The 56637-nt window shown below is 62.6% G+C and carries 51 protein-coding genes and 4 tRNA genes (2 of these 55 only partly in view); 31 read left to right on the top strand and 24 right to left on the bottom strand.

Features of this window, described 5'->3' with window-relative positions; all coding sequences use genetic code 11:
* Positions 1–889, top strand: the final stretch of a protein-coding gene (locus ACEUCR_RS15990) for a diguanylate cyclase domain-containing protein (protein ID WP_408791385.1). It extends 908 nt beyond the left edge of the window; 889 of the gene's 1797 nt are visible here — the last part of the coding sequence; its start codon lies off the left edge, out of view; its stop codon occupies positions 887–889.
* Positions 890–1008: 119 nt separating this feature from the next.
* On the opposite strand, the gene fabV is transcribed toward ACEUCR_RS15990, so the two are convergent.
* Positions 1009–2196: an enoyl-ACP reductase FabV gene (fabV, locus tag ACEUCR_RS15985; protein ID WP_408791383.1), complete on the bottom strand. Its 1188-nt coding sequence runs from the start codon at positions 2194–2196 to the stop codon at positions 1009–1011.
* A gap of 386 nt (positions 2197–2582) precedes the next feature.
* Here fabV and ACEUCR_RS15980 point away from each other — a divergent pair, with 386 nt between their 5' ends.
* Both ACEUCR_RS15980 and trpS read left to right on the top strand, forming a co-directional pair.
* Positions 2583–3017: a universal stress protein gene (locus tag ACEUCR_RS15980; RefSeq protein WP_408791381.1), complete on the top strand. Its 435-nt coding sequence runs from the start codon at positions 2583–2585 to the stop codon at positions 3015–3017.
* Between the two features lie 191 nt (positions 3018–3208).
* Positions 3209–4213, top strand: coding sequence for a tryptophan--tRNA ligase (trpS, locus tag ACEUCR_RS15975; protein WP_408791379.1), 1005 nt, complete (start codon positions 3209–3211; stop codon positions 4211–4213).
* A 6-nt stretch (positions 4214–4219) separates the two neighbouring features.
* On the opposite strand, the gene ACEUCR_RS15970 is transcribed toward trpS, so the two are convergent.
* A complete protein-coding gene (locus ACEUCR_RS15970) occupies positions 4220–5158 on the bottom strand; it encodes a LysR family transcriptional regulator (RefSeq protein ID WP_042000182.1) in 939 nt (312 codons plus the stop codon).
* Positions 5159–5258: 100 nt separating this feature from the next.
* On the opposite strand from ACEUCR_RS15970, the gene ACEUCR_RS15965 reads away from it, so the two are divergent.
* Together ACEUCR_RS15965 and ACEUCR_RS15960 are read left to right on the top strand one after the other, a co-directional pair.
* Entirely contained in the window at positions 5259–6155 is an 897-nt protein-coding gene (locus ACEUCR_RS15965; RefSeq protein WP_042000185.1) for a DMT family transporter, read from the top strand.
* Positions 6140–6301, top strand: coding sequence for a hypothetical protein (locus ACEUCR_RS15960; RefSeq protein WP_408775272.1), 162 nt, complete (start codon positions 6140–6142; stop codon positions 6299–6301). Before ACEUCR_RS15965 ends, ACEUCR_RS15960 begins: the two co-directional genes overlap by 16 nt.
* A gap of 109 nt (positions 6302–6410) precedes the next feature.
* Here the strand turns inward: ACEUCR_RS15960 and ACEUCR_RS15955 are convergent, their stop codons facing one another.
* A complete protein-coding gene (locus ACEUCR_RS15955; RefSeq protein ID WP_084205518.1) occupies positions 6411–6872 on the bottom strand; it encodes a DUF6314 family protein in 462 nt (153 codons plus the stop codon).
* Positions 6873–6914: 42 nt separating this feature from the next.
* Here ACEUCR_RS15955 and ACEUCR_RS15950 point away from each other — a divergent pair, with 42 nt between their 5' ends.
* Positions 6915–7769 carry a carboxylate/amino acid/amine transporter gene (locus ACEUCR_RS15950; RefSeq protein ID WP_408747911.1) on the top strand — a complete coding sequence of 285 codons (855 nt, stop codon included), beginning with the start codon at positions 6915–6917 and terminating at the stop codon, positions 7767–7769.
* 13 nt (positions 7770–7782) lie between these two features.
* On the opposite strand, the gene ACEUCR_RS15945 is transcribed toward ACEUCR_RS15950, so the two are convergent.
* Together ACEUCR_RS15945 and ACEUCR_RS15940 are read right to left on the bottom strand one after the other, a co-directional pair.
* Positions 7783–8634 carry a sensor domain-containing diguanylate cyclase gene (locus ACEUCR_RS15945; RefSeq protein ID WP_408791376.1) on the bottom strand — a complete coding sequence of 284 codons (852 nt, stop codon included), beginning with the start codon at positions 8632–8634 and terminating at the stop codon, positions 7783–7785.
* A 114-nt stretch (positions 8635–8748) separates the two neighbouring features.
* Complete coding sequence (locus ACEUCR_RS15940; RefSeq protein WP_392443788.1) at positions 8749–9471, bottom strand: 3-deoxy-D-manno-octulosonic acid kinase; 723 nt, start codon at positions 9469–9471, stop codon at positions 8749–8751.
* An 84-nt stretch (positions 9472–9555) separates the two neighbouring features.
* On the opposite strand from ACEUCR_RS15940, the gene ACEUCR_RS15935 reads away from it, so the two are divergent.
* The 7 genes from ACEUCR_RS15935 to ACEUCR_RS15905 all read left to right on the top strand — a co-directional run bounded on the left by ACEUCR_RS15935 (position 9556) and on the right by ACEUCR_RS15905 (position 17026).
* Positions 9556–10635 (top strand): glycosyltransferase family 9 protein, encoded by a 1080-nt coding sequence (locus ACEUCR_RS15935; protein ID WP_408791374.1) that lies wholly within the window; start codon positions 9556–9558, stop codon positions 10633–10635.
* Positions 10636–10907: 272 nt separating this feature from the next.
* Positions 10908–11534 (top strand): guanylate kinase, encoded by a 627-nt coding sequence (gmk, locus tag ACEUCR_RS15930; RefSeq protein ID WP_408791372.1) that lies wholly within the window; start codon positions 10908–10910, stop codon positions 11532–11534.
* Positions 11535–11583: 49 nt separating this feature from the next.
* On the top strand, positions 11584–11859 hold the full coding sequence (gene rpoZ / locus ACEUCR_RS15925; RefSeq protein WP_005307060.1) for a DNA-directed RNA polymerase subunit omega: 276 nt from the start codon (positions 11584–11586) through the stop codon (positions 11857–11859).
* A gap of 128 nt (positions 11860–11987) precedes the next feature.
* Positions 11988–14102: a bifunctional GTP diphosphokinase/guanosine-3',5'-bis pyrophosphate 3'-pyrophosphohydrolase gene (gene spoT, locus ACEUCR_RS15920; protein ID WP_042000206.1), complete on the top strand. Its 2115-nt coding sequence runs from the start codon at positions 11988–11990 to the stop codon at positions 14100–14102.
* Between the two features lie 115 nt (positions 14103–14217).
* Entirely contained in the window at positions 14218–14955 is a 738-nt protein-coding gene (trmH, locus tag ACEUCR_RS15915; protein ID WP_111874426.1) for a tRNA (guanosine(18)-2'-O)-methyltransferase TrmH, read from the top strand.
* A gap of 109 nt (positions 14956–15064) precedes the next feature.
* Complete coding sequence (locus ACEUCR_RS15910; protein WP_408791370.1) at positions 15065–16105, top strand: alpha/beta fold hydrolase; 1041 nt, start codon at positions 15065–15067, stop codon at positions 16103–16105.
* 120 nt (positions 16106–16225) lie between these two features.
* Positions 16226–17026, top strand: coding sequence for a Cof-type HAD-IIB family hydrolase (locus ACEUCR_RS15905; protein ID WP_408791369.1), 801 nt, complete (start codon positions 16226–16228; stop codon positions 17024–17026).
* A 62-nt stretch (positions 17027–17088) separates the two neighbouring features.
* Here ACEUCR_RS15905 and ACEUCR_RS15900 read toward each other — a convergent pair whose 3' ends face one another.
* Positions 17089–17385 (bottom strand): hypothetical protein, encoded by a 297-nt coding sequence (locus tag ACEUCR_RS15900; protein ID WP_408791367.1) that lies wholly within the window; start codon positions 17383–17385, stop codon positions 17089–17091.
* Positions 17386–17601: 216 nt separating this feature from the next.
* On the opposite strand from ACEUCR_RS15900, the gene ACEUCR_RS15895 reads away from it, so the two are divergent.
* Positions 17602–19245, top strand: coding sequence for a methyl-accepting chemotaxis protein (locus ACEUCR_RS15895; RefSeq protein ID WP_408791365.1), 1644 nt, complete (start codon positions 17602–17604; stop codon positions 19243–19245).
* A 30-nt stretch (positions 19246–19275) separates the two neighbouring features.
* Here ACEUCR_RS15895 and ACEUCR_RS15890 read toward each other — a convergent pair whose 3' ends face one another.
* From ACEUCR_RS15890 to ACEUCR_RS15875, 4 genes are read right to left on the bottom strand one after another with little or no spacing between them, the layout of a single operon-like run.
* A complete protein-coding gene (locus tag ACEUCR_RS15890; protein WP_408791363.1) occupies positions 19276–20553 on the bottom strand; it encodes a sigma-54-dependent transcriptional regulator in 1278 nt (425 codons plus the stop codon).
* A gap of 5 nt (positions 20554–20558) precedes the next feature.
* Complete coding sequence (locus ACEUCR_RS15885; RefSeq protein WP_408791361.1) at positions 20559–21374, bottom strand: ATP-binding protein; 816 nt, start codon at positions 21372–21374, stop codon at positions 20559–20561.
* Positions 21361–22926, bottom strand: a complete 1566-nt coding sequence (locus ACEUCR_RS15880) for a HAMP domain-containing protein (RefSeq protein WP_408791359.1) — start codon at positions 22924–22926, stop codon at positions 21361–21363. Before ACEUCR_RS15880 ends, ACEUCR_RS15885 begins: the two co-directional genes overlap by 14 nt.
* Positions 22927–22976: 50 nt before the next feature.
* The gene (locus ACEUCR_RS15875) at positions 22977–24236 is read right to left on the bottom strand and encodes an ABC transporter substrate-binding protein (protein ID WP_408791357.1); all 1260 of its coding nucleotides are present in this window, start codon (positions 24234–24236) and stop codon (positions 22977–22979) included.
* 311 nt (positions 24237–24547) lie between these two features.
* Between ACEUCR_RS15875 and ACEUCR_RS15870 the strand changes: the two genes are divergently transcribed.
* Together ACEUCR_RS15870 and pyk are read left to right on the top strand one after the other, a co-directional pair.
* On the top strand, positions 24548–25885 hold the full coding sequence (locus ACEUCR_RS15870; RefSeq protein ID WP_042000230.1) for an MFS transporter: 1338 nt from the start codon (positions 24548–24550) through the stop codon (positions 25883–25885).
* Between the two features lie 71 nt (positions 25886–25956).
* Positions 25957–27402 carry a pyruvate kinase gene (pyk, locus tag ACEUCR_RS15865; protein ID WP_408791355.1) on the top strand — a complete coding sequence of 482 codons (1446 nt, stop codon included), beginning with the start codon at positions 25957–25959 and terminating at the stop codon, positions 27400–27402.
* A gap of 78 nt (positions 27403–27480) precedes the next feature.
* Here pyk and ACEUCR_RS15860 read toward each other — a convergent pair.
* The 4 genes from ACEUCR_RS15860 to ACEUCR_RS15845 form a co-directional block, all read right to left on the bottom strand.
* A tRNA-Pro gene (locus ACEUCR_RS15860) sits at positions 27481–27557 on the bottom strand.
* 62 nt (positions 27558–27619) lie between these two features.
* Positions 27620–27705, bottom strand: a tRNA-Leu gene (locus ACEUCR_RS15855).
* Positions 27706–27738: 33 nt separating this feature from the next.
* A tRNA-His gene (locus tag ACEUCR_RS15850) sits at positions 27739–27814 on the bottom strand.
* A 51-nt stretch (positions 27815–27865) separates the two neighbouring features.
* Positions 27866–27942 (bottom strand) — tRNA-Arg (locus tag ACEUCR_RS15845).
* A gap of 237 nt (positions 27943–28179) precedes the next feature.
* On the opposite strand from ACEUCR_RS15845, the gene ACEUCR_RS15840 reads away from it, so the two are divergent.
* Genes ACEUCR_RS15840 through ACEUCR_RS15830 form a run of 3 tightly spaced genes read left to right on the top strand, consistent with a single transcriptional unit; the run spans position 28180 to position 32969 of the window.
* On the top strand, positions 28180–28770 hold the full coding sequence (locus ACEUCR_RS15840; protein ID WP_111874418.1) for a TetR/AcrR family transcriptional regulator: 591 nt from the start codon (positions 28180–28182) through the stop codon (positions 28768–28770).
* On the top strand, positions 28767–29873 hold the full coding sequence (locus ACEUCR_RS15835) for an efflux RND transporter periplasmic adaptor subunit (protein ID WP_042000239.1): 1107 nt from the start codon (positions 28767–28769) through the stop codon (positions 29871–29873). Before ACEUCR_RS15840 ends, ACEUCR_RS15835 begins: the two co-directional genes overlap by 4 nt.
* A 15-nt stretch (positions 29874–29888) precedes the next feature.
* A complete protein-coding gene (locus ACEUCR_RS15830; RefSeq protein WP_042000242.1) occupies positions 29889–32969 on the top strand; it encodes a multidrug efflux RND transporter permease subunit in 3081 nt (1026 codons plus the stop codon).
* Between the two features lie 125 nt (positions 32970–33094).
* On the opposite strand, the gene ACEUCR_RS15825 is transcribed toward ACEUCR_RS15830, so the two are convergent.
* Positions 33095–34099: a substrate-binding domain-containing protein gene (locus ACEUCR_RS15825; protein WP_042000245.1), complete on the bottom strand. Its 1005-nt coding sequence runs from the start codon at positions 34097–34099 to the stop codon at positions 33095–33097.
* Positions 34100–34521: 422 nt separating this feature from the next.
* Here ACEUCR_RS15825 and ACEUCR_RS15820 point away from each other — a divergent pair, with 422 nt between their 5' ends.
* From ACEUCR_RS15820 to ACEUCR_RS15795, 6 genes are all read left to right on the top strand, one after another.
* Entirely contained in the window at positions 34522–35640 is a 1119-nt protein-coding gene (locus ACEUCR_RS15820; RefSeq protein WP_042000250.1) for a branched-chain amino acid ABC transporter substrate-binding protein, read from the top strand.
* A 69-nt stretch (positions 35641–35709) separates the two neighbouring features.
* Positions 35710–36636 carry a high-affinity branched-chain amino acid ABC transporter permease LivH gene (livH, locus tag ACEUCR_RS15815; protein ID WP_042000253.1) on the top strand — a complete coding sequence of 309 codons (927 nt, stop codon included), beginning with the start codon at positions 35710–35712 and terminating at the stop codon, positions 36634–36636.
* An 82-nt stretch (positions 36637–36718) separates the two neighbouring features.
* Positions 36719–37975 carry a high-affinity branched-chain amino acid ABC transporter permease LivM gene (locus ACEUCR_RS15810; protein ID WP_162625876.1) on the top strand — a complete coding sequence of 419 codons (1257 nt, stop codon included), beginning with the start codon at positions 36719–36721 and terminating at the stop codon, positions 37973–37975.
* Entirely contained in the window at positions 37972–38739 is a 768-nt protein-coding gene (livG, locus tag ACEUCR_RS15805) for a high-affinity branched-chain amino acid ABC transporter ATP-binding protein LivG (protein WP_111874416.1), read from the top strand. Before ACEUCR_RS15810 ends, livG begins: the two co-directional genes overlap by 4 nt.
* 16 nt (positions 38740–38755) lie before the next feature.
* On the top strand, positions 38756–39457 hold the full coding sequence (locus tag ACEUCR_RS15800) for an ABC transporter ATP-binding protein (RefSeq protein WP_392443770.1): 702 nt from the start codon (positions 38756–38758) through the stop codon (positions 39455–39457).
* 81 nt (positions 39458–39538) lie between these two features.
* Positions 39539–40387: a helix-turn-helix transcriptional regulator gene (locus tag ACEUCR_RS15795; RefSeq protein ID WP_408791354.1), complete on the top strand. Its 849-nt coding sequence runs from the start codon at positions 39539–39541 to the stop codon at positions 40385–40387.
* On the opposite strand, the gene ACEUCR_RS15790 is transcribed toward ACEUCR_RS15795, so the two are convergent.
* A complete protein-coding gene (locus ACEUCR_RS15790; protein WP_174217931.1) occupies positions 40366–40959 on the bottom strand; it encodes a LysE family translocator in 594 nt (197 codons plus the stop codon). The two genes, ACEUCR_RS15795 and ACEUCR_RS15790, sit on opposite strands and share 22 nt — an antisense overlap.
* Before the next feature lie 170 nt (positions 40960–41129).
* Here ACEUCR_RS15790 and glpE point away from each other — a divergent pair, with 170 nt between their 5' ends.
* Together glpE and glpG are read left to right on the top strand one after the other, a co-directional pair.
* Complete coding sequence (glpE, locus tag ACEUCR_RS15785) at positions 41130–41453, top strand: thiosulfate sulfurtransferase GlpE (protein ID WP_042000270.1); 324 nt, start codon at positions 41130–41132, stop codon at positions 41451–41453.
* Positions 41454–41482: 29 nt separating this feature from the next.
* Complete coding sequence (gene glpG, locus ACEUCR_RS15780) at positions 41483–42316, top strand: rhomboid family intramembrane serine protease GlpG (RefSeq protein WP_042000464.1); 834 nt, start codon at positions 41483–41485, stop codon at positions 42314–42316.
* 106 nt (positions 42317–42422) lie between these two features.
* Here the strand turns inward: glpG and ACEUCR_RS15775 are convergent, their stop codons facing one another.
* On the bottom strand, positions 42423–44840 hold the full coding sequence (locus ACEUCR_RS15775; RefSeq protein ID WP_408791352.1) for a VolA/Pla-1 family phospholipase: 2418 nt from the start codon (positions 44838–44840) through the stop codon (positions 42423–42425).
* A gap of 297 nt (positions 44841–45137) precedes the next feature.
* Here ACEUCR_RS15775 and ubiK point away from each other — a divergent pair, with 297 nt between their 5' ends.
* Complete coding sequence (gene ubiK, locus ACEUCR_RS15770) at positions 45138–45395, top strand: ubiquinone biosynthesis accessory factor UbiK (RefSeq protein WP_042000276.1); 258 nt, start codon at positions 45138–45140, stop codon at positions 45393–45395.
* Between the two features lie 96 nt (positions 45396–45491).
* Here the strand turns inward: ubiK and fre are convergent, their stop codons facing one another.
* The 5 genes from fre to trxA all read right to left on the bottom strand — a co-directional run bounded on the left by fre (position 45492) and on the right by trxA (position 50792).
* The gene (fre, locus tag ACEUCR_RS15765; RefSeq protein WP_042000279.1) at positions 45492–46190 is read right to left on the bottom strand and encodes an NAD(P)H-flavin reductase; all 699 of its coding nucleotides are present in this window, start codon (positions 46188–46190) and stop codon (positions 45492–45494) included.
* Positions 46191–46234: 44 nt separating this feature from the next.
* Positions 46235–47728 (bottom strand): 4-hydroxy-3-polyprenylbenzoate decarboxylase, encoded by a 1494-nt coding sequence (gene ubiD, locus ACEUCR_RS15760; protein WP_408791398.1) that lies wholly within the window; start codon positions 47726–47728, stop codon positions 46235–46237.
* A 32-nt stretch (positions 47729–47760) separates the two neighbouring features.
* Complete coding sequence (locus ACEUCR_RS15755) at positions 47761–48777, bottom strand: hypothetical protein (RefSeq protein WP_392443762.1); 1017 nt, start codon at positions 48775–48777, stop codon at positions 47761–47763.
* 212 nt (positions 48778–48989) lie between these two features.
* Complete coding sequence (gene rho / locus ACEUCR_RS15750; protein ID WP_042000284.1) at positions 48990–50255, bottom strand: transcription termination factor Rho; 1266 nt, start codon at positions 50253–50255, stop codon at positions 48990–48992.
* A 210-nt stretch (positions 50256–50465) separates the two neighbouring features.
* On the bottom strand, positions 50466–50792 hold the full coding sequence (gene trxA, locus ACEUCR_RS15745) for a thioredoxin TrxA (protein ID WP_042000287.1): 327 nt from the start codon (positions 50790–50792) through the stop codon (positions 50466–50468).
* Positions 50793–50906: 114 nt separating this feature from the next.
* On the opposite strand from trxA, the gene rhlB reads away from it, so the two are divergent.
* Genes rhlB through ACEUCR_RS15730 form a run of 3 tightly spaced genes read left to right on the top strand, consistent with a single transcriptional unit; the run spans position 50907 to position 53968 of the window.
* Positions 50907–52196 (top strand): ATP-dependent RNA helicase RhlB, encoded by a 1290-nt coding sequence (rhlB, locus tag ACEUCR_RS15740; protein WP_042000290.1) that lies wholly within the window; start codon positions 50907–50909, stop codon positions 52194–52196.
* Positions 52197–53687 carry a guanosine-5'-triphosphate,3'-diphosphate diphosphatase gene (gene gppA, locus ACEUCR_RS15735; protein ID WP_042000293.1) on the top strand — a complete coding sequence of 497 codons (1491 nt, stop codon included), beginning with the start codon at positions 52197–52199 and terminating at the stop codon, positions 53685–53687.
* Positions 53688–53713: 26 nt separating this feature from the next.
* Positions 53714–53968, top strand: a complete 255-nt coding sequence (locus ACEUCR_RS15730; RefSeq protein ID WP_408791350.1) for a Rho-binding antiterminator — start codon at positions 53714–53716, stop codon at positions 53966–53968.
* Between the two features lie 70 nt (positions 53969–54038).
* Here the strand turns inward: ACEUCR_RS15730 and ACEUCR_RS15725 are convergent, their stop codons facing one another.
* Together ACEUCR_RS15725 and ACEUCR_RS15720 are read right to left on the bottom strand one after the other, a co-directional pair.
* Positions 54039–54800 carry a class I SAM-dependent methyltransferase gene (locus ACEUCR_RS15725; protein ID WP_408791349.1) on the bottom strand — a complete coding sequence of 254 codons (762 nt, stop codon included), beginning with the start codon at positions 54798–54800 and terminating at the stop codon, positions 54039–54041.
* 51 nt (positions 54801–54851) lie between these two features.
* Positions 54852–56637: the 3' portion of an EAL domain-containing protein gene (locus ACEUCR_RS15720; protein ID WP_408791347.1), read on the bottom strand. The gene runs 761 nt beyond the window's last position; 1786 of the gene's 2547 nt are visible here — the last part of the coding sequence; its start codon lies off the right edge, out of view; the stop codon is at positions 54852–54854.

Here is a 56637-nt window from a genome sequence, read left to right as displayed (position 1 = left end):
GCAGGGTCAGGCCCTGGCGCTGCTGGGCCACGCCCAGACGCTGGACCTCGCCGGCCAGCGGCTGCGGGCCGATCTGCTGGCCAGACAGGGCAACTACCCCGCCGCCTATCGGGCGCTGCAGGAGCATCAGGCCGATTATCGCCGCCGCTTCAATCGCACCCTGAGTGAGCACACGGCCGCCTTCCAGGCACAGATGGATCTTGCCCGCAGCGAGGGCGACAACCACAGGCTGGTGCTGGAAAACGAGCAGCGCCGCCAGCAGCTTGTTCACCAGCAGCGTACCCGCAACTATCAGCTGATCCTGGTGATGCTGCTGCTCAGCGCCTTGCTGCTGCTCGGCATCACCACCTACCGGCTGCACCGCAGCTCACGGCGCCTCTATCGACTGGCCACCTTCGACCAGCTGACCGGGCTCGCCAACCGCCACGCCCTGCTGGAGCGGATCCAGCGCATCTGGTCCCGGCCCGGGCCCCTCTCGCTCATCATCATCGACATAGATCACTTCAAGCAGATCAATGACCAGCATGGTCACAGCGCCGGGGATGCCGCCATCGCCCGCCTGGGCAGGCTGCTCGGGGAATGGGCGCCGGACAGGGAGTTGATCGGGCGCTGGGGCGGCGAGGAATTTCTGGTGGCTATTCCCCTGCCGGCCACGGACTGCTGGCATCTGGCGGAAGCACTGCGCAAACGGGTGGCCACTGAGCAGCAAGCGGGCCAGGCGGCCATGACCATCAGCCTGGGGATCGCCAGTCGGGAGAGCGAGGCCGAGGCGCTGATCCCCCTCATTCACAGGGCCGACATGGCCATGTATCAGGCCAAGCGCCAGGGGCGCAACCAGACGGTGATGGCCGCCGCCCCCCGCATCCTGGCCATCCGCAGCCTGGCCTAGGGCGCCAGCTCGCCGAGGGCGGCTATGGCGATGTCGGCTCCCGCCCTTGCGCCATCGTCATCCGCAGCCTGGCTTAAGGTGCCCGCTGACCGAGAACGGCGAGGACGGTGCGGCCCGCCCTAGGGCTCCAGCTCACCGAGGGCGTCTATGTTGACCGGCGCCTCATAATCCACCCCGGGCAGCTCGAAGCCGTTGAGCTGCATGAAGTCCCGCCTCAATCCGGCGAAGTCCCCCATGCTGGTGAAGTTCTCGGGCGTGACCTTGGGCCAGAGCGCCGAGACCGCGGCCTGAATGGCTGGATCCAGCTCGTGGTCATCCATGCGGATCAGCCGGTTGCCATCGGCGATCACCCCCTCGGCCCCATACATCTTGTCGGCAAACAGGCGCCGCATCTGTTCGATGCAGCCCTCGTGCACCCCGCGCTCCTTCATCACCCCCATCAGCAGCCCCAGATAGACGGGCAGTACGGGAATATAGGCGCTCGCCTTGGTCACCAGCGCCTTGCAGACGCTGACCCAGGCATGGCCGCCAAGCTCGGCCAGCTGCAGGTTGATCGCCTCGGCGGTGCCGTGCAGGTGCTCCTTGGCGTAGCCTATGGTGCCGTCCCGATAGAGGGGATAGGTGGATGCGGGGCCTATGTAGGAGTAGGCCACCGTCTGCACCCCGGGGGCCAGACAGTCGGCATCCTGCAGGGCCTGCATCCATTGCTGCCAGTCCTCACCCCCCATCACTGTGACGGTATCGTGGATCTCCTCGGTGCTGGCCAGCGGCAGGGTCTGCTCCACCAGGGCATTGTGCTCCAGGCTGAGCCCCCAGCCGGTGAAGGGCTGCCCCGTGGCCTTGAGCACGGAGCGCACCCGGCGTCCGTCCGCCAGCAGCCGTTGGCCGCTGGCCAATGAGTAGATGACCAGATCCACCTCTCCCCACAGCTGGCGTATGGTGGCGATGGCCTGCTGGCGCATGGCATCGGAGAAGGCGTCACCGATCAGGTTGATGGCCTGGTAGCCCTCCCGCTCGGCGGCCTGCTTGAACCAGATGTTGTTGTACCAGCCCGCGCTGCCGATGCCCTGATCGGATGGGCCACGCTCAAACGAGACCCCAATGGTGTTCGCCCCGGCCCCGAAGGTGAGGGCGATGCGCGACGCCAACCCAAAGCCGGAGGAGGCCCCCAGGATCAGCACCCGCCTGGGCCCGTTGAAGGGGCCGGCGGCACGGATCTCTGCTATCTGTTGCTCCACGGCGGCACGACAGCCGATGGGATGGCAATTGCGGGCAACGCAGCCCTGGATCTGGGGATGGATGATCATGGTACTTCTCCTGCGGGAACAGGCTTGATCATAGCCAGCCGGTGCGAAGATGGCCTTGATGTGGCGAGGGGTGGCCCGGAGAAAAACCGGCCGGAAAAACAAAAGGGAGCCATCGGCTCCCAAAGCGGTATTCAGATGCTTCTTGTTATGGTGCTCGTTGCGAGACACGGCCACATCCTATGCCGAGCGCGGATGACGGGCAAGGCGGGCACAGTGACCCCCGTCATATTTCTGCTCGTTTTATCGCCATATTCTGTCCACAAGGGGAGCTGGCTCACACAGGTGGCACGACAGGATGCCATCGCCGCGCCAGGCTGTGACGAGACTGACATTTTAGTTGCAACAGAGATTGGTATAGTGAAGGGAACACCTGTGAGGAGAATCCCATGAGCGGAACCCATTACCAACATGTGCTGGTCGCGATCGACCTGTCGGAGGACAACCGCAAGGTAATAGAGAAGGCGGTGGACAGGGCCATCTCCAACGGCGCCAAGCTGTCGGTGATCCATGTGGACGTCGACCTCAAGGATCTCTACACCGAGATGATCGATATCGACATCGACAACGTGCAGGATCAGGTGATCGCCGAGGCGAAAGAGAAGCTGGAGACGTTCCTGGCGCCGGTGGAGTACCCCATCGAGAAGAAGCTGGTGATCTGCGGCGATCTCAGCGAGCGGGTCAACCAGGCGGTGCGCGATTACGACATCGATCTGCTGGTGTGCGGCCACCGCCAGAGCTTCTGGAGCCTGCTGACCTCCAGCGCCCGTCAGCTGATGAATACCGTGCCCTGTGACCTGCTGGTGGTGCCCTTGCAGAAGTGAGCAAACAGGCGTAGCTTGATATGCCATGAACATGACCGCATTCAACCACAAGCACTGGTGGTGCCGCTCCTAAACAGGCGGCACCGCGTTTCTATTCTTTTTTCCCAAAGAAAACACCGTGACCGCCGAGAGGCGGTCATTGTTTTCATCCCTTTGTCGCCTCCCGGCCCACCCTGACTGGAGAGAGTGACATGCAAGCACCCATCATACTGACCGGCGATCGTCCCACCGGCAAACTGCACATAGGCCACTACGTCGGCTCCTTGCGTCAGCGCGTCGAGGCCCAGCACCATTATCGCCAGTTCGTGATGATCGCCGATCTGCAGGCGCTGACCGACAACGGCCACGACCCGGCCAGGGTGAGCGGCAACGTGCTGGAGGTGATGGCCGACTACCTGGCCGCCGGTCTGGATCCGGCAAAGACCACCTTCTGCCTGCAGAGCGCCCTGCCCGCCCTCCCCGAGCTCACCAGCTACTACCTCAATCTGGTCAGCGTCGCCCGGCTGGAGCGCAACCCCACCGTCAAGGCGGAGATCCAGCAAAAAGGGTTCGAGCGCAGCCTTCCCGCCGGTTTTCTGGTCTATCCCGTCAGCCAGGCCGCCGACATCACCGCCTTTCGCGCCACTCACGTGCCGGTGGGGGAGGATCAGCTGCCCATGCTGGAGCAGGCCAACGAGATAGTACGCCGCTTCAATGCCCTGGTGGGCAGGGAGGTGCTGACCGAGTGCCAGCCCATCCTGAGCGACACCGGCCGCCTGCCCGGCATCGACGGCAAGGCCAAGATGTCCAAGTCCCTCGGCAACACCATAGAGCTCGGCATGTCGGAAGAGGCGATCCGGCAGGCGGTGTTTGCCATGTATACCGACCCCAACCATCTCAGGGTGAGCGACCCGGGTCAGGTGGAAGGCAATACGGTATTCGCCTATCTGGATGCCTTCCACCCGGACAAGGCCCTGGTGGCCGAGATGAAGGCCCACTATCGCCGTGGCGGCCTCGGCGACATGCGCTGCAAACAGTTGCTGAACGACTGCCTGCAGAGCCTGCTCGCGCCGATGCGGGCCCGCAGGCAACAGGCCCTGGCCGATCGCGGCGAGCTGCTCCGGCTGCTGCGTCAGGGCACAGAGCAGGCCCGTATCATCACGGCCGCCGTGCTGGCGGAGGTGAAGGACGCCATGGGGTTGAACTGCTTCCCCTGATCCGGCTCAGGCCGGGCCGAGCGGCGTCAGGCCGTAGCGCGCCAGGGCCAGGGCATGGAGCTCCCCCTTGAGCCAGCGGATCGCCTCGTCGTGGGCGCTCAGGGGATGGCCCGCCATCAGGTAGACGATGGGAATGGCGGGCTCGAGCTGGTGCAGCCGCAGCGGATAATGCTGGCTGAAGTGGCGCCCTATCATCTCGGGCACCACCACCAGGTAGCGGCCGGTCGCCATCAGCTGGGGTACCGCCATGAAGCTCGGCAGCCGCACCCCCAGCTCCCGCTCCACCCCGAAGCGGGCCAGCCAGAGATCCACCATGGCCTGGCTGTGGCCCCAGCTGGAGGTGTGTATATGGGGTCGACCGATCAGCTCGGCCGGCCCCAGGGTATCGGGCAGCGCGCTGCCGAGGGGTGACAGACAGACCAGGGGGTTGCTGAACCAGTCTTCGCGCCACAGCCGGGGGGAGAGATGATCCGCACCGGCGAAGCCCACCACCAGATCCAGCTCTCCCTTCTCAAGCTCCCGCTCGTAGTCGCTGGCCGCCAGCTCGCACACCTCCAGCCGGCAATGGGGCGCCAGCTCATGGAGCCGCTCCACCATGGCTGGCACCAGGCCATGCTCCACCGAGCCGGGCAGGGCCATGCGAAACACCCGATGGGCGCTGGCAGGGTCGAACCCCTTGGCCTGGCGCAGTCCCTGCTCCAGCATGGCCAGCGCCTGGCGCACCGGCCCCGCCAGGGCCTTGGCCCGCTCGGTCGGCATCATCTCTCGCCGGCTCATGACGAACAGGGGATCATCCAGCGCCTGGCGCAAGCGCCCCAGGGCGTGGCTGACGGTGGATTGGGAGAGGTGCAGCCGTTCGGCGGCGCGGGTGACGTTGCGTTCCTGCATCAGCACATCGAACAGGGTGAGCAGGTTGAGGTCGAGGCGGGCGAGGGAGAGTTCCATCGATATTCACCATGGCTTGATGCCAACAATTCATTTTCGACATAGTAGCAGACTCCCTAGAATGCGCTCATTGATTGCATCACCGACAACGAGACAAGACATGCGTAGTTATCTGTTACTGCTGGCCATCGGCCTGCTGTGGGGTTCCCAGTTCATCTTCATGCATCAGGCCGTGGCCGAGCTGCCCCCCATACTGGTGGCCGCCGGACGTGCCCTGTGCGGCAGCCTGACCCTGGGTCTGCTCTGCCTGTTCATGCGCCTCAAGAGCGAACATACCCCCTGGCGCACCTACATGCTGATCGCCCTGCTCGATGCCACCATCCCCTTCATCATGGTGGCCTGGGGTCAACAGTACGTGGATAGTGCCATCGCCGCCGTGGTGATGGGCTGCATCCCCTTCGTCACCATACTGATGGCGCCGCTGTTCATCTCGGGGGAGAAGATCACCAAGAGCGGCCTGCTTTCCGTGGTGATCGGTTTCGTCGGCGTGCTGGTGCTGTTCTGGCCCGAGCTGGCTGGCGGCATGAATGCCGGCCTGCTGGGCGCCATGGCCATACTGTTCGGTGCCAGCTGCTTCGCCATCGGCCTGCTGATGATCAAGCGTTTCGCCAAGGATCACCCTGTGGTGGTGGCACGCAACATCCTCATCTCCTCCGCCATCCAGCTGCTGATCGCCGCCCCCTTCCTGATCGACTTCGACCGACTCACCCTGCCGGGCCAGCGCGCCATCGGCGCCGTGGTCATGCTGGGCATCTTCTGTACCGGCCTGGTCTATTTCCTCTACATGGCGCTGATCCAGAAGGCGGGCCCCACCTTCGCCTCCTTCAGCAACTATCTGGTACCCCTGTTCGGGGTGGTGCTGGGCGCCCTCTTCCTCGGCGAGCAGATCCACTCCACCACCGGGGTGGCACTGGCCCTGATCCTGGGCTCGGTCGCCATGAACCAGTGGGCCCAGCAGAGACGCAGCCGTCAGGAGAACCTGTGTCAGGCATCCTGACCTCCCTGTGTGGCGGCCTGGTGCTGATCGCCGGCTGGCAGTACCGCCACAAGGTGGCGGGCCTGCTCGGCCTGCTGATGGTGCTGCTGCCCTGGCTGTTCGACAGCAGGCTGCAGGCCATGCTGGGGCATGCCTTCCATGCCTGACGGCCACCCAGTGTGACTGGCGACCCCTCGCCTGCCCGGCGAGGTCCGCCAAGGAACCCGCACTCCCGCAACCGGTGCCCTGCACCGGTTTTTTTATGGCCGGGATCCGTCACCGGGCCCGATAGCGGTAACCCAGGTGTTCGTTCTTGCGCGGGCCCCTGATCTGCCAGGCGAGCAGAAAGCCGTCTTCCCTCAGGGTCAGCTCGGCGCTGTAGTGATCCTGACCACAGCGGTGGGGCTCCGCGGTCAGCCAGCGACCATCCCCTTGCGGCAACAGCTCGAACAGCTCGACCGGCTGCTCATGGCGCAGATGGGAAAGCATGATCCCCCGCGCGGTGCGCTGCCACCAGAAGCGGTTGTGCATGGCCAGCACCTTGCCATGGGGCGTGGTGTAGCGGCCCTGCTCGGTGAACAGCCAGCCCCCCTGATGATGGGTCACCCGCACCTCCCCCTCGCCGCGACCGCACCAGTCGGTTGCGGAACCCGCTCCGTTGCTCGCCTCGAAGGCAAAAGATCCGATCTGTGGCAATCGCTCCCATAAACGCTGGATCGCGCCTTCCAACTCGGCCATCATAGCCACCTCCAAATTGACAATTGACGATAAATCAAACACATGAACTACTTGATAGGGGTTACCCTGCTCTGGTCCTTCTCCTTCAGCCTGATCGGGGTCTATCTGGCCGGTCAGGTGGATGCCTACTTCTCCGTGCTGACCCGCATCGCCCTCGCCAGTCTGGTATTTCTGCCCTTCCTGCGCCGACGCTGGCTGCGCCCGGATCTGGCTCTCAAGCTGATGGCCCTCGGCGCCATCCAGCTCGGCATCATGTATCTGTTCTACTACCACTCCTTCCTGCTGCTGACGGTGCCGGAAGTGCTGGTGTTCACCATCTTCACCCCCCTCTACGTCACCCTGCTCCACGATCTGCTGGAGCGGCGCTTCAAGCCCGCCTATCTGTGGGCGGCGCTGCTGGCGGTGCTGGGGGCGGCCGTCATCCGCTTCGACGGCCTGACCGAAAGCTATGTGCTGGGATTCCTGGTGGTACAGGGGGCCAACCTCAGCTTCGCCCTGGGGCAGGTGGGCTACAAGGTGCTGCTGGCACGGGAGACAGAACAACCCCCCCAGCATGCCGTGTTCGGCTGCTTCTATCTGGGGGCCCTGGCTGTCGCCCTGCCCGCCTGGTGGCTGCTCGGCAAGCCGCAATACCCCAGCACAGGTTTGCAGTGGGGCATACTGCTGTGGCTGGGGATCGGTGCGTCCGGTCTGGGTTACTTCCTGTGGAACAAGGGCGCGACCCTGGTCAGCAGCGGCGTGCTGGCCATCATGAACAACGCCCTGATCCCGGCGGGTCTGCTGGTGAACCTGATGCTGTGGGGGCGGGAGACGGATCTGCTGCGCCTCGCCGTCGGCGGCCTGCTGATGCTGGCCTCCCTTTGGCTGTGCAAGCCAGGGCAACCGGCCCGGGCCTGACCGGCAGCTGTGCTCAGCCGACGACCTGGTTGTGCTCCTGGCGGGCCTGACCATGGCAGGAGGCGAGCCGGGCGAGCAGGTGATCGATCTGCTCCCCCGGTTGATGCTGCACCAGGCCGATGCTGATGGTGACCGGGCGCTCCGGCAGCAGGCTGGCATCGGCAATCTCGAGGCGCAGCCGCTCGGCTATCTCCAGCGCATCGAGCCGCTCTATGCCGGGCAGCATCAGGATGAAGGTGTCATCATCCCAACGGGCGAAGGGATCGTCCTTGCGCAGCTCGTGGCGCACGATGCGCGCCAGCTTGGCCAGCATGGCGTCGCAGTCCGCCTCGCCAAACAGCTGCAATATCTTGGCCCTGTGATCCACGGTCAGCTGCAGCAGGCAGAAGGCCCCCCCCTGGCTCAGCCGCTCGCCGAGCCGCTGTTCGAAGTCGCGCCGGCTCTCGAGTCCGGTCAGGGGATCCGTGCCCTGCGGCTCCGCCGCCTGGGCGTGGCGACAGCGGCGCACCATGCCGAGCAGATCGCCGTTCGCCATGCGGCTGGCCCGCTCGTCGAGCCGGATGTAGTGGCCGTCATGGTGCAGGATGCGGTAGTCCAGCCGCAACGAGTCATGCCCATGCAGGCAGGCGGCGAACGCCTCGGCCACCCGCCCCATGTCATCCGGGTGAACCCGGGCCAGCCAGCTCATCTCATCCAGGGTCTCGGGGGTGAGACCCAGCAGCGCCAGGCAGGAGGGATCCCGCTGTATCGCCTGATGCTGCGGCCAGCGCCAGGCGCCTGCATCCATGATGGCCATGACATCCGCCATCAAGGAACAATCCAGTTCGGTCACCGTATCCGCCAGCGGAGCCTTCAGTACATCCATCAAACGCCTCGAAACTGTGAAAATTCGTCATGAACCCCAATAAGTAGCATCGAGGCAAGGGATCGGCAATCCGGGTACTGGCAAAAAACCGGGACCATGGCCGAAGGGCCGGGATCAGGCACCGCCGCTGCGAGCCCCATGATAACCCTCCATCAGGGTCTGCCAGTTCCCAGGCACGAAGTGGAAGCTGGTGTGCAGCTGCGCCTCCTTGTTGAAGGAGCGCAGCAGACGCTCCAGATTGGCTTGCTGCCAGCTGCCCGGGGCGCGGATCTCCCCCTTGTCGAAATCGATCACCCAGACCTTCTGATCCTTGTCGAGCAGCAGGTTGTGGCTGTTGAGATCCGCATGATAGACGCCGGCATCGTGCAACTGGCGGATCGCCTGGCCAACCCGCAGCCAGATGTCGGCCGCAATGGGGCCTCGCTTGAGCAAGGCCACCAGATCCTTGGCGCCACGAATGCGCTCGATCAGGATATCGGCCCGATAGAAGGGCCCCTGCTTGACCATGCGGGCCGCAAACGGGCGCGGTACCGGCAGGCCCTGTTCGCTCAAGCGGGCCAGCAGGCTGTACTCGGCCATGGCCCGGCTCGACTCCACCCCCTCGAACCAGAAGCGATCCCGCACCACCTTGCCCACCATGCCGCCACGGTAGTAGTGGCGCAACACCAGATGGCACGACTCCCCCTTCACGAACCAGGTCACACCGCGACCGATGGCGGACCCCACCACCTTGCCCTGATCCTGCCACCAGCCGGGATCGAACAGCCTGGGCGAGGGGTTATGGAAGTGATCATCGGCAAACCAGCACACCTGGTTCTTGTCGGTTTGAATTTGCATCTGGCGGGTTCCGGGCAGTGATTGGCCGCAATTTTACAATCCACGAGGGAGTTTGCATAATGCCATTCATCGATTACCCATCCATTGCGCCACATCATGCTGCCGTTCCAAACGCCACCCTCTTCCATCTGCATCCTGCGGCTCTCCGCCATCGGGGATTGCTGCCATACGCTGGCCCTGGTGCGCGTCATCCAGCGGGCGTGGCCAGAGACCCGCATCACCTGGGTCACCGGCAAGCTGGAGGCCGGGTTGTTTGCCGATCTGCCCGGTGTCGAGGTGATCCCGTTCGACAAGGGCCAGGGCTGGCGCGGTTATCGCGATCTGTGGCGTCGACTGGCAGGCCGCAGGTTCGATGCCCTGCTGCATCTGCAGGCGGCCCTGCGGGCCAGCATCGCCACCCTCGGCATCCGGGCCGGGGTCAAGCTCGGCTTCGACCGGGAGCGAGCCAACGACGGCCAATGGCTGTTCACCAATCACAAGGTACCCTCCCCCGCCTCTCCCCACGTGCTGGATGGCTTCCTCGCCTTCGCCAGGGAGCTGGGCATCCAGGATCTGACCCCGGACTGGCAACTGCCCATCAGCGCGGAACATCAGGCGTGGGCAAAGGAGAAGATTGGCGGCAAGCCCACCCTGCTCATCTGCGCGGCCGCCAGCAAGCCCTTCAAGAACTGGACCGCAGCCGGTTATGCCGCCCTGGCAGACCATGCCGCGGCCAGGGGGATGCAGGTCTACCTGTGCGGCGGACCGGCCAAACTGGAGCGGGATCTCGCCGCCGAGATCCGGCGCCTAAGCCGGAGCAAGCCGGTCGACCTGGTGGGGCAGACCAGCCTCAAGCAGCTGCTGGCCCTGATCAAGGAGGCGAGCCTGGTGCTGGCGCCGGACACGGGGCCCACCCACATGGCGACCATGGTCGGGACCCCCGTCATCGGCCTTTATGCCCACCACAACCCGGCCCGCACCGGTCCCTACCTGGCACGGGATCGGGTCGTCAGCGTCTATCAGGAACTCATTGAAGCCGAGACCGGCAAGCCCCTCGATCAGTTGAGCTGGCGTACCCGGCTCAAGGATCCGGACGCCATGGCCAGGCTGCCGATCGCCCGGGTGATCGCCCGATTCGACGAATATTGGCAGCAAATGGCAGGATCCATCGAAAATCCCGAGTGATCAGCGAGAGATAACCTGATGGTCAGCCGACGGCTGGCTCGCCAGAATGGCGGCCGTGTGGAGGCGACTCCCACAGCAAGCTACGAATCCTTTGATCGGCTGGAATATGATTCCGGCCGTTTTTTTATCTGCGGCCGTCTGCTACCATCTGCCGCCTTCATATGCCCCAGTGGCTTAATTTTCCGCGTTTTGTGCTTGGCTGTCGCCCCTTCGGGCACAAGACGGCAGCCTCTGCTACAACCAGAACACTATCATCGCTTAAAGGTACGGACATGGCGCAACAAGGCACCCTCTACATCATCTCCTCCCCGAGCGGAGCGGGTAAGTCCAGTCTGCTCAGTGCCCTGCTCAGCCAGCCGGAAGCCGCCGGCCGGATGCAGCTCTCCGTCTCCCACACCACCCGCGCCATGCGCCCGGGGGAAGAGAACGGGGTGCACTACCATTTCGTGCCGGTAGATGAGTTCAAGGCGCTGATCGCGCGCGGCGATTTTCTGGAGTGGGCAGAGGTGTTCGGCAACTACTATGGCACCTCCCGCGCCGCCATCGAGGCCTGCCTGGCCCAGGGCATCGATGTCTTTCTCGACATCGACTGGCAAGGCGCCCGCCAGATCCGCGCGCAGATGGAGACCCGCTCCATCTTCATACTGCCGCCGAGCCGCCCCGAACTGGAGCGCCGCCTGATCGGCCGCGGCCAGGACAGCGAAGAGGTGATCCGGGGTCGCATGGCGAAAGCCGTTGCCGAAATGGTGCACTACGACGAGTATGACTATGTCATCATCAACGAAGAGTTCGAGCTGGCCCTGTGCCAACTCAAGGCCATCATAGAGAGCCAGAGGTTGACGACGGGCCGCCAGCAGCAGGCACAACAAAACTTGCTACAACAGCTACTGGCGGAATAAGCTAAAACCAAGTAAACTTTTGCGTCATTTTTAAACACTGGAGTCCTGCATGGCACGCGTTACTGTAGAAGATGCTGTAAAACAGGTAGGTAACCGTTTTGACCTGGTGCTGGTCGCCGCGCGCCGCGCCCGTCAGATCGCGGTTCAAGGTAAAGATCCCCTGGTTGACGAAGAGAACGACAAGCCGACTGTGATCGCCCTGCGTGAGATCGAGCTGGGTCTGGTGAACAATCAAGTAATGGATACCCAGGACCGTTACGAGCAGCAGGAGCAGGAAGCCGCCGAGCTGGCTGCCGTTGCCGCTATCGCCGAAGGGCGCGGTTAAGTCCTCCAAGCCGGCACCCGCCCGGGTGCCGACTGTTCTCCCCCATTTACAACCGCTCGAAAACCTCGCAAACTCAGGGGTATACCCTCAATACCACGGATTGCTGAATTACCGCAGCGGGGCATGTCTTGTATCTATTTGAAAATCTTAAAGAAGTAGCTAGTTCTTATCTGCCAGCAGAGCAGGTTGAGAAACTCAAGCAAGCCTATGTGGTAGCCCGCGATGCTCACCAGGGCCAGATGCGATCCAGTGGTGAACCCTATATTACCCACCCGGTTGCGGTTGCCCGCATTCTGGGGGACATGCGCCTGGACCACGAGACCCTGATGGCCGCCGTGCTGCACGATGTCATCGAGGACACCCCTGTCACCAAGGCCGAGCTGGCAGAGCTGTTTGGCGATGCGGTCGCCGAGCTGGTCTCCGGCGTCTCCAAGCTCGACAAGCTGAAGTTTCGCGACCGCAAGGAAGCCCAGGTCGAGAACTTCCGCAAGATGATGATGGCCATGACCCAGGACATACGGGTCATCCTGATCAAGCTGGCCGACCGCACCCACAACATGCGCACCCTCGGCTCATTGCGGCCGGACAAGCGCCGCCGCATCGCCCGCGAGACCCTGGAGATCTTCGCCCCCATCGCCAACCGCCTCGGCATCCACACCATGAAGAACGAGCTGGAAGAGCTCGGCTTCGAGGCCCTCTACCCCATGCGCTCCCGGGTGCTGAAAGAGTCGGTGCGCCGTGCCCGTGGCAATCGCCGCGAGATCATCGAGTCCATCCAGAGCGAAATCCAGGGGAGACTGCAGGAGTCCGGCATCGAGGCCCAGGTGAGCGGCCGCGAGAAGAACATGTTCTCCATCTACAACAAGATGGAGAAAAAAGAGCTGCAATTTCATGAGGTAATGGATATCTATGCCTTTCGCGTCAAGGTGAAGGACATAGACACCTGTTACCGGGTGCTGGGGCAGATGCACAGCCTCTACAAGCCCCGTCCCGGCCGCTTCAAGGATTACATCGCCATCCCCAAGACCAACGGCTACCAGTCCCTGCACACCTCCCTGGTGGGGCCGCATGGGGTGCCGGTCGAGGTGCAGATCCGCACCGAGTACATGGATCAGATGGCCGACAAGGGGGTTGCCGCCCACTGGGCCTACAAGCAGGATGGCGACAGCTCGGGCACCACGGCCCAGATCCGCGCCCAGCGCTGGATGCAGAGCCTGCTCGAGTTGCAGCAGAGCGCCGGCAGCTCGTTCGAGTTCATCGAAGGGGTCAAGACCGATCTTTTCCCGGACGAGATCTATGTGTTCACCCCCGAGGGGCGCATCATGGAACTGCCCACCGGCGCCACCCCGGTGGATTTCGCCTACACGGTGCACACGGACATAGGCCATGCCTGCGTGGGGGCCAGGGTCGACCGCCACCCCTATCCGCTCAGCAGCCAGCTGCAATCCGGTCAGACGGTGGAGATCATCACGGCGCCGGGGGCCCGCCCCAATGCGGCCTGGCTCAACTTCGTGGTGACCACCAAGGCTCGCTCCAAGATCCGCCAGTTCCTCAAGAACCTGCGCACCGAGGAGTCCGTGGTGCTCGGCCGTCGCCTGCTCAATCATGCCCTCGGCGCCAAGAACATAGAGGACATCCCGGAAGCCCGCATCAAGCAGGTACTGACCGATACCAAGCACGAGAACCTGCATGGCCTGCTGGCCGATATCGGTCTGGGCAATGCCATGAGCGTCATGGTCGCCCGCCGCATGCAGGCCGATGAGCTGCCCCAGGACGATCAGCCCAGAAGCAGCAAGAAGATGCCGATCAAGGGTGCCGACGGCATGCTGGTCACCTTCGCCAACTGCTGCCGCCCGATCCCGGGGGATGCCATCATCGCTCACATCAGCCCGGGCAAGGGGCTGGTGATCCACCAGGAGTCGTGCCGCAACATCAAGGGCTACAGCCGCGAACCGGACAAGTACCTGCCGGTACAGTGGGAAGTGGATCCGGATCAGGAGCTGGAGTTCAAGACCGGCATCCATATCGAGATCGTCAACCATCAGGGCGCCCTGGCGGAGCTGGCCAACGTGATCGCCGCCACCGGTGCCAACATCCACGGTATCAGCACCGAGGAGAAAGATGGTCGCGTCTATCTGGTCACCCTGCTTATCACCACCAAGGGTCGCATCCATCTGGCCAACATCATGCGCAAGATCCGCGTCATGCCCAATGTGCTCAGGGTTAGCCGACAGAAGAACTGATCCAACAGGCGGCGCAAGCCGCCTGTTGCTTTTTCAAGAGACAATCATGGCCTCACGCGCATCGGCGGCACGCAACGTCCGAGCCGCGCACCAGCCTCATCACATAGATACCGATATGACACCTGAACGCTTTAAACGGATCTCCGACATGCTGGCCCAGCGCCAGCTCGATTTGACCGTCTGCATGGAAGAGGTCCACAAGCCTCACAACCTGGCCGCCATCGTCCGCACCGCCGACGCCATCGGTATCCATCGGGTCCACGCCGTCTGGCCAAAAACCTGGATCCACAAGCGCAAGGGCACGGCCCGCGGCAGCCAGAACTGGGTCGACGTCAAGCTGCACCCGGACATAGGCAGCGCCGTGGCCGAACTGAAAGCCTCTGGCATGCAGATACTTGCGACTCATCTATCTGAAAATTCAGTGGATTTTCGCGCCATCGACTACACCAGGCCGACCGCCATCCTGGTGGGCCAGGAGAAGCACGGCATCGGCGACGAGGCGCTGGCCCTGGCCGATCACCATATCGTCATTCCCATGGTGGGCATGGTGCAGTCCCTCAACGTCTCTGTGGCCGCCGCCGCCATCCTGTATGAAGCTCAGCGCCAGCGGGAGCTGGCTGGCTGCTATCGGCGGGGCTGCCCACTCGACCTGGAAGAGCAGAACAGCATACTGTTCGAGGGAGGCTACCCCGTCTATGCCCAGCTCTGCAAAGAGAAAGAGATGCCCTACCCCCAGCTGGGCCCGGCCGGCGAGATCCTGGCGGACGAGGCCTGGTGGCAACGGATGCAGCTGACCCGCAAGGGCTGGGCCAGCCTGGGGGACGAGGAAGAGGCATTCAGAGAGGAGTCATGAAGACCCCGAGATCGCCATGGCGAAGACAAACCGCTACTCTGACTGTCATCTTGACCTGCCACCCAGACACGATGGCATCCGACCCTATCTGGCAACAGGAGTGTGCCCGATGAAATCCCTCTCTCTTCCCCTGCTGGCCCTGACCCTGTTTTCTGCCGGAGCCCTCGCCGTGAACAATCCCTATCAGCTGACGCCGGAAGCCGACGTCGCCACCCTCCATCAGCAGACCCTGCCCGAGTTCTGGCGCCAACATGCCGTTGAGGGGGAGTTTGAAGGCAAGGACGGGGTCACCATCCGCTACGCCGCCCTGCGCCAGCCCAAGGTGGATCGCGCCATCCTCATCGTCAACGGCCGGGTCGAGACCTATCTCAAGTACCAGGAGCTGGCGTGGGATTTGTGGCGCCAGGGCTACAGCCTCTACCTGATAGACCATCGCGGCCAGGGGATGTCGGATCGCCTGCTGGCAGACAGGGAGAAGGGCTATGTGGCCGACTTCGAGGACTATGTGGTGGATCTGAAGCAGTTTCACGACCAGGTGATCCTGGCAGACCAGCCCGCCAGCCTGTTCCTGCTGGCCCACTCCATGGGGGGCGCCATCTCGGCGCGCTATCTGGAGCGCTGGCCCGATGACATCCGCGCCGCCGCCCTCTCCTCCCCCATGATGGGCATTCATCTCGGCGGCCTGCCCCACTGGCTTGCCAAGGGGCTCAGCGCCACCATAGCCAGGGTCGGTGGCTGGTTCGGCGAGCCCCCCTACGGCCCTGGCCAGGGCGCCTATCAGGACCAGGGATTCGCCGACAATGAGCTGACCCACAGCGAGGCGCGCTACGCCGCCTTCCGCCGACAATACGAGCAATCCCCCCGGCTCAAGCTGGGAGGCGCCACGGCGCACTGGATCCATCAGGGCATGACGGGGGCTGAGCGGGCCCTGGCAGAGGCGGGCAGCATCAAGACACCGCTGCTGCTGCTGCAGGCGGGGGACGACAGCGTGGTCGACAACCAGGCCCAGGCCGACTTCTGCCAGCGCGCCCCCTGCGAGGGCGGCAAGCCCCTGCGCATCGACGGCGCCTGGCATGAGCTCTTCATCGAGGCCGATGACAAGCGCCAACCGGCCCTCACCGCGGTCCTGGACTTCTTCGGCCGCTACTAGGTGCCGTTGACCCATGGTCAACGGCACCTAGACTGGTTATTTTTTGTAACCCTAAATAAATGGGGCGAGCCCAATGGCTGGAGTACACTGCCCCGGTATTTCTGCGAAACCGAGGTAACGATGTTCAAGGTAGTTGTATCCGATCTCGACGGTACCCTGCTCAACAAGCAGCACCAGATCTCCCCCCGCACCCGCGACACCCTGCACCGGCTGGTGGCCAAGGGCATCAAGTTCGTGGTAGCCACCGGACGCCATCACGTGGATGTGCGCACCATTCGCGATACCCTCGGGCTGGACATCTACCTCATCACCTCCAACGGTGCCATGGTCCATGACAAGCAGGACAAGCTGGTGTTCAACCAGTCCCTGCCGGCGGAGGTCGCCGCCGAACTGATCGCCCTGCCCCGCGCCCCCGACATCCACCTCAACATCTATCAGGGGGATGAGTGGCTGGTCGAGGAGGAGCTGCCCTGGCTGCTCAGCTTCCATGACGAATCCGGCTTCAACTATCGGCTGGTCGATCTCCAGACTCAGCCGAAAGAGGGGATCAGCAAGGTGTTCTACATCGGCGAGCACGAGAAGCTGCTGCCCATCGAAGCCCGACTCAACGCCCAATACGGTGACAGGCTCAATGTCACCTTCTCCCTGCCGGACTGTCTCGAGGTGATGCACGCCGGGGTGCACAAGGGCAATGCGGTGCAGGCGGTCTTGGCCCAGCATGGGCTGGAGATGTCTCAGGCGGTGGCCTTCGGCGATGGCATGAACGACTTCGAGATGCTCAACATGGTGGGTCGTGGCGTGGTGATGGACAATGCCCACGATCGGCTCAAGCTGGCCCTGCCCCGCCACGAGCGCACCCTGAGTTCGGATGAGGACGGGGTGGCCGTCTATCTGGAGCAGCTGTTCTCGCTGCCGACCTGACCCGCAGCCGCACCGGCATGCCCCCGCGTCGGGGGCATGCCGTCGGCCATCCCCGACACTGGCTAGCGCCTGAACCTGTGCTCGCAGGCCTTGCAGAAAAACTCATCGGAGAGACGCCTGTCCAGTGCCCGGCCAAGTAGCCAGCCTATGCCTCCTGCTCCCAGCCCCCCCAGCAACCCACCACAGATGGCTCCCAGCAGAGCCCCGAACGGCGTACCGGCACTGCCCAAGGTACAACCCCAAATGGCACCAACCTTGGCGAGGGTCGCCGCCCCCGCATAGCCCCCCGCCGCCCCTATCCCCAGAGCGCAGGCTCGACTCACCCGCTCATCCAGCACCTTGTCAACTCCTTCGCGCAAGCACCTTGGACACTTCATCGCCATTTCCTCACAGAGTCAGCTCACTGATTATTGGTCAGAAACGCCACCTGGGTTCAATCGATGAATAAATGACGAATTTGAGTTCCGACTAACCCAAATTCTGGCTATCGAGGCGACGATCCGTGAACACGATCGATACCCAAACATGCCCTCCTCTCGATAATGAAGAGCCCCAGCCCACGACGGTGAAGCCACATGTCTGTCTTGAACAACCTCTCGTTTAGCGCCAAGTTAAGGGTCCCCCTCCTGATTGTCCTGCTTACCATGTCCGCCGTCATGGCTGTGGCCTACCGCAGTTTCAGTGAACAGCAGCGAGTGAACCAGGCCCTGACCGAGCAGATATTACCCGTCCAGAATGCGCTGGAGGATGCCTACCGGGATCTCTACCAAATCGTCGCCGCCGGTCAGGGCTTGATTGTCGGTGGCCTCAACGAACGCAATCTCGCCTTTCAGCATCGGGAATTTGTCGACAACAGCAGCAAGGCCAGGGCCCGGCTAGCCAAGGTGCAGGGCTTGATCGCGGCGGGTCTGCTCGGTCCGGAACATCAAGCCAGCTTGGACCTGATGCTGGCGGAGTTCGATCGCTGGTTGCCACATTATGACGCCGTCTTTGCCCATCCCCAGGAGGCTCAAGCCTACCTGGCCAGCCATTTCGATGAGGCAGAACAACAATTCGCCTCCATCCGCAAACAACTCAATCTGCTCAAGGGAGGGATAGGGCTGAGCAGAGAAGCCTTGATCCAGCAGAGCCAGTCATCCAGCCAGCACGCCCAGAGGCTGATGAGTCTGGGTACACTGGCAGCCATCTTCTTTGCCATAGGCCTTACCTGGTTGCTGACCCGGCTCATGCTGCAGCCATTGCGCAACATGCAGCTGGCCCTGGCCAATATTGCCGAGGGCGAGGGCGATCTGAGCCAGCGGCTGACGATCCACAGCCAGGATGAAATAGGTTCACTCGGTACCACCTTTAACCGCTTCATCACCCAGATACACAGGATCATCGGCGATGTCAGTCTCACTGTGACCACAGTACAGACCGCCTCGGATCGACTGCGCGACCTGATGACGCAGATGGTCGGCAACGGGCAGGCACAACAACAGCAGAGTGACCAGATAGCAGCGGCGGTAGAAGAACAGAGTGCCACCAGTGCTCAGATGATGGTCCATGCGAGCCAGACGGCCAGCACCTCTGCCGTCGCCACCCAGCAGGTACACAGCGCCAGCGATGCGCTGCATCAGACGGTTACGGCGATGGAGGAACTGGCCCTGGATATTCAGGCATCGGAGCAGGGGGTCACCAGACTGGAACAGGATGTCGACCACATTACCTCAGTGCTGGCGGTGATCCGCAATATCGCCGAACAGACCAATCTACTGGCCCTCAATGCCGCCATCGAGGCCGCCCGCGCCGGTGAGCAGGGACGCGGCTTCGCCGTGGTAGCCGACGAAGTACGCAACCTGGCCAGCAAGACCCGGCACAGCACGGGGGAGATACAACAGATGATAGAGCGGCTGCAACAGGGCAGTCAGCAGGCGGTGCAGAAGATGAAAGCCAGCAGCCGACGCAGCCAGCAAGTGGTCGAGCAGGCCCATCAGACCCGTGCCAATCTTGAGCAGATGCGCCAGGCCATCACCATCATCAATGAGATGAATGACCAGATCCGGGGGGCGGCCCACGAACAGAGCGAGGTCAGTGGCGAGATCAACCGGCGTCTGCAAGAGGTTGCGGGCAATGGTCGTGCCATGCTGTCCGGGCTGGCGCAAGTGCGCCTCACCAGTGCGCAACTGGCGGAGCAGAGCCAGCAGCTGGCGGCCACAGTCCATCAATTCAAGCTGTGAGGCCCCCATCAAGGACCGGCACCAGGCATCTCAACTGCTGGGCTTGAACAACCCCTTGTCCAGCTGGTGCTTCTTCATCCGCAGATAGAGCTTCTTGCGCGGGATGCCGAGGTAGTTGGCGGCTTCGGTCACCCGACCCGAGAAGAGGAAGAGGGTGTCTTCGATGATCCGCTTCTCGTACTCCTCTACCAGGTCATCGAGCGGCTCCCTGGCATTGGCGGCCGGCATGGCACGCTCGACACCTGCCAGCTTGATGATGCCCACCGCATAGAGCTCGGCCACGTTGCGCAGCTCACGGATATTGCCAGGCCATTGATGGCGCTTGAGGGTCTCCAGATAGGCGCGATCCACCTGGGGAACGGCGCGGCCTATCCGTTTGCAGCCCTGGCGCAAGAAAGAGCGAAACAGGGGAATGATGTCGCAGCTACGCTCCGCCAACCTGGGCAACTTTATCCTCACCTGGGAAAGGTAGTAGTAGAGCTCTGGCATCAGCACCTGCTGCGCCACCAGTTGCTCCGGCGCCTCTTCAAACAGGGCTATGGTACGCTGAGCCTTGTTACCTTTGCGCTCTTGCTCCAGTAGATACCCTCCCAGCCAGCGCTGACACTCAGGGGTCAATCTGGCCGGGCCCTGCAACACCAGGGTGCCACGATGGCTCAGGGCCAGACTCTCCTTCATCTGCTCTACCCCGGGCGCGGCCGCACAGTCATGGAGATGCAACGGCTGATCCTGACGCTCACCTATGCCATGGAGCAGGTGGGCCAGGGTATGTCGACCCGTGCCAGGCTCCCCTTCCAGCATCAGATCCTTGTCGGTCTGGGCCAGTTGATTGAGCTGATGGCGGATGGCGACGAGTTGCGGGCTGGTCCCGATCAACTGATGCTCGACCGCAGCCTGGATCTCGTTGCGATGGGTCAGCAGGGCGCGCCTGTGCTCCAGGGCGCGGGCCAACAGATCCAGCAGCGCTTCCGGATTGAGGGGTTTCTCCAGAAAGTCGAAGGCCCCCTGCTTGACGGCCTTGACCGCCAGGGGGATGTCCCCATGACCGGTGATCAGGATCACCGGGATATCCGGGTCTATCTGGCGTACTCGCGCCAGCAGATCCAGCCCATTCATCGCCGGCATATAGATGTCGGACACCAGTACCCCGGACCAGTCTGCACCGAGCAAAGCCAAGGCCTGCTCCGGGCTGGCAGTCCCCCTTGGCTGATAGCCGGACAGGTTCAACAGATGACAATAGGACTCCAATACGTCCTCATCATCATCCACCAGCAGCACGTCGGTGCCACGAGTTCGCGTTAACCGCATGATAGTTACTCCCATGAGTCATGAGCGGCGTCGCTCGCCAGCGATCTCGCCTCATCGACGGTAAATTCCAGTACCACCATGGCCCCTCTCTCCAGGGTCGACCCTAGGCTGATCCCCCCGCCGCAGCGCGCCAGCAGGGAGCGGCAGATGGTTAGCCCCAGCCCGAGCCCCACTTCCTTGGAGCTGGTGAAGGGGGTAAACAGCCTGGGCAGTATCTCTTCCCCGTAGCCGGATCCAGAGTCACACAGCGCAATCCTGACCAGCCGCGGACCCCGTTCGAGCAGCAGCAGCCGGATCTGGCGCAGTTCCCGACCCGCGATGGCATCCAGGCCATTGACCAGCAGGTTGACCAGGACCTGCTCCACCAGGCCTGGGTCACCCTGGATCCAGAGATCTCTGGGGAGCTCGTTGTGCAACCGGCATCCATCGCGCCTGGCCCGGGTCTCCACCAGCAACAGGGCTTGTTCCGCCAGTTCATGCAGATCCAGCCGGATCAGGGGGCAGGCCTGGGGCGACTTGCGGGCAAAATTGCGCAGCGCCGTGATGATGCGCCCCATCCGCTGGCCGAGACGCTCTATCTTGTCCAGTTCCAGCCCCAGCTGCCGAGACTCGCCGGCCGCCAGTGCCATCCGGCTGGTATAGAGATAGGTCATCATGGCCGACAGGGGCTGATTGAGCTCATGGGCCAGGCTGGTCATGGCCTGACCGACCACCGCCATCTTGGCGGCCTGAATCAGCTCGTCCTGAGTCTGCAACAGGTTGCGTTGGGCCTGCTCCCGCCGGGCCACCTCCTCCGCCAACCGCCGATTATTCTCGGTCAATGCCCGGGTGCGCTCCTCCACCAGCCGCCCCAGCTCTCGTGCAGTCAGCTCCTGGCGGGTCACGTCCGTGATGGTGATGATGAACTTGGATCGCCGCGCCTGCTCGAAGCGACGGAAATTGAAATGAAGGTAGCGGGCCTGCCCCGCCAACTCGGCGGCCAGGGTGCATTCGCTGCTGCCGAGCCGTTGCAGCGGTTGACCTGGCTGGAACTGGGCTGCCAGCACGGCCCCCCCCCTCACCGGGGAAAACCTGCCACAGGGGCTGCTCCGGTTCTATGCTCGCTTGCCGGAACAGGGCCAATGCGCTCGGGTTGACCGACTCTATGGTTCCGTCCGGGTGGCAGGTAATGAGGGAGGCCTGGGTGTTGTTGATGAGATTGAGGGCATTGGTTCGTTCCACTTGCTGCCATTGCTCGCAGAAGCCGCGCAGACTCTCCCCCAGTCGTCCAATCTCGTCTCGCCCCGCCGTCTTGATCGGTTGCTCCAGCTGGCCGGCCGCAACCCGGGCCAGATCCTGGCTCAGGATATCGAGCCGCCGGATCAACCGTCGACCAATCAGCACCACCAGCACGAAGCCGCTGATCAGCACAGAAAGCCCCAACGCCACCAGGATCACCGTCTTGCCCGTCACCACCCTGCGATGGCTGTCATGACCCAGGGTACGCAGCGCCTGGTTGGCCTCGATCACCACCCGGCTCACCCTGGCGTGATAGCGGGAGACAGACTCATCCAACTGGGGCCGCAGCGCTTCCAGCTGTTGATGGGTCCGCACGTCGGCAGACAGCAGCCGTTGCAGCTGGCCGCCGGGTTTGACCAGAGTCACTATCTCCTTGAGGATCTGGCGATAGCTCACCGTCGAGGGGTAGTCTGCCAGCCGGGCGGCCAGGGTCTCTATCTCTTCTATCTTGTAACCGATGAACAGGAAGGCACTCTCCAGATCCTGCTGATAACGTAGCGCCATCACTTCAGTCACCAGGCTCTGGAGCTCGTTCTCCTTGAAGGTGAGATCCTGCAGGGTGGAGAACTCCTTGATGACCTCCCCCAGGGAACCATGCTGTCCCCCGTCTTCGACCATGCCGGTCAGATGCCATTCCACCTCCTGCAGCAGAGGCGCCACCTCATCCACCAGATCCTGATGCAGCCAGGTACTGTGTTTCTGGATCTGTGCCAGGGCAGTCTGATGATCCAGCTGCCGACGCAGGTAGTCCCCATGACGTTCGACCTGCCCTTCCAAGGCGAGGAAGCTCTGCCGCTGATGCGGGGTTTCCCTGTTGTCCGGTGTGCTGGAGAGCGAGGCCTGTCGCATTTCCTGCATGGTCATCGACACTTGACGGGATAGGCGCTGGTGTTGCCCCAGCTCCCGGCTGTCCCTGAGCTGCGCCAGTTGCAGGAGCAACCGCGAGCTGGCACGCTCCAATTGGTAGGCCCCCTCAATGGCCGGCAGGCTCTCCTCGACGATAGCCCCCACCTGGCGACCGAGTCTGTCCCACATCACATAGGCGGTCCCTCCCATGGCAAGCGCCAGGGCCGTGATGGCAATGAAAGACAACATCAGACGCCGCCCCAGAGTACTGGGCCAGCGCAGCCATTCCCCTCGGCCACTCATGGCTGCGCCGCCTGTTCGACCAATGCCATGGCTGCCTTCAGATTGTCCTGGGTCATCTGTCGCCACCTCTGCTGCGCCCGTTCCGCCTGCGGGCTCGCCTTGCCCCCCTCGTAGACATCATCAAACAGCGCCAGCAGGGCAGGATCCTGTGTCTGTTGTTCGCTGAGGGGGGGCGTGCTGGCCAGTGTCCTTGCCTGCGCGATCAGGGCGGCTCGCCTGGGTTCCCCGTTCGCTCCAGCCTCGTCTATGCCCTGCCAGGTCAGCCGCAGGGCGGGCAATTGCTGGGTGATGGTCTGATCAAACAGCACCTTCAGCAAACTGGCGCGGCGATAGAGCAGCTCCTTGTCGAGCACGAATTCGGTCTGCTGGGCCAACCCAGGTTCGGTCAGAGTGACTTTCGCCATCTCGGAAGTGCCGACGATGGCTTGCCCCTCGGCAGAGAGCAGGAAATCGATAAACCGGGCCGCCAGCGCAGACTGCTGGCTGGTTTGCATCACCGCCAGGTAGGTGGGCAGTATCACTCCCTGGTGCAAGGGGGTGAATCTTATGTAATCGAAATGGGCCTGGCTGGTGCGGGCATAGCTCTCTATCACCAGCCCGGCCCCAGCCAGCCCGCGACTGATGCCGTCACTGACGCCGAAACTGCGGGCCGTGATGGCGGAAAGATTGCCACCTATCTGCATCAGGATCGCCCAGCCCTGTCGCCAGCCATATTGCTGCAGGATGCTCTCCACCATCATGTGGGTGGTGCCGGACTGGGAGGGGGAGCTCATCATCACATGCCCCATGAAGGCGGGATCAGCCAGACTCTGCCAGTCGGTCGGTACCGGCAACCGGTGCTTGGCCAGATAGCGGCGGTTGTACAGGATGCCGATGCCGGAGTAACCGACCACGGCCACCTTGCCATCCAGGCCCAGAATGTGGGGGCTCAACCAGGTGGGAGGCTGGGTGCGCACGGGCAATCGGGCAAGCAGGCCTGCCTTGTCCAGCGAATGGAAGAAGGTGGGCGACGAGGAGAGCACCACGTCCACCGGGGCCCCGTCGGCCTGGGTCAGCAGACGCTGGGCCGACAGGGTGCGCCGGTAGATCACCTCCAGCCTCACCTCGGGATGGCGCTGGCGAAACCCTTCCACCATGGCCTTGATCGGGCTCTCGGAGAAGGAGGTCAGTACCGTCAGCGAGGATGCCACAGCCGGCATGCTGAGTCCGCCGCAGATCAGAAGCAGGATGAAGGCGATTCGGCGATGGGTCTGCATGGGTACTGAGTCACTCCTGATGCCAACGAAATGTGTGCGAGCGGTCAAAGATTCGGGATCTGGCCGAAATACTCGAGCGGGGGCATGGGCTAATTCTGACCCATATCCGCCACCCCCAGACTCTTATTGTCATTGATCACCGCTGGTGGAACCAGGCAAAACAGGCCATTTCTGACTCGTAAAATGCGCCAACCGAGTCACAAATGACTCGAAAATCGCATTTTGCCGCCCGCAATTCCCCCTACCTAAGATGTGCCCGACAGGCAGAGCCCCTCTGCACTTTCGCTACCTACACGAACGGAGCACACACCATGTTCAACTTCTTCAAGACGCGAGCCGACCTGCCGGTCATGGACGCCTCGCCGGACAAGATAAGATCCATCTATCGCAAGTATCAGTGGCAGGTCTTCCTGGGCCTGGTGCTGGGTTACGCCATGTTCTACGTGGTTCGAATGAGCCTTAACGTGGTCAAGAAGCCTCTGCTGGATGCCGGTATCGTCACCCTGGACGAACTGGGTGTCATCGGCTCGGCCTTCCTGTTCACCTATGCGGTCGGCAAGTTCTCCAACGGCTTCCTGTCGGATTACGCCAACATAGGCCGCTTCATGTCGGTCGCCCTGGGCGCCTCCGCGGTCTGCACCATCTTCATGGGCATGAACACCGCCACCTTCTTCCTGGTGCTGATGTGGGGACTGAACGGCTGGTTCCAGTCCATCGGCTCGGCCCCCTCCTGCGTCTCCATCTTCCAGTGGTTCTCCCCCAAGCAGCGCGGCTCCGTCTATTCCATCTGGGGCGGCTCGCGCAACATAGGTGAAGGCATCTCCTGGATCCTGACCGCCACCGTCGTCAGCTACTTCGGCTGGCAGGCCGGCTTCATCGGCGCCGGCATCGCCTCCGGTATCGCCGCCATCCTGATGTACCTGGTCCTGAAAGATCGCCCGCAGACCTACGCCCTGCCCGAGCCTGCCGTCGCCTTCGGCGAAGAGCCCGAGATCGCCAAGAAGGTCGAGCCGGCCGAGATCCGCCGCGCCCAGCTGTTCATTCTCAAACAGCCGGTGGTCTGGCTCATCGCCGCCGCCTGCGCCTGCATGTACATGTCCCGCTATGCCATGAGCTCCTGGGCCGTGCTCTATCTGCAAGAGCAGAAGGGTTACAGCCTGATCGATGCCGGCTTCGCCATGTCCGCCTACCCCATCGCCGGTTTCATCGGCGCCATCCTGGCCGGGGTCATCTCCGACAAGGTGTTCAATGCCAACCGCCATATCCCTACCCTGCTGTACGGCCTGGCCAACATCGCCGGCATGTGCCTGATGTTCTGGGGCCCCCAGAGCCGCATGATGGATGCCGTCGCCCTCTCCCTGATCGGCTACTCCATCGGGGGGCTGGTAGTGTTCCTGGCCGGTCTGACCGCCTGCGACCTGATGCCCAAGACGGCAGTGGGGGCGGTGAAGGGCTTCATCGGTCTGTGCTCCTACATCGCCGCCTCCGGCCAGGAGCTGGTCTCCGCCGCCCTGATCGAGACCAGCGTGGTCGACGGAGTCACCCACTATGACTTCAGCAGTGCCCAGTACTTCTGGCTCGGAGCCTCTGTGGTCTCCATGCTGCTCGCCATGACGGTGTGGAATGCCAAAAAAGTCGTCAACTACTGATGCCTGCTCACGAAGAAGGTGGTCGCTTGACCACCTTTTTTGTTTCCTGCACTACCCAAGAGAGTCACCCCATGCGCAAAACCAAGATTATCGCCACCCTGGGCCCGGCCAGCTCTTCCTGCGAGATGGTGGAGAAACTGATCCGAGCGGGCGCCAATGTCTTTCGCCTCAACTTCTCCCACGGCAGCCACGAGCAGCACAGGCAAGTCGCAGGGCGGATCCGCGAGGTCGCCAGCCGGCTCGGACTGCACATCGGCATACTGGCCGACCTGCAGGGCCCCAAGATCCGGATCGCCAGCTTCGCGGCAGGCGGCATCCGACTGCGGCCGGGAGAGACATTCATCCTCGATGCCAGCCTGGCCCCCGCCCAAGGCAACCAGGAGAGGGTCGGACTCGACTATCCCGAGCTGGTGAACGAAGTCAGTATCGGCAATATGCTGCTGCTCGATGATGGCCGCCTGCAGCTCAGGGTGGAGCACATAGCGGAGCAAGAGGTCCACACCCGGGTGGTGATCGGAGGCGAGCTCTCCAACCGCAAGGGGATCAATGTGCTGGGAGGGGGTCTGAGCGCACCGGCGCTGACCGAGAAAGACAGGGAGGACATTCTGCTTGCCCGGCAGATTGGCGCCGATTTCGTCGCCGTCTCCTTTCCTCGCTGCAAGGCGGATTTGCTGGAAGCACGTCAGCTGATCTCCGCCACCGGCAGTAAGGCGGCCATCATCGCCAAGGTGGAGCGGGCCGAAGTGGTCGCCTCCATCGAGGCCATGGACGAGATCATTCGCGCCGCCGACATCATCATGGTGGCCAGGGGGGATCTCGGAGTCGAGATTGGGGATGCCAGGCTGCCTGGCGTGCAGAAGAGACTGATCCAGCGTTGTCGCCAGCTAGGACGCCCGGTGATCACGGCGACCCAGATGATGGAATCCATGATCAGCAACCCCATGCCGACCCGGGCCGAGGTGCTGGATGTGGCCAACGCCGTGCTGGACGGGACAGATGCCGTCATGCTCTCGGCCGAGTCTGCCGCTGGCGACTATCCGGTCGAGGCGGTGGAGGCCATGGCTCGTATCGCCCAGGGGGCCGAGCAGGAACAACCGTCGTCTCCGTTCATCCGGCACTGCATCGACCGTGATCAGCCGGGTCGCTGCATGGCCCTGACCGCCATGACCGCGGTCTTCAGCCAGAACAGTGCCTGCGGCATCGCCGTGCTGACCCGGCAGGGCCATGCCGTCACGGCACTCTCCCGCTCCCACCTAGGCAATCCGCTCTGGGCCGTCTCCAGCGATAGACTGCTGCTCAACCAGATGGCCATACTGCGCGGCGTCAGCCCCCTCTTTTTCGAGCAAACCGCCACGGACAACCAGCATCACAGACTGATCGAGACCCTGCGCCAGGCCGGTCAACTGAACGGGATCGACTCTCTGCTCATCAGCCAGCTCGATGCCATGGAAGGGGCTGGCCATGAGGATGTCTGTCGCCTGGTCCCCCTGTCGGCCCCGGAGACTCTTGCCGTCTAATGGGGGTGGGATACCGGCGGACTCGAGTCAGGGAGCCAGAGTGCGAAAAACCCCGCCGAAGCGGGGTTTTTCTGAAGATGGTCGGTGATAAAGGATTCGAACCTTTGACCCTCTGGTCCCAAACCAGATGCGCTACCGGGCTGCGCTAATCACCGAAATAGTTGGTATTCAAAAACAAAAAATGACCTTGCCGGTCATCTCTCGCATTCAGTCGGTATGGTGCGAAGAGAGGGACTCGAACCCTCACACCCGGGGGGCACTAACACCTGAAGCTAGCGCGTCTACCAATTCCGCCACCTTCGCGTACCTAACCAACTGTCACTTCTTCAGCTTGAATGGGGTGGCTGATGGGGCTCGAACCCACGACAACCGGAATCACAATCCGGGACTCTACCAACTGAGCTACAGCCACCACAGCTGTTTTTTCGTTCCACAACACGCCCGCTATTCGGCGCACGTTTGATGGTGCGCCCGACAGGATTCGAACCTGTGACCTCTGCCTCCGGAGGGCAGCGCTCTATCCAGCTGAGCTACGGGCGCTACGCTGTCGAACGGGGCGGATTATTCATTACCCGGGACAACTTGTCTACTCTTTTTTTATTTTATCGATTCAACTGTTTCTTTTTCAGTCACTTGGCATCCATTGCCATCACTAATCCGGTGTTAGGCCCGGATCGGCACCAAGATAGCTCGTTTATGCTGCTTCTGTTTCCTTGACTTGCTTCCACATGATCCTAGAATGAATGAACGTTCATTCATGCGATCACCACAAGAGCCATGGACAAGAAAGAACGCATCTTCGATGCGGCACACGACATTCTCGCCGAACAGGGCTTCCATGGCCTCTCTATTGCCATGGTCGCCAAGCAAGCAAGGGTAGCGACCGGAACCATTTATCGTTATTTTAGCGATAAGGAAGACCTGATACGCCTGCTTTATCGGCACACCATCCAACAATGTCATGATCTGATCATGAGTGACGTGGATATAGAAGAGACAACGTTCACGCAATATCGACAACTGTGGCTCAATGTTCATCAGATCTTTGCCTCCGACCCCAATGCCCTCACCTGCAAGTTGCAGTATGAGAGTTCGCCGCTAGCCTGTGAGCTGGAGAAGGACCCCGTCATACTGGCGCTGTGGGAACCCCTGGATCGCTTCTATGAGCGGGGACGGGCATCGGGACTGTTTATCGATCTGCCGATCCGTGTGTTGCAGACCCTCAGCCTGGAAAGCGCAGCCCAGCTGATGCAACAGTGCCGGGTGCATGAACTGGAACTGACGGACACCCAGCGGGAGGCGGTCATACACGCCAGCTGGCAAGCCATATTACAACCCTCAACCTCTCTACCAGGAATCTGTTCATGAAAAAGTGGATGGTCATAATGTTGTTGATCGCGCTCGCCCTCTTTGGCAGCGTCATCGGCTTCAACATGTTCAAGCAGAAGAAGATTGCCGAGTACATGGCCAACCGGCCCGAGCCTGAATTCCCGGTGACCGCCATGGTCGCCCAGGCGCAGGACTGGACCCCGACCATAGAAGCGATCGGCTTCATCGAGCCAAACCAGGGGGTCACGCTGTCGACCGAGCTGGCGGGCACCATAGACCAGATCGCCTTCGAATCCGGAATGGCCGTCAAGGCTGACCAGCTGCTGATCGGACTGGACTCCAGCGTCGAGAAGGCCAATCTGCGCTCCTCCACCGCCAGATTGCCCGCCGCCCGGGCCAAGTTCGAACGCTACCAGAACCTCTACCAGAAGAACTCCATCTCCCGGGATCAGCTCGATGACGCCGAAGCCAGCTACCGCTCCCTGGAGGCCGACATCGAGAGCCTGAGGGCGACCATAGCTCGCCGGGAAGTGCGTGCACCGTTCGCCGGTGTCGTCGGCCTGCGCAATGTCTTCCTCGGCCAGTACATGGAGCCGGGCACCGAGATAGTGCGCCTGGAAGACATCAGCGTGATGCGCCTGCGCTTCACCGTGCCCCAGACCGATATCTCCAAGATATCCCTGGGCCAGACCATCAAGATCGGCGTGGATGCCTATCCGCAGACCGAGTTCAACGGCAAGATCAGCGCCATCGAGCCCGCCGTCAACTACCAGAGCGGCCTGATCCAGGTGCAGGCCGACATCCCGAACAATGGCGGCAAACTGCGCTCCGGCATGTTCGCCCGTGCCAGCATCATTCTGCCGACCATCAAGGATCAGATAGTGCTGCCGCAAAATGCCATCACCTTCACCCTGTATGGCCAGAACGTCTATGTCATCAAGGAGAAGGACGGCGTCAAGCGTGCCACTCAGGTGGTGGTCAAGGTTGGCGAGCGTCGCGGCAATGACGCCCATATTCTGAGCGGCCTCAAGGCTGGCGATGAAGTGGTGCTGTCCGGGCAGGTGCGACTGAGTAACGACACCAAGGTCAAGGTCGAACAGAACGACGCCCTGGCCGTCCCGGCACAAACCCCGATGCTGTAAGCGCGGAGATCCGTAATGCGATTTACTGACATATTCATAAAGCGGCCCGTGCTGGCGATCTCGATCAGTTTCCTGATCGCCCTGCTCGGCTTCCAGGCCATCTTCAAGATGCAGGTGCGGGAGTATCCCGAGGTCATCAACACCGTCATCACGGTCAACACCAGCTACTATGGCGCCAGCTCCGACCTGATCCAGGGGTTCATCACCCAGCCCCTGGAACAAGCCATCGCCCAGGCAGACAACATCGACTTCATGACCTCCTCCAGTCAGCTTGGCAGCTCGACCGTGACGGCCTACATGAAGCTGAACACGGATCCCAACGCCGCCCTGTCCGACATACTGGCCAAGGTCAACTCGGTGCGATCCCAGCTGCCCAAGGAGTCTGAGGACCCGTCCGTCACCTCCTCGACCGGCTCCACCACCGCGGTGCTCTACCTCGGCTTCACCAGCCCCGAGCTCAACTCGAGCCAGATCACCGACTACCTGGAGCGGGTCATCAAGCCCCAGCTGTTCACCGTGGGCGGCGTCTCCAAGGTGGATCTCTACGGGGGGACCGAGTTCGCCCTGCGAGTCTGGCTGGATCCGGCCAAGATGGCGGCGTTCGATCTGACCGCCAGCGACGTGATGACAGTGCTCAACAGCAACAACTATCAGTCGGCCACCGGTCAGTCCACCGGCTATTTCATGCTGTTCAACGGCGATGCCAAGACCCAGGTCACGGATACCGAGGAGCTCAAACGCCTGGTGGTCTCGACCCGGGAAGGCAAGGTGATCCGCCTGTCCGACATCGCCAAGGTCAGTCTGGAGAAGAGCCACGATATCTATCGCGCCACCGCCAACGGTCGTGAAGCCGTGGTCCTGGCCATCAACGCCTCCCCGACCGCCAACCCGATCAACATAGCCCACGACGTGCTGGCCATGCTGCCCAGCCTCAAGAGCAACATGCCGAGCACCATGGAGCTGAACATCCTCTATGACTCGACCGTGGCAATCAACGAATCCATCAACGAGGTCATCAAGACCATACTGGAGGCGGCCGCCATCGTACTGGTGGTGATCACCCTGTTCCTGGGCTCCTTCCGTGCCGTCATCATCCCCATCATCACCATTCCCTTGAGTCTGATCGGGGTAGTGATGGTGATGGACATGTTCGGTTTCTCCATCAACCTCATGACCCTGCTGGCCATGGTGCTCGCCATCGGTCTGGTGGTGGATGATGCCATCGTGGTACTGGAGAACGTCGACCGACACATCAAGGAGGGTGAAGAACCGTTCCGGGCAGCCATCATAGGCACCCGGGAGATAGCCGTGCCCGTCATCGCCATGACCCTGACCCTGGCGGCCGTGTACGCCCCCATCGCCCTGATGGGTGGCATCACGGGCTCCCTGTTCAAGGAGTTCGCCCTGACCCTGGCGGGGGCCGTGTTCGTGTCGGGCATCATAGCCCTGACCCTCTCCCCCATGATGTGCTCCGTGATGCTCAAGGCCAATGCCAAGCCGGGCAAGTTCGAGAGCACGGTGCACCACCTGCTCGAACGCATGACGGAGCGCTACGATCGCATGCTGCACGCCGTGATGCACAAGCGCCCCGTGGTCATAGTGTTCGCCATCATAGTGTTCGGCAGCCTGCCGCTGCTGTTCAAGTTCATCCCGAGCGAACTGGCGCCGTCCGAAGACAAGGGCGTCATGGCGGTGCTGGGTACGGCGCCCTCGAACGCCAACCTGGACTACATAGAAAACACCATGAAGGACGTGAACAAGATCCTGGATGACCAGCCGGAGATCGCCTATTCACAAGTCTTCTCCGGTGTGTTCAACGCCAACCAGGCCTTCGGCATCGCCTCTCTCAAGCCCTGGAGCGAACGGGAAGCGAGCCAGAAAGAGGTGCTCGACAGGGTTGGCCAGCAGGTACAGCACATCCCCGGCATGTCCATCACCACCTTCCAGTTCCCCGAACTACCGGGTGCCTCCAGTGGCTTGCCGATCCAGTTCGTCATCACCACCCCCAACAGCTTCGAGAGCCTCTTCATCGTGGCCAGCGAGATGTTGACCGCAGCCCAGGCCAGTGGCCAGTTCGTCTATTCGGATCTCGATCTGAACTATGACTCGGCCACCATGAAGATCAGCATCGACAAGGACAAGGCCGGTGCCTACGGCATCACCATGCAGGACATAGGCGTCACCATGGGCACCATGATGGCGGATGGCTACGTCAACCGTATCGATCTGGATGGCCGCTCCTACGAGGTGATCCCGCAGGTGGAACGCAAGTACCGCCTCAACCCCGAGTCCATGAAGGGCTACTATGTGCGTGCCGCCGATGGCCGTGCCGTGCCGCTCGGCAGCCTGATCTCCATCGAGGTGGTCGGCGAGCCCCGCGCCCTGCCCCACTTCAACCAGCTCAACTCGGCCACCATTGGCGCCGTACCCACCCCGGGCGTCGCCATGGGGGATGCCATCGGCTGGTTCGAGACGGCCGCCGCCGACAAGCTGCCCCAGGGCTACCGTTACGACTTCATGGGCGAGGCACGCCAGTTCGTCACCGAGGGCAGTGCCCTCTACGCCACCTTCGCCCTGGCCCTGGCCATCATCTTCCTGGTGCTGGCCATCCAGTTCGAATCCGTGCGCGACCCCCTGGTGATCATGGTGTCGGTGCCGCTGGCCATCAGCGGTGCCCTGATCGCCCTGGCCTGGGGCATGGCCACCATGAACATCTACTCCCAGGTGGGCCTGATCACCCTCGTTGGCTTGATCACCAAGCACGGCATCCTGATCTGCGAGGTGGCCAAGGAGGAGCAGCTGCTGCACGGCATGAACCGGATGGAAGCCGTGATGCAGGCGGCCAAGGTGCGACTGCGCCCGATCCTGATGACCACGGCGGCCATGATAGCCGGCCTGATCCCGCTGCTGTACGCGACCGGCGCCGGCGCCGCCCAACGCTTCAGCATCGGCATCGTCATCGTGGCGGGTCTGGCCATCGGCACCCTGTTCACCCTGTTCGTGCTGCCGGTCATCTACACCTTCCTGGCATCCGAGCATGAGCCGCTCAAGGAGTTCGACGAGTCGATCCCTCCCAAGGCAAAGGGGGGTCATTGATCCCCTGACGCAAGAGGCCCCGCGAGGGGCCTCTTTTCTATCCGCATCCAGGGCCCGGCGACGGGCCAATAAAAAGCGGCCACCCCGGGGTGGCCGCTCTCATGTCTGTCTCTTCTCTCGCAGGATCAGCCCAGACGCTTGACCGAGCGACGCACGATCAGTTCCGGCTGCACCGTCATGGACTCGACTTCGAGCTCCTTGTTGCGGATCCGGCTCACCAGCTGCTGCACCGCCAACAGGCCCAGCTCGGCCTTGGGGTGGCGAATGGTGGTGAGCGGCGGGCTGGAGAAACGCGCCATCTCAACGTCGTCATAGCCGATGACGGAGATGTCGTCCGGCACCTTGACCCCCGCCTCCCAGGCGGCGCAGATGGCACCGATCGCCATGGGATCGTCGAAGGCGAACACCGCGGTCGGCCGCGGCGTCAGGGCCAGGATGCGCTGCATCTGGTCGAACCCGCTCTGGCTCTCGTAATCCCCTTCGAAGATCTGCTCCTCTTTCAGGGTGAGGCCCTGCTCGGCCAGGGCATCGCGCACCCCGTCCAGGCGCTGCTGGGTAGTCGGCTTGTCGAGATGCCCCGTGATGCAGACGATCTCCCTGTGACCCTGCTCCAGCAGGTGGCTGACCGCCATGCCGGCACCGATGCGGGCGTTGTCGTTGATGACGTTGGCAAAGTCGCACTCTGTGCCCCAATCCAGCACCACCTGGGGCACGTTCTTGTGAATGCGCAACATGTCACGCAGCGGCGTGTCTATGTCGGTCCCCAGCACCAGCAGGCCATCGACCCGCTTCTCCATCAGCATCTTGAGGTAGTGCTGCTGGCGAGGTGGCTGGTTCTCGGTGTTGCACAGGATCAGGCTGTAACCCTGCTCGAAGCAGTAAGCCTCGACACCGCGCACCACTTCCGCGAAGAAGGGGTTGGCACTGGTGGTCACCAGCATGCCTATGGTCTTGGTCGAATTGATCTTGAGGCTGCGCGCCACCGAATTGGGTGCGTAGTTGAGCTCTGCCACCGCCTCAAGCACTTTCTGGGTCGCGTCTTCGCTGACCCGACGGGTGTGATTGAGTACATGTGAGACGGTGGAGATGGATACGCCCGCCCGTGAGGCGACATCTTTGATTGTGGCCATCTCTGTCTCCTGAATATCAAAAAGCGGAACCTTAGCAGATTTCCCGAATAAAGGCTTGAAATTCACGGGAACTGTCAAGCAATTACCGCTGCCGGCTAATCTAGGTGCTCCCCCTGATTTGCGCAAACGGATTTTGAACGAAATGGGAGCAGCATCAGAGTAAAAACCCCCCAGCTTTTTCCGCTATCAAATCAAACAGATTCAAATGTTAACTTGATGTTGCCGAGGCAATTCAGCAGGAAACACCAGCTAAATGTCTATACATAGCGATTAGCTTCATTCAAGCCCCTGCAAGTCCCCCCCCTGCCAGATCTTTAACAGCTTGTTATTACCGGGGCAGGAGTGATAGAACCTTAGCTATTGCCGGATAAGCGGGAAGTCTGTCCGGAGTGAAACAATCCACTGATTAAAGGGACGAATCTATGAATAACTGGAGCAAGGTAGCGGTCAGGGCAGCGGTTTCTATGGCGCTGTTTGGTTCTGTTTCCATGGCACATGCCGCCGACACCATCAAGATTGGCATCGCCGGACCCGTCACTGGACCGGTCGCCCAATATGGTGACATGCAGTTCACCGGCGGCAAGATGGCGGTCGAGATGATCAACAAGGCCGGCGGCATCAAGGGCAAGCAGATCGAAGCCGTCATCTATGACGATGCCTGCGATCCCAAACAGGCGGTGGCCATCGCCAACAAGGTGATCAACGACGGCGTCAAGTTCGTGGTGGGCCACCTCTGCTCCGACAACACCCTGCCCGCCTCCGACATCTATGAAGATGAAGGGGTGCTGATGGTGACTCCCGCCTCCACCAACCCCAAGATCACCGAGCGTGGCTACCAGCTGACCCTGCGTACCATAGGTCTGGACAGCGACCAGGGCCCGACCGCCGCCAAGTACATCATCGAGCAGATCAAGCCCCAGCGCGTGGCCGTCATCCACGACAAGAAGCAGTACGGTGAAGGCATCGCCTCCAGCGTGAAGGCCGCGCTGGACAAGGCCGGCGTCAAGGTGGTGGCATTTGAAGGCATCACGGCCGGGGACAAGGACTTCTCCGCCCTGATCGCCAAGTTGCAGAAAGAGAACGTCGACTTCGTCTACTACGGCGGCTATCACCCCGAGCTGGGCCTGATCCTGCGTCAGGCGAACGAGAAGGGCCTCAAGGCTAAGTTCATGGGTCCGGAAGGGGTGGGCAACAAGGATATCTCCGCCATCGGCGGCCAGGGTTCCGAGGGGCTGCTGGTGACCCTGCCGAACAAGTATGATCTGGTCCCGGCCAACGCCCCGATCGTGGCCGCCTTCAAGGCCAAGGGTCAGGACTCTTCCGGTCCCTTCGTCTGGACCACCTATGCTGCGGTCCAGACCCTGGCGGCCGGTATCGCGCAGGCGGGTGAAGATCCGATGGCCGTGGAAAAAGCCATCAAGGCCAGCACCATAGACACCGTCATGGGCCCCCTCAGCTGGGCGCCGAATGGCGATCTGAAAGGCTTCGAGTTCGGTGTGTTCGAGTGGCACGCCGACGGCACCTCTACCCAGCTCAAATAATAAATCTGCCGGAGGGGGTGAGCATGCTCACCCCCTCACGTCTTTGCGGGCAAGTACAGGGAACGCAGTATGTCCGAACACATTCTCTATTTTGTTCAGCAGTTGCTGAACGGATTGACCATAGGTAGCACCTATGCGTTGATCGCCATCGGCTACACCATGGTCTATGGCATCATCGGCATGATCAACTTCGCCCACGGCGAGGTCTACATGATCGGCTCTTATGTCGCCTTCATGGTCATGGCCGCCCTCATGATGATGGGCATAGACGCCACGACCGTCCTGCTGGGCGCCGCCTTCCTCATCAGTATCATAGTGACCGGCACCTATGGCTGGACCATAGAGCGGGTCGCCTACCGCCCCTTGCGCGGCGGCAACCGTCTCATCCCCCTGATCTCCGCCATCGGCATGTCGATCTTCCTGCAGAACATGATGCGCATGGCGCAGGGTTCGCGGGACATCGCCATGCCGACCCTGATCAGCGGTGGCTGGACCCTGGGTGGCGAGGATGGCTTCCAGGCCAGCCTCTCCTACATGCAGCTGGTCATCTTCGTGGTCACCTTCATCACCATGCTGGCGCTGACCCAGTTCATCAATCGCTCCCGCATGGGGCGCGCCTGCCGCGCCTGTTCGGAAGACATCAAGATGGCAAACCTGCTGGGGATAGACACCCATGTGGTCATCTCCATCACCTTCGTGCTGGGGGCCACCCTGGCCGCCGTCGCCGGGGTGCTGCTCGGCATGTATTACGGCGTCATCAACCCCTATCTGGGCTTCATGGCCGGGCTGAAGGCGTTTACCGCGGCTGTCTTGGGCGGCATCGGTAGCATTCCGGGTGCCGTGCTCGGCGGCCTGCTGCTCGGCGTGGTGGAGGCGCTCACCGCCGGCTACCTCAGCACCGAGTACAAGGATGTGATGGCCTTCGCCCTGCTCATCTTCGTGCTGCTGTTCATGCCGACCGGTATCCTGGGTCGCCCGGAGGTCGAGAAGGTATGAAAAACCAATCTATGCATGCTCTTGCGCCGCTGTTTATGCCCACTTGCAGCATCCTCGGTCGTCCGGAAGTGGAGAAGGTATGATGAAACGCCAATTTATTCATGCCTGCATCGCCAGCCTGGTGCTGATGGTGCTCTCCTTCTGGCTGCTGGGCTTCAAGCTCGAGACCGAAGGCACCCGCTTGCTGGTGGTGAGCCGCCTCGATGTGTCCCTCGCCTGGCTGCTGGGGGGCGCCGCCCTGGTGTTCTGCTTCCAGCTGCTGCGCAGCCAGATCCTGGGGCTGTTCAAGGGCTCCACCAGCGGCGTTGCCAAGCTGGTGCTGCCAAGCCCGGAACAGGCGCCTCGCCTCTACAACAGCGCAGCCCTGATCGTGCTGCTGCTGGCGGTCAGCTGGCCCTTCGTCGCCTCCCGGGGCGCGGTGGACCTCGCCACCCTCACCCTGATCTACATCATGCTGGGACTGGGGCTGAACGTGGTGGTCGGCCTCGCCGGCCTGCTGGATCTCGGCTATGTCGGCTTCTACGCGGTCGGCGCCTACAGCTATGCCCTGCTCAACACCTATTTCGGCCTGAGCTTCTGGGAGTGTCTGCCCATCGCCGGTGGCATGGCTGCCCTGTTCGGCTTCCTGCTCGGCTTCCCCGTGCTGCGGCTGCGGGGGGACTATCTGGCCATCGTCACCCTGGGCTTTGGCGAGATCATCCGCATCCTGCTCAACAATCTCACCTCTCTCACCGGCGGCCCGAACGGCATCTCCGGCATTCCCAAACCCACCCTGGGGGGGCTGGAGTTCAATCGTACCGTCAAGGATGACGGTTTTGGCACCTTCCACGACTTCTTCGGCATCGCCTACAACGCCAACCACAAGGTGATCTTCCTCTATCTGATGGCACTGGTGCTGGTGATTGCGACCCTGTTCGTCATCAATCGCCTGCTGCGCATGCCGCTCGGCCGCGCCTGGGAAGCGCTGCGGGAAGACGAAATCGCCTGCAAGTCGCTCGGGCTCAACCCCACCATCATCAAGCTGACCGCCTTCACCATAGGCGCCTGCTTCGCGGGCTTTGCCGGCAGCTTCTTCGCCTCGCGCCAGGGCTTCATCAGTCCGGAATCCTTCGTCTTCATCGAGTCCGCCATCGTGCTCGCCATCGTGGTGCTGGGGGGCATGGGCTCCCAGATCGGGGTGGTGCTGGCCGCCATCGTGATGACGGTGCTGCCTGAGCTGGCCCGTGAATTCAACGAGTACCGCATGCTGATGTTCGGCCTCTTGATGGTGTTCATGATGATCTGGCGTCCCCAGGGACTGCTGCCGATGACCAGACCACACTTGGAGCTGCAAAAATGAATCAGACGTTGTTAGAAGTCTCTGATCTGTCGATGCGTTTCGGCGGCTTGCTCGCGGTCAACGGCGTCAAGCTGGATGTGAACAAGGGAGAGGTGATCTCCATCATAGGGCCCAATGGGGCGGGCAAGACCACCATCTTCAACTGCCTGACCGGCTTCTATCGCCCGAGTGGCGGCACCATCCGCTATCGCGGCGAGGAGATCCAGGGGCTGCCCGGCCACCTCATCGCCCGCAAAGGGGTGGTGCGCACCTTCCAGCACGTGCGGCTGTTCAAGGAGATGACGGCGGTGGAAAACCTGCTGGTAGCCCAGCACAGGCACCTCAACACCGGCTTCTTCGCCGGCCTGTTCAAGACACCGGCCTTCCGCCGTGCCGAGCAGGAGGGGCTGGATCAGGCGGCATACTGGCTGGAGAAGGTGGGCCTCAAGGATCTGGCCAACCGCCCCGCCGGCAACCTGGCCTACGGTCAGCAGCGTCGCCTCGAGATCGCTCGCTGCATGGCCACCAAGCCGGAGCTGCTGATGCTGGATGAACCCGCCGCCGGTCTCAACCCCAACGAGACCGACGATCTCAACGCCCTCATCGTCGGGTTGCGGGACGAATTCGGGGTCTCGGTGCTGCTCATCGAGCACGATATGAAGCTGGTCATGGATATCTCGGACCGCATCTTCGTGGTCAACCAGGGCACGCCGCTGGCCAACGGCAAGCCGGATGAGATCCGTAACAACCCGGCCGTGATCAAGGCCTATCTGGGCGAATCGTAGGACCCAAGGAGTCAGGATGTTAGAACTTCGCAACGTATCGACCCACTACGGCAAGATCCAGGCGCTGCATGACGTCAGCGTCGAGGTAAAAGAGGGGGAAATCGTCACCCTGATCGGCGCCAATGGCGCCGGCAAGACCACACTGCTGATGACCCTGTGCGGCGAGCCCAAACCCAGCAGCGGCAGCATCTGGTTCGAGGGAGAGCAGATAGACTCCCTCAGCACGGCCCGCATCATGCGCAAGGACATCGCCGTGGTGCCGGAGGGGCGCCGCATCTTCGCCCGTCTGACGGTAGAGGAGAACCTGAGGATGGGGGCCTTCTTCGTCGACAAGGCCGAGCAGCACGGTCTGCTGGATCAGGTGTTCACCCTGTTCCCCCGCCTGCACGAGCGGCTGGAGCAGCGGGCAGGCACCATGTCCGGCGGCGAGCAGCAGATGCTGGCCATCGGTCGCGCCCTGATGAGCAAGCCGCGCCTGCTGCTGCTCGATGAGCCCTCCCTGGGGCTGGCCCCCATCATCATCCAGCAGATCTTCGACACCATAGAGCAGTTGCGCCAGAAGGGGATGACCATCTTCCTGGTGGAGCAGAACGCCAACCAGGCCCTCAAGCTGGCGGACAGGGGCTATGTGCTGGAGAACGGCCACGTGGTGCTGCAAGACTCGGGGGCGGCCCTGCTGGCCAACCCCGCCGTGCGCCAGGCCTATCTGGGTGGCTGACAAGGTGCGCCAGGCCAGGAGCTGTCTCCTGCTGGCGCCATCACCGCCGGGGGGCGTCACATCGACCCGGAGCAGCAAACCATGAGCAGGGCCGGGACCACGACGGATCACCACCAGTTCTGGCGTGATCCGGCCCTGCCCTTCATCGAGGCGCGCGCCGTGCAGGATGGCCGCCGCGTCTGCTACGACAAGCACAGTCACCCCCACTTCTCCATCGGCGCCATCACCGGCGGCCACAGCCAGTATCTCAACCAGCGCAGCAGGCAGGAGGTCGGCGGCGGCAGCCTGGTGCTGATGAACCCGGAAGAGGTTCACGCCTGCAACCCCATCGCGGATCAGCCCTGGTCCTATCTGATGTTCTACCTCGACCTGGACTGGCTGGGTTGCCAGCAGCAAGAGGCCGGCCTTGGCACCGAATTTCGCCCCTTCGACATGACCGCCAGCCGGGATCCCCTGCTGTATATCGCCTTGCAGCGCCTCTATCGCACCCTGCAAGACGAGGGGCAAGACCTCCTCGCCAAGGAGGTCGCCTGCCACCAGTTCAGCCACCAGCTACTGGCCAGGCTAACCCCCGCCAACTGGGGCCAGCACCCTCCCCCACACCTGAAACGCGCCGCCGATCTTATCAAGGATGAATGCGCCTCCCCCCTCACCCTGGAGCGACTGAGCGCCGTGGCCGGGCTGACCCCTTCCCACTTCGTGCGCGCCTTCAGCCGTCATTACGGCATGACCCCCCACGCCTACCTGCTCAACCGACGCATCGGCCATGCCCGTGGCCTGCTGGCGCGCGGCCAGCCCCTGGCAGAGGTGGCGTTGGCGACGGGCTTCTCGGATCAGGCCCACTTCCAGCGCCAGTTCAAGCGGCTGGTCGCCGCCACCCCGGGACAGTATCGTGCCCTGCGCCTCCCTCAGGACGAGCGCACCAGATAGGCGGCACTGAGCAACAGCAGAAGCGCCATCACCCGGTTGAACCAGCGCAGCCGACGCGCACAGAGCAGGGCCTGCTGCAGGAAACTACCGGCATAGGCCCAGCAGGCGATGGAACCCAGGCAGATCACCAGATAGAGACAGGTGAACAGGACCACCTGCCCAGCGCCGCCCGCCACCCCGTATGCTCCCATCCCCATGCTGGCCGCCAGCCAGGCCTTGGGATTGAGCCACTGCATCAGGGCCCCGTACCAGAAGGCAGGGGGCGCGCCTCTCTCAGCCTCGATTTCCCCCTTGTCCCGTATCAGCAGCCAGGCCATGTAGCAGAGAAACAGGATGCCGCCCCAGTGGATGGCGCCCAGTGCCATGGGCCACTGCGACAGGGCGCCCCCCAGACCCAGCCCCATCAACAGCAGCAACAGGATGAAGCCCAGGGTGGCCCCTACCACATGGCGCAGACTGGCCCGAAAACCATACTGCGCCCCGGCGCTGAGGGCGACCAGATTGACCGGGCCGGGGGAGATGGACATGGCCAGGGCAAAGCCGGCCATGGATAACAACAGACTCAGTTCCATGGGTGACACTCGTTGCGACAATCGAGGTACCACCCTAACCGCCAGCCTGACCGCGATATTGAAGAAAATTGCGATCTCTTCCCATCGGGCCATGAACACATTGCGGGCTTAGCGCAACCGCACGCTTGCGGTAAACTGGCCGTCAATCAACCTATTCACAGGACATGCCCATGGACCAGTTTGCCCATATCAGCGCCCATGATGCCCACCAGAAGCTCCTCGCCGGCGAGGCTCGCCTGGTGGATATTCGCGACCCTCAATCCTTCGAGGCCGCTCACCCGGTCGGCGCCTTCCACCTCACCAATGGCACCCTGGTGCGCTTCATGGACGAGGTGGACTTCGACACCCCCGTCATCGTGATCTGCTACCACGGCAACAGCAGCCAGGGAGCGGCCCAGTATCTGCTGCAACAGGGCTATGACGAGGTTTACAGCCTGGATGGCGGCTTCGAAGCCTGGCGCAAGGAGTTCCCCATCCAGGCGGGGGAGGAATGAGCGGCGCCGATGGCGACACTCCCGCCGGCATGATCCAGCTGCTGGTGCTGGGGGATGCCCGCATGGCCCAGGCCCTGGTGGACTATCTCACCACCCTGGGCATTGCCTGCGAGCTGACCCAGTCCGAGCTCGGCGTCAGCGTCTGGCTTGCGGACGAGCAGCGCCTGGCCCAGGCCCAGCTGGAGGTGAAACGCTTCCTGAGCGAACCCAATCACCCCCGCTACCTGGAGGCTTCCTGGCAGTCGGGCCGGGCCGACGCCCGCATCGACTACAGCAAGGGGATGGCGGATCCCGTCACCGACTTCCTGCACCATGCCGGGCCCCTGACCCTGCTGGTCATCGTCGCCTGCCTCGCCATCTACGCCCTGCAAGCCATAGGGCTGCCCCTCTTCGATCTGCTGGCGTTCCACCCGACCCTGGCCCAGTTCGGCGACTGGCAGGCCTGGCGCTACGTCACCCCGGCCTTCATCCACTTCTCCGTGCTGCACCTGGTGTTCAACCTGCTGTGGTGGTGGTATCTCGGCGGCCAGATAGAGCAGCGCCTGGGCAGCGGCAAGCTGCTGATCCTGCTGCTGGTCGGTGCCGCCCTGCCCAACATCGCCGAGTTCCTGGTGAGCGGCCCGCGCTTTGGCGGCCTCTCCGGGGTGGTCTATGCCCTGCTCGGCTACTGCTGGGTGCGAGGCAGATTGCAGCCAGCGTCCGGCTTCACCCTGCCCCCGGCCCTGATGGGCTTCATGCTGTTCTGGCTGGCGCTGGGGTTCTTCGATCTGCTGGGGACCAGCGTGGCCAACATGGCCCACCTGATGGGTTTGCTGGTCGGTCTGCTGCAAGGCTGGCTTGACCGCCACCACAAGCCTGTTTGAGGTGCTGTTGCAAGGCTGGCTGGACAGGCACCACAGGCCAGCCTGAGCCGATTTGCCATAAAAAAACGCCGCCCCTTGGGGCGGCGTTTTTTATTGGTCGGCCGGCTTACTGCTTGAGCAGGCTGGCGTCGCTCACCTTGACCGCAGTGCCGCCACTCATGAAGAAGCTGGCGAACTGGGTCTGCATTTCGGTGGTGACCTTGCCTGTCGGATCGAAGTTCTCGTCCGGTGCCAGCAGCGAGCTGTGACCACCAGCCACGAAGCGGGTAGCGTGGTGGTTGGCCGCGCCGGTCGCGCTCAAGGCTTGCAGGCCCATCAGGCTGAACAGCGGCTCTGTGCCACCCAGCGGCGCGGTGGCGATGCTGTTCGGGATCACCTGATCCGGCAGACTGGTGGCGCCGTCGCCGACGATTTCGGTGGCAAACAGCGGGAAGTCCGCCGCTATGCCGCGACCCAGGTTGATCGGATCAGCCGAGTCCAGCACCGACTGGGCTGCGAAGCTGTAGCTCTGCAGGGTACCGGCCGCGGTGGCCTGGGTTGCGGCGTCCTGGCTCGGCAGGAACTCGTTGACGAAGCAGGTCGGCACCGCCGTCTTGCAGTTAGGCGCATAGGCGGTGAAGGCCGCCTTCAGGGCCGCACTGCCAGCGGTCAGCACGCTCATCTGGATGGTCGGGCCGAAGGTCGGCGAGTTCAGCAGCAGCGGCGCTATGCCGCCACCCGGCATGGCCAGACCGCCGGTGTCGAACTTGAACAGGGCATCGGCCTGGGGATTGCCAACGGACTGGTTAGCCACCGCCAGCAGGTTGGCCCCCGCGATGGCACCCAGGGAGTGACCCAGGAAGTGCACCTTGAGGCTGCCTGCGGTGCCGATGGCCCCCTTGGCATTGGCCAGTCCCACCGCCAGACGCAGGCCCAGCAGATCCGCCACGCTCTGTTTCAGGTTGTCGCGGGCCACCGTCAGGTAGCTCAGGTTCAGGTAGGGGGTCGGGTTCTCATCCGTGGTCACCGAGTCCATGCTGCCGGTCAGGGCGAAGCCGCGCTCACCGTGCAGCGGATGATCGATCACCACCACGGCCACGTTCTTCATGGCCTGCAGGCCAGCGCCAATCTGGCTCAGGGCGATGGCGTAGGCGTTCTCCTTCACCGAGGTGACGCCGTGCTGATAGATGATCACGTCGGTGATGGCTGTCAGCGGCGCGGCGGCGAAGATCCGCATCGGCACGGACTGCACCTCTTCCAGCGCCGGCAGCGGGTTGAAGCGGCCTATGTTCATCTCGGGATCCAGTGGCTGACCGCCGGAGGTGAGGGTCACCCCGATCAGCTTGCTCGCCTCCGCCAGCAGCTCGGCCTGACGGCTCGGGTCGGCGATGAGCTCGCCCAGCAGGGCCGGATCCACACCGGCGCCCACCAGGCCGCCGATCACCTCGGCATCCTGTGCCTTCAGCGCATTGGCGATGGCATAGAGGCTGGGGATGGCGCCGTGCCAGGACTGGGTCCTGGCCTTGTCCCAGGAGCCGGCGGTGGCCGGAGAGGAGAGGAAGTAGGGCAGCTTGACGGTGCCGCTATAAACCTTGGCAGCCTGCGCCAGGCCGTTGAGCGGGGTGCCTGGGCCAAAGGCGGCGGCAATGGCATCCTTCTGCTCCTGAGGCAGGAACTGCTCGGCTTCCAGCTGGGTCAGGAAGGCGGCGTTTGCCGTCACCCCCAGGGTGTATGTGCCGGGCAGGCTGGTGTTGCCCAGGGCATCCTGCTTCCACAGGGCGGCAGCGTCCAGGGTCGGGCTCTTGAGCACGGAAGCGGCCGCCCCCTTCACCGCCACCAGCACGTCGGCGCCGGACTGGGTACCGAACCAGTCGGAGAAGATGACGCGGTCGCTGCTCACCCCGGTCGCGGCCTTGAACAGGCCCTCCTGCAGGGTGATCAGGCCATGGATGGTCTGCTCTTGGGTGTTGCTGCCGGCGTTGCCCTTGAAGTTGCTGTAATCGCTGCCGGCCTGCAACGCCTTGCCGTCGCTGTCTTTAAGGCTGTCGGTGGCGACGATCATGTAGTAGGAGGAGGGGTTGAGCGGCTTGAGCGGCACCAGGTTGAGCTTGCCCCCCGCATTGGCGACCACATAGTCGCTGCCGTAGGCCAGCACCTTCTTCACGCCGCTCGGGCGCAGGGCTTCGCTGTCGAATGTCAGCTCAAGCAGATAGAGGGGAGCCACGGAGGCACCGAACTCGGCGGCGGCGGGAGCCGGAACCTGGGTGCCCGAGCCGGTGACCGGCACTATCTGGATGGCCTGGGTGGTGGACCAGCCATCCAGGGTGGACAGGGCGGAGACGGGGTTGGAGAGATCGCTGGTCTCGGTGGAGAACTTGAGGGTGCCATCGCTGGCCCGCGCCGCCAGGGCACTGGGACGAACGGCATTGGAACCCGAGATCAGATAGTCCAGATAGCTGGAGGTGTCGTCATCCTTGCTGTCACTGCCACCGCAACCCGACAGCAGAGCGCTGAGCACGGCTGCGTAAACTAGCTTCTTTTTCATATCCATGTCTCTTTATTAGTTGTTATCCATATGAGTCGACGCTTCATCGTCGCCACCAGCATATTAACAGGCAGGCAACAATTATCACTCATCTGGTCGGTCATCTGATCTGCTTTTTTTGTGTACAAGGTCAAGGAATTGCATTCTGGTAAGACTCGATAGATTACCATTTGCCGGCGGTGAACCAGACCCGACCAGACCTCAGCCACGGGAGAGGTCGCAAAAATCGCCCCCCGGCATCGGCAACGAGGGCAAATAGTCGGTAGAATGGCGGCCATCAGATGAGGAGAAGCCGTGATGATCGACCCGAAGAAACTGGAAGATATTGCCAAACAGGTGCACAACGCCCTGCCCCCCGGCATTCGCACCATGGGTGAAGAGGTGGAGAAGAAGATCCGCCAGGTGCTGCAGGCCCAGCTCGGCAAGCTGGATCTGGTCAGTCGCGAGGAGTTCGACGTGCAGACCAAGGTGCTGCTGCGCACCCGGGAGAAGCTGACCGCACTGGAAGCCAAGCTGGAGCAACTCGAGCAGCAGCTCGGCCCCAAGGGGGAGTAAATCCGGGACAGCGCCCAGCGCTGCAGATGACAAACCCCAGCCAGGCTGGGGTTTGTCGTTTCTGCGACCTAGGGGAGGGCTGATGCCCCCGGGCGATCAGATGAACTCGTAGGCGTCGCCGAAGATGCGCTCGGGCTCGGCGCCCAGCAGCTTGAACTCTTCCCGCGCCGCCCCCGCCATCTCGAAGCGGCCCGCCACATAGATGTCGTAGTCATGCAGGCTGACGAAGTCGTCCATGATGGCCTTGTGCACCAGCCCCGTCTTGCCGGTCCAGTCCGCTTCCGGCTCCTGCACCACGGGAATGAAGGTGAGCGGCTCATAACTGGCGGCCCAGCGCTCCATCTCGGCCTGCTCGTAGAGCCAGTGCGCCTGACGCACCCCCCAATAGAGGAAGACGGGACGCTTGCTGCCAGTCGCCACCAGATATTCCAGGATGGAGCGGGCATAGGAAAAACCTGTGCCACCCGCCATCAGGATCAGGGGCCGGGGGGAGCTGTCACGCAGAAAGGCCTTGCCCGCCGCCAGCTCCACCTCGATTTCGCCCTGCTCGCGCATCCGCGCCAGCACCTGACCGGCGTAGGCATTCTCCGGCGTGGCGCCGATCTGCAGCTCCAGTACCCCGGATCGGGTCGGTGAGTTGGCGATGGAGAAGGGTCGCTTGTCCGAATCGCTCATCACCACCAGCAGATACTGGCCTGGCTTGAAATTCACCTCTTGCAGCGGCGTCAGGGCCACGTGCCAGATGGTATCGACATATTCACGCAGTTCCTCTACGCGGCACTTGATACGTTGCATTCTTGTCCTTGCGACGGGCCAACCGGCCCGCTCCGTTCAGTGATTCAGACCCGGGACCCTGGGGTCGCGGCGTCGAGAATATTCAATTCAGCCCAGATGGCGTCAATCTTCTGCTTGACCGCCTCGTCCTGGACTATGGGTTGGCCCCACTCACGGTTGCTCTCCCCCGGCCACTTGTTGGTGGCATCCATCCCCATCTTGGAGCCCAGCCCCGACACAGGCGAGGCGAAGTCGAGATAGTCGATGGGGGTGTGTTCGATCAGGGTGGTATCCCGCGCGGGATCCATGCGGGTTGTGATGGCCCAGATCACATCCTGCCAGTTACGGGCATCGATGTCATCGTCGCAGACGATCACGAACTTGGTGTACATGAACTGGCGCAGGAAGGACCAGACCCCCAGCATCACCCGCTTGGCGTGCCCAGGATAGCGCTTCTTGATGGTCACCACCGCCATCCGGTAGGAGCAACCCTCCGGCGGCAGATAGAAGTCCACTATCTCCGGGAACTGCTTTTGCAGTATGGGGACGAATACCTCGTTGAGCGCCACGCCCAGCACGGCCGGCTCATCGGGCGGGCGGCCCGTGTAGGTACTGTGGTAGATGGCATCGCGACGCATGCTGATATGGGTGATGGTGAACACCGGGAACTCGTCCACCTCGTTGTAGTAGCCGGTGTGGTCGCCATAGGGCCCTTCCGGCGCCATCTCACCCGGCTCAAGGTACCCTTCCAGCACGATCTCGGCGCTGGCGGGCACCTCGAGATCGCAGCTCAGGGCCTTGGCTACTTCGGTGCGGCTGCCCCGCAGCAGGCCGGCGAAGGCATACTCGGAGAGCGAGTCAGGCACCGGGGTCACGGCGCCGAGTATGGTCGCCGGATCGGCGCCGAGCGCCACCGCCACGGGGAAACGCTCACCCGGGTGGGCCTCCTGCCACTCGCGAAAATCGATGGCCCCGCCCCTGTGATCCAGCCAGCGCATGATCAGCTTGTTCCTGCCGATCTTCTGCTGACGGTAGATGCCGAGGTTCTGGCGCTTCTTGTAGGGACCACGGGTGATGGTCAGACCCCAGGTCACCAGGGGGGCCACGTCGCCGGGCCAGCAGTGCTGGATCGGCAGTTGGTCGAGATCCACCTCCTCCCCGCTCATCACCACCTGCTGGCAAGGGGGCGACGAGACCCGCTTGGTCGGCATGTTGAGCACCTGTTTGAAGATGGGCAGCTTCTCCATCAGCTCCTTGAGACCCCGAGGGGGCTCGGGCTCCTTGAGGTAGGAGAGCCAGGTGCCGACCTGGCGCAGGGCGCCTACATCCTGCTGACCCATGCCCATGGCGACCCGATCCGGGGTGCCGAACAGGTTGGTCAGCACGGGCATGGCGTAACCCTTGGGATTCTCGAACAGCAGAGCCGGACCACCGGCACGCAGGGTGCGATCGCTGATCTCCGTCATCTCCAGATAGGGGTCTATCTCCTGGCTGATGCGCTTGAGTTGTCCTTGCCGTTCGAGCTGCGCGATAAAATCACGCAAGTCCTTGTATTTCATGCGGGTACCGACTGTGTTCAGGAGGTGGGGCATTATAACCCCGGTACGGCACCGGTTGTACCCGAATCGGGTGCCAGCAACAGGGAGATGTTCGGTCGCCGCTCCATCCGCGTCATCTCGTCGGCCAGACGCACCAGCAGCCTGGGCTCATCCACCTCGAGCAGCAGGCTGGCGACCAGGCTGCCGTACTGGCTGTTGCCCAGCTCGGCCAGCAGGAAGTCCTGGGCCTTGACGGGCAGGGGGGAGAGCTGGCTCAAGGCCTTGAGGGCCGGCCGTTTCAGCTTGGGGTTCTTGGTCGCACCGATAAGCAGGTCGCTTGCCGCCTCCCCCTTCAGCAGGGAAGGCAGCGCCTTGAGCGCCCTCAGGCTGTCATCGTCCACCGGTTGACGCCACAGCATGCGATACAGCGCCGGCTCCCCGGTGCGCAGCAGCAGCTGGGTCAGCAGGCGGTTGTCCGGCAGGAAGATGTTCAGCTGACCCAGCACTCGCGCCTGCTGGTGCAGCAGGCTGGTGGGCAGCTGGGTCAATGCCTGCAGCAAGGCCTGCTGCTGCTGGGGCAAGTCCGGGTTGCGACTGTTATAGACCTGCTTCCAGTCGAAATGGCCCTGGCTCAGCTCACGGCGATACTGGGCCTGCCAGTTCTGCTGTTGCCAGTGGGTCAGCAACATTCGCGCCTCGGCCGGAAAGTCATAGGCGGGCAACTGCATCAGGAAGCCATCCACCTCCCCTTCGACCAGCCACTGGGGTGCCTTGCCAGACTGGGCCTGCACCCAGGATTGCAGTGCCGCCGTCGCCGGAATGTGGCGCAGATCCCCCATCAGCTGATAGATAAGATACTCCCGCTGCCCCACGCTCAGGGAAGCGAGCAGGGTATCCACGGCATCGAACCGACCCGCCTTGAGCTGCTCGAGCAGAAAATGCCTGCTCTCCCCCACCCCCTCGTCGGCCACCAGGGCGCTCTTGATGGGCGGCGCCTTGGCAGGGGGAACGGCCAGGGCGGCCTCCCCTGCCAGCAGGCCGGCCAGCAGTAACCACATCACTCCTCTCATGACGTCTCCATCCATGTGACATCGAAGCCTCATACTAAGGCAAATTCTCAAGCAAAAACCGCGATCCCGTACAGATTGCGGCATCTTCTGGCCAAGATCGCCACCAGGCAGGCCAGTCGGCGGACATATCCGGCTCCCATTCTGGGCACAGTGGCGCCGATAAACAAAAACCGCGACCAGGGGCCGCGGTTTATACATGACTCGAACAGCGCTTATTTCTGCTGACGACGCATGGAGTCGAAGAACTCGTCGTTGGTCTTGGTGGCTGCCAGCTTGTCGATGAGGAACTCGATGCTGTCGATCTCGCCCATGGGGTGAATGATCTTGCGCAGGATCCACATCTTCTGCAGCTCGTCCGGTGCGGTCAGCAGCTCTTCCTTGCGGGTGCCGGAGCGGGTGATGTCGATGGCCGGATAGACGCGTTTCTCGGCAATCTTGCGCGAGAGGTGCAGTTCCATGTTGCCGGTACCCTTGAACTCTTCGTAGATGACTTCATCCATCTTGGAGCCGGTGTCGACCAGCGCGGTCGCAATGATGGTCAGGCTGCCGCCTTCCTCGACGTTACGGGCCGCGCCGAAGAAGCGCTTGGGCCTGTGCAGGGCGTTGGCATCCACACCGCCGGTCAGCACCTTGCCGGATGAAGGGATGACGGTGTTGTAGGCGCGCGCCAGACGGGTGATGGAGTCCAGCAGGATCACCACGTCCTTCTTGTGCTCGACCAGGCGCTTGGCCTTCTCGATCACCATCTCGGCGACCTGGACGTGACGGGAGGCAGGCTCGTCGAAGGTGGAGGCGATCACCTCTCCCCTCACCATGCGCTGCATCTCGGTCACTTCTTCCGGGCGCTCGTCGATCAGCAGGACGATCAGTTCACAATCCGGATGGTTGTAGGCGATGCTCTGGGCGATGTTCTGCAGCAGCATGGTCTTACCGGCCTTGGGCGGTGCCACGATCAGGCCACGCTGACCCTTGCCGATGGGGGACGCCAGATCCAGCACACGTGCCGTGATGTCTTCGGTCGAACCGTTGCCGCGCTCCATGCGCAGACGCTCGTTGGCGTGCAGAGGGGTCAGGTTTTCGAACAGGATCTTGTTGCGGGAGTTTTCCGGACGGTCGTAGTTGACGTCGTTGACCTTGAGCAGGGCAAAGTAGCGTTCACCCTCTTTTGGCGGCCGGATCTTGCCGGAGATGGTATCGCCGGTACGCAGGTTGAAACGGCGGATCTGGCTGGGGGAGACATAGATGTCATCCGGGCCGGCCAGGTAGGAACCGTCTGCACTGCGCAGGAAGCCGAAGCCATCGGTCAGGATTTCCAGCACACCGTCGCCAAAGATATCCTCGCCACCCTTGGCGTGCGCCTTGAGGATCGCGAAAATAATGTCTTTCTTGTGGGCCCGAGCCAGATTTTCCAACCCCATGGTTTCGCCGAGCTTGACCAGCTCAGACACAGGAGTGTTCTTTAATTCAGTCAGATTCATAGTGGTGAAAGTCTGTAAGCAAGGATTGAATGGGGACGAGACAGTCTGCTGGATTGATGCCGAGTAGGATTGAATTTGCCAGGCTGTTGTGAAGCAAGGAGTCAGGCAAAAAGGTTAGCAAACGAGCGATAAACTAGCACCAATCGGGATGAGCGTCTAGGTGATAAAACACAAGGAGCGCATTATTGCAATGCGCTCCTTACTTGATAATTACAGGTTGCCGTCCAGAAACTCTTTGAGCTGAGTCTTGGACAGGGCGCCGACCTTGGTGGCTGCCACTTCGCCGTTCTTGAACAGCAGCAGGGTCGGAATACCACGGATGCCGTACTTGGGGGCGGTCTCGGCATTGTGGTCGATGTTCAGTTTGGCCACGGTTACGCGACCTTCATATTCTTGAGAGATTTCATCCAGGATCGGGGCAATCATCTTGCAGGGACCGCACCATTCTGCCCAAAAATCGACCAGAACGGGGCCACTTGCTTTAATCACATCGGTCTCGAAGCTGACATCGCTCAGCTGAACAATCTTGTCACTCATATCCAACTCCAGTCAGTCAATAAGCCCTTAATTGAGACGTCAACAAAGGCAATAGTTGCCCTATTTGAAATGATCCTGTTTATTATTGCAAGCCTAACCTGATAACCTACCGCCATGAGCAAAACACACTTAACGACCGATAAATTCGCCCAAATGGGCCTCGAACCCGAAGTTCTGGCTGGTCTGGAAGCAAAGGGATTTCACTATTGCACGCCCATCCAGGCACTGTCTCTGCCCCTGCTGGTTGAAGGTCACGACCTCGCCGGACAGGCCCAGACGGGTACCGGCAAGACCATTGCCTTTCTGGCCGCGACATTCAACTATCTGCTGACCCACCCCCTGACCAAGCCGCGCCTGGTCAACCAGCCCCGCGCCATCATCATGGCACCGACCCGGGAACTGGCGGTCCAGATCTACAACGACGCCGACACCATGTCAGCCTCCACCGGGCTCAAGCTCGGCCTCGCCTATGGTGGCGAAGGGTATGACAAGCAGCTGGCCGTGCTGGAACAGGGTGTCGACATCCTGATCGGCACCACGGGCCGCATCATCGATTATTTCAAGTCCAACGTCATCGATCTGGGCAACATCCAGGTGGTGGTGCTGGACGAAGCGGATCGCATGTTCGATCTCGGCTTCATCAAGGACATACGTTTCCTGTTCCGCCGCATGCCGGAAGCCACCGAGCGGCTGAACATGCTGTTCTCCGCCACCCTCTCCCTGCGGGTGCAGGAGCTGGCCTACGAGCACATGAACCACCCGGAACATGTACAGGTGGAGCCGGAGCAGATGACGGGCGTGCGCATCAAGGAGGAGCTGTTCTACCCCTCCAACGAAGACAAGATGCTGCTGCTGCTCTCCCTGATGGAAGAGGAGTGGCCGGAGAAAGCCATCGTCTTCGCCAACACCAAGCATGTGTGCGAAGACGTGCAGGCCTGGCTGGAGAATGACGGCCACCGCGCCGGTCTGCTGACCGGTGACGTGCCCCAGAAGAAGCGGATGAAGATCCTGGACGACTTCACCAAGGGCAAGCTAGACATCCTGGTCGCCACCGACGTGGCCGCCCGTGGTCTGCATATCCCGGACGTGACCCACGTCTTCAACTACGACCTGCCCGACGATGCCGAAGACTATGTGCACCGCATCGGTCGTACCGGCCGCGCCGGCAAGAGCGGTCACTCCATCAGCCTGGCCTGTGAAGACTATGCCTTCAACCTGCCGGCCATCGAGGAGTACATCCACCACGCCATCCCGGTCAGCAAGTATGACAGAGATGCCCTGCTCGATGACGTGACTGCGCCCAAGCGCATCCATCGCAACCGTCAGCCGGTGAACCGCAACATGCGGGATCGCCAGGGTGGTGGCAACAGCAACAGCCGTCGTCGTCCGCCCCGCAAGAACTAAATGCACAACTCGCCGCTCTACGCCGCCATCGACCTCGGCTCCAACAGCTTTCACATGCTGGTGGTGCGCGAGGTCGCCGGTGCTCTGCGTACCGTCACCAAGGTCAAGCGCAAGGTCCGCCTCGCCGCCGGTCTGGATCCGGAATTTCGCCTGAGCCAGACCGCCATGGCCCGGGGTTGGGACTGCCTGCGGCTGTTTGCCGAACAGTTGCAGGACATCCCCGCCGACAATATCCGGGTGGTGGGCACCGCCACCCTGCGCCTGGCCACCAACGTCGACGAATTCATCAGCGAAGCGGAACGGGTGCTCAATCACAGCATCGAGATCATCTCGGGCGAGGAAGAGGCCAAGACCATCTACGAGGGGGTCTCCTGGACCTCGGCCGGGGAAGGCAACCGGCTGGTGATCGACATCGGCGGCGCCAGCACCGAGCTGGTGATAGGCGAGCACAGCGAAGCGAAACTGCTCAACAGCCTGCACATGGGCTGCGTCACCTGGCTCAACAACCACTTCGGTGACGGCGAGCTCTCCGAGACCCGTTTCCAGCAGGCCATTGCCGCCGCCAAGGCGGTGCTGGAGAAGGTGGCGGAGGATTATCGCGCCCTCGGCTGGCGTACCTGTGTCGGCGCCTCCGGCACCGTCCAGGCGCTACAGGAGATCATGCTGGCGCAAGGGAAGAGCGAGCGGGTCACCCTGCCCAAATTGCAGGAGCTGATGGGTCAGGCCATCGCCTGTGGCAGGCTGGATCGGCTGCAACTGGAGGGACTGGCGGCCGAGCGGCTCACCGTGTTCCCCTCCGGCCTCGCCATCCTGATCGCCATCTTCGAGACACTGGGGGTCGAGAGCATGACCCTGGCGGGTGGCGCCCTGCGGGAAGGGCTGATCTACGGCCTGCTCGGCAACAATCACGACTGCGATGCCCGGGACAGAACCGCCGACAGCCTGATCAACCGCTACCAGCTGGATAAAGAGCATGCAGAGCGGGTGCGCGACACCGCCATCCAGGCCTTCAACCAGCTGCAACCGGCCTGGCGTCTCTCCAAGCGCTACGGCCGCCCCATACTGCGCTATGCGGCCCTGCTGCACGAGATAGGGCTGTGCATCGAGTACAAGAAGGCGCCGCAACACGCCGCCTACATCATAGACAACATCGACATGCCGGGTTTCACCCCGGCGCAGAAGAAGCTGTTGTCCGCCCTGCTGTTCAACCAGCGGGATGAATTCAAGCTGGAGCCGCTGGAGCGGCAAGGCGCCGTCACCGGTCGCCAGGCGATCCGGCTGGCCCGCATCCTGCGCATCTCCCTGATCCTCTGCATGCGCCGCACCCAGGGCACAGTGCCCGGCTTCACCCTGCAGGCGGACGAGGATGCCCTCACCCTCACCCTGCCCAGGGGGTGGATGGAAGAACACTATCTGCGGGCCAGCGAGCTGCGCCTCGAGGTGGAGCGCCAGCAGAAGATGGGCTGGCCCACCCGGCTGCTGGAAGCCTGAACCCGACCCCCTCGAGCAAGCAGACCATGACGGATTACCAACCCATCAACTGTGACCTCTACGACTGGCTCGAGATCGCCGCCCGCTGGCAGCCGACGGTCACCCTCACCAACCGGGATGGGCGGGCGTGGGCGGACAGGATCCGCACCATAGAGGCCAGAGACGGTGTCGAGTATCTGCTGCTGGAAAGCGGCGAGCGCCTCAGCCTCGCCGATCTGGCGACCCTGGATCTCGTCTGGCAGGGGGAAGCGAGGCAGATACGCTTCCCCGCCGTCCCCTGACCCCCACGACTAAGGAGGGCCAACATGATGTTGGCCCTCCTTTTTTGTATGCCGTCGGCACCCGCCGTACTCAGCTCCCCGCCAGGGCCGCCATCACATAGACGTCGAAGCGGTTGTTCTTGGTCTCGATGGCCATGCTGGGTTTGTGCTCGTTGAGCCAGCCCGCGTAGGCAGGCCGCTTCACCACCACCCGCCGTTGCGCCATCTCGAGCGCCGCAGGCAACAGGGTATCCGCGTCGAGATCCGGCCCCACCAGGGACTGGAACACCCTCATCTCTTTTTTCACCAGCGCCGACTTCTGCTTGTGGGGGAACATGGGATCCAGGTACACCACCTCGGGCCGCTCGGCCAGGGCCAGCAGCTGCTCGGTGGCAGGCCCCTGGATCAGCTGCATCCGCTCCCTCACCCAGGGGCCTATGTCGGGATCCTGGGCCGCGCGCGCCAGGCCATCCGCCAGCAGGGCCGCCACCACGGGGCTGCGCTCGATCAGGGTCACCTTGCAGCCCAGCGACGCCAGCACAAAGGCGTCTCGCCCCAGCCCGGCGGTGGCATCCACCACGGTCGGATTGGCCCCGGCCTTGAGGCCGACTGCCTTGGCGATGGATTGGCCCCGGCCGCCACCGAACTTGCGTCTGTGGGCCACGGCTCCTTCCACGAAATCGACATAGACGGCCCCCAGCTTGGCCTCATCCAGCTTGCGCAGCTCCAGCCGCGACTCGGTCAGCACCAGGGCAAAGGGGGAGGGAAACGCCACGTCGGCGAGGCGCTGGCGCAGGGCATCGAGCTCGCCATCGCGGGCGGGGGCTTCACAGGACACCTGAATAGGAAACATGGATGGACTCACGGCAACGAACAGGGCGGCCATGATAACAGAAGCCGGAGATCAGCTCACGATGGGCAGGCTCATGCCTGCCCGGTTGACCTCCAGATAGGCCACCAGATCCTCGAAGGCCAGCGGCCGGCTGAGCAAATAGCCCTGGGTGAAGGCGCATCCCTTCTGGCAGAGGAAGCTGAGCTGCTCCCGGGTCTCCACCCCCTCGATCACCACCTGCATGCCGAGGTTGTGCACTATGTTGATGATGCCGTCCAGCAGCAGCCTGTCCTGCTCGTTGAAGGGGATGTGACGCACGAAGCTGCGGTCTATCTTGACCAGATCCACCGGGAAGGTACGCAGGTAGGTGAGTGCCGAGTAGCCGGTGCCGAAGTCGTCGATGGCCAGCTTGCAGCCTGCCTCACGCAGGGACTCGATACGGATCCGGTGCTGGTCGCTGCTCTCCATCAGCAGGGATTCGGTGATCTCTATGATGATGTCGCTCGGCTCCAGACCGAAATGCTCTATCACCCTCAGCCACTCCGAGGCCTGGGGATCTATGGTCTGGAACTCCAGGGTGGAGCGGTTGATGGACATCTGCAGCTCGGGAAAGCCGCTTTGCTGCAAGCGGGCGAGATCCCGGCACGACTGCCACAGCACCAGGGCCCCCAGGCTCTGGATCAGGCCCGCCTCCTCCGCCAGGGGAATGAAATCGGCCGGCGAGACCTGACCCCAGTGGGGATGATACCAGCGCACCAGGGCCTCCAGCTTGGCGACCCGCCCGCTGCGGTTGTCCCAGATGGGCTGATAGGCCATGGTCAGCTGCTCCTGCTTGATCGCCTCCGCCAAATCCTGCTGCATCTGATGGCGCTGGCGCACCTCTTCGCGCATGGAGGCGCAGTAGCTCTCCAGGGGGCGGCCGAGCCGCTTGGCGGCAAACAGCGCCTGCTCGGCGTTGCGCAGCAGCTCGTCGCTCTCGCTGCCATCGGCGGGACAGAGGGTGACGCCGACCGTGGCCGTGATGTAGAGCTGCTGATTGGCCAGCATGAAGGGGCGGGCGAAGCTGCCCTGCACCTGCTTGGCAAACACCTCCGCCTGACGACGGCTGACGATGCCGGGCACCAGGAAGGCGAACTCGTCGCCGCCGATGCGGGCCACCAGATCCTCGGTCCGCACCCGGCTCACCAATCGATCCGACACCTCCCGCAGCAGGGCATCGCCCACATGGTGATCCATGCTGTTGTTGACCGCCTTGAAGTTGTTGAGGTCCAGCACCATGAGCGCGAAGCGCTCGCCCCGCTCGCAAAAGCGGGTCAGGCTGCGACCAAACAGCCAGCGGTTCGGCAGGCCGGTGAGGTTGTCGTAGTTCGCCTGGGTCGCAATCTTCTGCTCGGCGAGCTTGGTCTGGGAGATATCGCTGGAGATGGCGATGTATTGGGTGATTTTTCCCCCTTCGCGCAGGGCGCTGATCATCAGCTGCTGGGGGTAGAGCTTGCCGTTCTTGCGCTTGTTCCACACCTCGCCACGCCAGATGCCGACCCGGGAGAGGGTATGGTACATGTCGGCATAGAAGGCCTTGTCGTGCAGACCGGACTTGAGGATGCTGGGGGTCAGGCCGCACGCCTCCTCGCTGCTGTAGCCGGTGATGCGCTCGAAGGCCGGGTTGACCGAGATGATGCGGCTGTCGGCGTCGCACACCAGGATGGCTTCGGACAGGTTGTCATAGACCCGGTGGGAGAGCTTGAGCTGCTCGGCGTGGCGCCGGGCATCGTCTATGTTCTCCAGCAGCAGCATCAGGTGATCGGGCTCGTGACGTTCGTTGCGCACCAGGGTCACCGTCACCCTGCCCCACAGCTCA

Source organism: Aeromonas bivalvium, from assembly GCF_046078285.1.
Classification (GTDB): domain Bacteria; phylum Pseudomonadota; class Gammaproteobacteria; order Enterobacterales; family Aeromonadaceae; genus Aeromonas; species Aeromonas bivalvium.
This window is presented reverse-complemented; position numbering and strand designations above follow the sequence as displayed.

Bases quoted from the DNA above. Each gene is read 5' to 3' on its own strand.
- fabV (WP_408791383.1), bottom strand. From the start codon at position 2,196: ATGATCATCCATCCCCAGATCCAGGGCTGCGTTGCCCGCAATTGCCAT.
- ACEUCR_RS15980 (WP_408791381.1), top strand. From the start codon at position 2,583: ATGAGCGGAACCCATTACCAACATGTGCTGGTCGCGATCGACCTGTCG.
- trpS (WP_408791379.1), top strand. From the start codon at position 3,209: ATGCAAGCACCCATCATACTGACCGGCGATCGTCCCACCGGCAAACTG.
- ACEUCR_RS15970 (WP_042000182.1), bottom strand. From the start codon at position 5,158: ATGGAACTCTCCCTCGCCCGCCTCGACCTCAACCTGCTCACCCTGTTC.
- ACEUCR_RS15965 (WP_042000185.1), top strand. From the start codon at position 5,259: ATGCGTAGTTATCTGTTACTGCTGGCCATCGGCCTGCTGTGGGGTTCC.
- ACEUCR_RS15955 (WP_084205518.1), bottom strand. From the start codon at position 6,872: ATGGCCGAGTTGGAAGGCGCGATCCAGCGTTTATGGGAGCGATTGCCA.
- ACEUCR_RS15950 (WP_408747911.1), top strand. From the start codon at position 6,915: ATGAACTACTTGATAGGGGTTACCCTGCTCTGGTCCTTCTCCTTCAGC.
- ACEUCR_RS15945 (WP_408791376.1), bottom strand. From the start codon at position 8,634: ATGGATGTACTGAAGGCTCCGCTGGCGGATACGGTGACCGAACTGGAT.
- ACEUCR_RS15940 (WP_392443788.1), bottom strand. From the start codon at position 9,471: ATGCAAATTCAAACCGACAAGAACCAGGTGTGCTGGTTTGCCGATGAT.
- gmk (WP_408791372.1), top strand. From the start codon at position 10,908: ATGGCGCAACAAGGCACCCTCTACATCATCTCCTCCCCGAGCGGAGCG.
- rpoZ (WP_005307060.1), top strand. From the start codon at position 11,584: ATGGCACGCGTTACTGTAGAAGATGCTGTAAAACAGGTAGGTAACCGT.
- trmH (WP_111874426.1), top strand. From the start codon at position 14,218: ATGACACCTGAACGCTTTAAACGGATCTCCGACATGCTGGCCCAGCGC.
- ACEUCR_RS15910 (WP_408791370.1), top strand. From the start codon at position 15,065: ATGAAATCCCTCTCTCTTCCCCTGCTGGCCCTGACCCTGTTTTCTGCC.
- ACEUCR_RS15905 (WP_408791369.1), top strand. From the start codon at position 16,226: ATGTTCAAGGTAGTTGTATCCGATCTCGACGGTACCCTGCTCAACAAG.
- ACEUCR_RS15895 (WP_408791365.1), top strand. From the start codon at position 17,602: ATGTCTGTCTTGAACAACCTCTCGTTTAGCGCCAAGTTAAGGGTCCCC.
- ACEUCR_RS15890 (WP_408791363.1), bottom strand. From the start codon at position 20,553: ATGCGGTTAACGCGAACTCGTGGCACCGACGTGCTGCTGGTGGATGAT.
- ACEUCR_RS15880 (WP_408791359.1), bottom strand. From the start codon at position 22,926: ATGTTGTCTTTCATTGCCATCACGGCCCTGGCGCTTGCCATGGGAGGG.
- ACEUCR_RS15875 (WP_408791357.1), bottom strand. From the start codon at position 24,236: ATGCAGACCCATCGCCGAATCGCCTTCATCCTGCTTCTGATCTGCGGC.
- ACEUCR_RS15870 (WP_042000230.1), top strand. From the start codon at position 24,548: ATGTTCAACTTCTTCAAGACGCGAGCCGACCTGCCGGTCATGGACGCC.
- pyk (WP_408791355.1), top strand. From the start codon at position 25,957: ATGCGCAAAACCAAGATTATCGCCACCCTGGGCCCGGCCAGCTCTTCC.
- ACEUCR_RS15840 (WP_111874418.1), top strand. From the start codon at position 28,180: ATGGACAAGAAAGAACGCATCTTCGATGCGGCACACGACATTCTCGCC.
- ACEUCR_RS15835 (WP_042000239.1), top strand. From the start codon at position 28,767: ATGAAAAAGTGGATGGTCATAATGTTGTTGATCGCGCTCGCCCTCTTT.
- ACEUCR_RS15830 (WP_042000242.1), top strand. From the start codon at position 29,889: ATGCGATTTACTGACATATTCATAAAGCGGCCCGTGCTGGCGATCTCG.
- ACEUCR_RS15825 (WP_042000245.1), bottom strand. From the start codon at position 34,099: ATGGCCACAATCAAAGATGTCGCCTCACGGGCGGGCGTATCCATCTCC.
- ACEUCR_RS15820 (WP_042000250.1), top strand. From the start codon at position 34,522: ATGAATAACTGGAGCAAGGTAGCGGTCAGGGCAGCGGTTTCTATGGCG.
- livH (WP_042000253.1), top strand. From the start codon at position 35,710: ATGTCCGAACACATTCTCTATTTTGTTCAGCAGTTGCTGAACGGATTG.
- ACEUCR_RS15810 (WP_162625876.1), top strand. From the start codon at position 36,719: ATGAAACGCCAATTTATTCATGCCTGCATCGCCAGCCTGGTGCTGATG.
- livG (WP_111874416.1), top strand. From the start codon at position 37,972: ATGAATCAGACGTTGTTAGAAGTCTCTGATCTGTCGATGCGTTTCGGC.
- ACEUCR_RS15800 (WP_392443770.1), top strand. From the start codon at position 38,756: ATGTTAGAACTTCGCAACGTATCGACCCACTACGGCAAGATCCAGGCG.
- ACEUCR_RS15795 (WP_408791354.1), top strand. From the start codon at position 39,539: ATGAGCAGGGCCGGGACCACGACGGATCACCACCAGTTCTGGCGTGAT.
- ACEUCR_RS15790 (WP_174217931.1), bottom strand. From the start codon at position 40,959: ATGGAACTGAGTCTGTTGTTATCCATGGCCGGCTTTGCCCTGGCCATG.
- glpE (WP_042000270.1), top strand. From the start codon at position 41,130: ATGGACCAGTTTGCCCATATCAGCGCCCATGATGCCCACCAGAAGCTC.
- glpG (WP_042000464.1), top strand. From the start codon at position 41,483: ATGATCCAGCTGCTGGTGCTGGGGGATGCCCGCATGGCCCAGGCCCTG.
- ACEUCR_RS15775 (WP_408791352.1), bottom strand. From the start codon at position 44,840: ATGAAAAAGAAGCTAGTTTACGCAGCCGTGCTCAGCGCTCTGCTGTCG.
- ubiK (WP_042000276.1), top strand. From the start codon at position 45,138: ATGATCGACCCGAAGAAACTGGAAGATATTGCCAAACAGGTGCACAAC.
- fre (WP_042000279.1), bottom strand. From the start codon at position 46,190: ATGCAACGTATCAAGTGCCGCGTAGAGGAACTGCGTGAATATGTCGAT.
- ubiD (WP_408791398.1), bottom strand. From the start codon at position 47,728: ATGAAATACAAGGACTTGCGTGATTTTATCGCGCAGCTCGAACGGCAA.
- ACEUCR_RS15755 (WP_392443762.1), bottom strand. From the start codon at position 48,777: ATGAGAGGAGTGATGTGGTTACTGCTGGCCGGCCTGCTGGCAGGGGAG.
- rho (WP_042000284.1), bottom strand. From the start codon at position 50,255: ATGAATCTGACTGAATTAAAGAACACTCCTGTGTCTGAGCTGGTCAAG.
- trxA (WP_042000287.1), bottom strand. From the start codon at position 50,792: ATGAGTGACAAGATTGTTCAGCTGAGCGATGTCAGCTTCGAGACCGAT.
- rhlB (WP_042000290.1), top strand. From the start codon at position 50,907: ATGAGCAAAACACACTTAACGACCGATAAATTCGCCCAAATGGGCCTC.
- gppA (WP_042000293.1), top strand. From the start codon at position 52,197: ATGCACAACTCGCCGCTCTACGCCGCCATCGACCTCGGCTCCAACAGC.
- ACEUCR_RS15730 (WP_408791350.1), top strand. From the start codon at position 53,714: ATGACGGATTACCAACCCATCAACTGTGACCTCTACGACTGGCTCGAG.
- ACEUCR_RS15725 (WP_408791349.1), bottom strand. From the start codon at position 54,800: ATGTTTCCTATTCAGGTGTCCTGTGAAGCCCCCGCCCGCGATGGCGAG.